The 56,636-nt window shown below is 68.8% G+C and carries 57 protein-coding genes (1 of these 57 running past the window's edge); 28 read left to right on the top strand and 29 right to left on the bottom strand.

The genetic code is table 11. From position 1 onward, the window contains the following. Positions 1-102, top strand: the 3' end of a protein-coding gene (locus DL991_RS06660) for a cold-shock protein (protein WP_016337551.1). 285 nt of this gene lie to the left of the window's left edge; the window shows 102 of its 387 coding nt (coding positions 286-387); the start codon falls outside the window, past its left edge; its stop codon occupies positions 100-102. A gap of 447 nt (positions 103-549) precedes the next feature. Here DL991_RS06660 and DL991_RS06655 read toward each other — a convergent pair whose 3' ends face one another. From DL991_RS06655 to DL991_RS06645, 3 genes are read right to left on the bottom strand one after another with little or no spacing between them, the layout of a single operon-like run. Then, on the bottom strand, positions 550-1,014 hold the full coding sequence (locus tag DL991_RS06655; RefSeq protein ID WP_125782279.1) for a DUF2771 family protein: 465 nt from the start codon (positions 1,012-1,014) through the stop codon (positions 550-552). 28 nt (positions 1,015-1,042) lie between these two features. Beyond that, positions 1,043-2,983 carry an MFS transporter gene (locus DL991_RS06650; RefSeq protein ID WP_125782051.1) on the bottom strand — a complete coding sequence of 647 codons (1,941 nt, stop codon included), beginning with the start codon at positions 2,981-2,983 and terminating at the stop codon, positions 1,043-1,045. A 51-nt stretch (positions 2,984-3,034) separates the two neighbouring features. After that, positions 3,035-3,799 (bottom strand): glutaminyl-peptide cyclotransferase, encoded by a 765-nt coding sequence (locus DL991_RS06645; protein ID WP_125782049.1) that lies wholly within the window; start codon positions 3,797-3,799, stop codon positions 3,035-3,037. Positions 3,800-3,848: 49 nt separating this feature from the next. On the opposite strand from DL991_RS06645, the gene DL991_RS06640 reads away from it, so the two are divergent. Both DL991_RS06640 and DL991_RS06635 read left to right on the top strand, forming a co-directional pair. After that, positions 3,849-4,790 carry a DUF3027 domain-containing protein gene (locus DL991_RS06640; RefSeq protein WP_125782047.1) on the top strand — a complete coding sequence of 314 codons (942 nt, stop codon included), beginning with the start codon at positions 3,849-3,851 and terminating at the stop codon, positions 4,788-4,790. Then, a complete protein-coding gene (locus tag DL991_RS06635) occupies positions 4,780-7,587 on the top strand; it encodes a sacsin N-terminal ATP-binding-like domain-containing protein (RefSeq protein ID WP_125782045.1) in 2,808 nt (935 codons plus the stop codon). The genes DL991_RS06640 and DL991_RS06635 overlap by 11 nt, the downstream gene beginning before the upstream one ends. 105 nt (positions 7,588-7,692) lie before the next feature. On the opposite strand, the gene DL991_RS06630 is transcribed toward DL991_RS06635, so the two are convergent. Next, the gene (locus DL991_RS06630) at positions 7,693-7,920 is read right to left on the bottom strand and encodes a DUF2530 domain-containing protein (RefSeq protein ID WP_125782277.1); all 228 of its coding nucleotides are present in this window, start codon (positions 7,918-7,920) and stop codon (positions 7,693-7,695) included. Between the two features lie 81 nt (positions 7,921-8,001). Here DL991_RS06630 and DL991_RS06625 point away from each other — a divergent pair, with 81 nt between their 5' ends. The 5 genes from DL991_RS06625 to DL991_RS43215 all read left to right on the top strand — a co-directional run bounded on the left by DL991_RS06625 (position 8,002) and on the right by DL991_RS43215 (position 11,760). Next, positions 8,002-9,459 carry an NCS2 family permease gene (locus DL991_RS06625; protein ID WP_125782043.1) on the top strand — a complete coding sequence of 486 codons (1,458 nt, stop codon included), beginning with the start codon at positions 8,002-8,004 and terminating at the stop codon, positions 9,457-9,459. 67 nt (positions 9,460-9,526) lie between these two features. Further along, positions 9,527-9,958: a MarR family winged helix-turn-helix transcriptional regulator gene (locus DL991_RS06620; RefSeq protein ID WP_016337543.1), complete on the top strand. Its 432-nt coding sequence runs from the start codon at positions 9,527-9,529 to the stop codon at positions 9,956-9,958. Between the two features lie 107 nt (positions 9,959-10,065). Next, a complete protein-coding gene (locus DL991_RS06615; RefSeq protein ID WP_125782041.1) occupies positions 10,066-11,325 on the top strand; it encodes an MFS transporter in 1,260 nt (419 codons plus the stop codon). Then, positions 11,322-11,615, top strand: coding sequence for a hypothetical protein (locus DL991_RS06610; protein ID WP_233598692.1), 294 nt, complete (start codon positions 11,322-11,324; stop codon positions 11,613-11,615). The genes DL991_RS06615 and DL991_RS06610 overlap by 4 nt, the downstream gene beginning before the upstream one ends. Continuing rightward, positions 11,593-11,760, top strand: a complete 168-nt coding sequence (locus tag DL991_RS43215; RefSeq protein WP_233598691.1) for a hypothetical protein — start codon at positions 11,593-11,595, stop codon at positions 11,758-11,760. The genes DL991_RS06610 and DL991_RS43215 overlap by 23 nt, the downstream gene beginning before the upstream one ends. On the opposite strand, the gene DL991_RS06605 is transcribed toward DL991_RS43215, so the two are convergent. From DL991_RS06605 to DL991_RS06565, 9 genes are all read right to left on the bottom strand, one after another. Continuing rightward, a complete protein-coding gene (locus tag DL991_RS06605; protein ID WP_125782039.1) occupies positions 11,757-12,770 on the bottom strand; it encodes a hypothetical protein in 1,014 nt (337 codons plus the stop codon). The genes DL991_RS43215 and DL991_RS06605 overlap by 4 nt on opposite strands. A 191-nt stretch (positions 12,771-12,961) precedes the next feature. Next, positions 12,962-13,951: a hypothetical protein gene (locus tag DL991_RS06600; RefSeq protein ID WP_125782037.1), complete on the bottom strand. Its 990-nt coding sequence runs from the start codon at positions 13,949-13,951 to the stop codon at positions 12,962-12,964. Between the two features lie 45 nt (positions 13,952-13,996). Next, complete coding sequence (locus tag DL991_RS06595; protein ID WP_125782035.1) at positions 13,997-14,836, bottom strand: SDR family NAD(P)-dependent oxidoreductase; 840 nt, start codon at positions 14,834-14,836, stop codon at positions 13,997-13,999. Positions 14,837-15,053: 217 nt separating this feature from the next. Then, positions 15,054-15,812: an arylamine N-acetyltransferase gene (locus DL991_RS06590; RefSeq protein ID WP_125782033.1), complete on the bottom strand. Its 759-nt coding sequence runs from the start codon at positions 15,810-15,812 to the stop codon at positions 15,054-15,056. Between the two features lie 90 nt (positions 15,813-15,902). Continuing rightward, positions 15,903-16,526: a superoxide dismutase gene (locus tag DL991_RS06585; RefSeq protein WP_037317970.1), complete on the bottom strand. Its 624-nt coding sequence runs from the start codon at positions 16,524-16,526 to the stop codon at positions 15,903-15,905. 198 nt (positions 16,527-16,724) lie between these two features. Next, a complete protein-coding gene (locus tag DL991_RS06580; RefSeq protein ID WP_125782031.1) occupies positions 16,725-18,593 on the bottom strand; it encodes a serine hydrolase in 1,869 nt (622 codons plus the stop codon). Between the two features lie 185 nt (positions 18,594-18,778). Further along, positions 18,779-19,447 carry a heme oxygenase (biliverdin-producing) gene (locus DL991_RS06575; RefSeq protein WP_125782029.1) on the bottom strand — a complete coding sequence of 223 codons (669 nt, stop codon included), beginning with the start codon at positions 19,445-19,447 and terminating at the stop codon, positions 18,779-18,781. 73 nt (positions 19,448-19,520) lie between these two features. After that, positions 19,521-20,114, bottom strand: a complete 594-nt coding sequence (locus DL991_RS06570) for a TetR/AcrR family transcriptional regulator (protein ID WP_125782027.1) — start codon at positions 20,112-20,114, stop codon at positions 19,521-19,523. A gap of 24 nt (positions 20,115-20,138) precedes the next feature. Continuing rightward, on the bottom strand, positions 20,139-21,638 hold the full coding sequence (locus tag DL991_RS06565) for a glutamate-cysteine ligase family protein (protein ID WP_125782025.1): 1,500 nt from the start codon (positions 21,636-21,638) through the stop codon (positions 20,139-20,141). Positions 21,639-21,854: 216 nt separating this feature from the next. Here DL991_RS06565 and DL991_RS06560 point away from each other — a divergent pair, with 216 nt between their 5' ends. Beyond that, on the top strand, positions 21,855-22,670 hold the full coding sequence (locus tag DL991_RS06560; RefSeq protein ID WP_125782023.1) for an RNA methyltransferase: 816 nt from the start codon (positions 21,855-21,857) through the stop codon (positions 22,668-22,670). A gap of 25 nt (positions 22,671-22,695) precedes the next feature. After that, positions 22,696-23,298, top strand: coding sequence for a DUF2537 domain-containing protein (locus DL991_RS06555; RefSeq protein ID WP_125782021.1), 603 nt, complete (start codon positions 22,696-22,698; stop codon positions 23,296-23,298). Between the two features lie 78 nt (positions 23,299-23,376). Here the strand turns inward: DL991_RS06555 and DL991_RS06550 are convergent, their stop codons facing one another. Then, positions 23,377-24,195 carry a hypothetical protein gene (locus DL991_RS06550; protein ID WP_125782019.1) on the bottom strand — a complete coding sequence of 273 codons (819 nt, stop codon included), beginning with the start codon at positions 24,193-24,195 and terminating at the stop codon, positions 23,377-23,379. Positions 24,196-24,227: 32 nt separating this feature from the next. On the opposite strand from DL991_RS06550, the gene DL991_RS06545 reads away from it, so the two are divergent. Next, positions 24,228-24,593, top strand: coding sequence for an MmcQ/YjbR family DNA-binding protein (locus DL991_RS06545; protein WP_125782017.1), 366 nt, complete (start codon positions 24,228-24,230; stop codon positions 24,591-24,593). Positions 24,594-24,629: 36 nt separating this feature from the next. On the opposite strand, the gene sepH is transcribed toward DL991_RS06545, so the two are convergent. The 4 genes from sepH to DL991_RS06525 form a co-directional block, all read right to left on the bottom strand. After that, positions 24,630-25,475 (bottom strand): septation protein SepH, encoded by an 846-nt coding sequence (gene sepH, locus DL991_RS06540; protein ID WP_125782015.1) that lies wholly within the window; start codon positions 25,473-25,475, stop codon positions 24,630-24,632. Positions 25,476-25,665: 190 nt separating this feature from the next. Next, complete coding sequence (locus DL991_RS06535) at positions 25,666-26,823, bottom strand: ATP-binding protein (RefSeq protein WP_125782013.1); 1,158 nt, start codon at positions 26,821-26,823, stop codon at positions 25,666-25,668. Further along, positions 26,820-27,479: a response regulator transcription factor gene (locus tag DL991_RS06530; RefSeq protein ID WP_125782011.1), complete on the bottom strand. Its 660-nt coding sequence runs from the start codon at positions 27,477-27,479 to the stop codon at positions 26,820-26,822. The genes DL991_RS06535 and DL991_RS06530 overlap by 4 nt, the downstream gene beginning before the upstream one ends. Positions 27,480-27,822: 343 nt before the next feature. Beyond that, positions 27,823-29,637, bottom strand: a complete 1,815-nt coding sequence (locus tag DL991_RS06525; protein WP_125782009.1) for an alpha-L-fucosidase — start codon at positions 29,635-29,637, stop codon at positions 27,823-27,825. 228 nt (positions 29,638-29,865) lie between these two features. Between DL991_RS06525 and DL991_RS06520 the strand changes: the two genes are divergently transcribed. The 5 genes from DL991_RS06520 to DL991_RS06500 all read left to right on the top strand — a co-directional run bounded on the left by DL991_RS06520 (position 29,866) and on the right by DL991_RS06500 (position 34,707). Then, positions 29,866-30,414 carry a hypothetical protein gene (locus tag DL991_RS06520; protein ID WP_125782007.1) on the top strand — a complete coding sequence of 183 codons (549 nt, stop codon included), beginning with the start codon at positions 29,866-29,868 and terminating at the stop codon, positions 30,412-30,414. Then, positions 30,411-31,511, top strand: a complete 1,101-nt coding sequence (locus tag DL991_RS06515) for a peptidoglycan-binding protein (RefSeq protein ID WP_125782005.1) — start codon at positions 30,411-30,413, stop codon at positions 31,509-31,511. Before DL991_RS06520 ends, DL991_RS06515 begins: the two co-directional genes overlap by 4 nt. Then, positions 31,508-32,194, top strand: a complete 687-nt coding sequence (locus DL991_RS06510) for an ABC transporter ATP-binding protein (protein ID WP_125782003.1) — start codon at positions 31,508-31,510, stop codon at positions 32,192-32,194. Before DL991_RS06515 ends, DL991_RS06510 begins: the two co-directional genes overlap by 4 nt. Next, a complete protein-coding gene (locus DL991_RS06505) occupies positions 32,191-33,411 on the top strand; it encodes an ABC transporter permease (protein WP_125782001.1) in 1,221 nt (406 codons plus the stop codon). The genes DL991_RS06510 and DL991_RS06505 overlap by 4 nt, the downstream gene beginning before the upstream one ends. Before the next feature lie 93 nt (positions 33,412-33,504). Beyond that, positions 33,505-34,707, top strand: a complete 1,203-nt coding sequence (locus tag DL991_RS06500; RefSeq protein ID WP_125781999.1) for a glycosyltransferase 87 family protein — start codon at positions 33,505-33,507, stop codon at positions 34,705-34,707. Between the two features lies 1 nt (position 34,708). Here the strand turns inward: DL991_RS06500 and serC are convergent, their stop codons facing one another. Continuing rightward, the gene (gene serC / locus DL991_RS06495) at positions 34,709-35,836 is read right to left on the bottom strand and encodes a phosphoserine transaminase (RefSeq protein ID WP_125781997.1); all 1,128 of its coding nucleotides are present in this window, start codon (positions 35,834-35,836) and stop codon (positions 34,709-34,711) included. 115 nt (positions 35,837-35,951) lie between these two features. Here serC and DL991_RS06490 point away from each other — a divergent pair, with 115 nt between their 5' ends. Then, positions 35,952-36,269 carry a hypothetical protein gene (locus tag DL991_RS06490; RefSeq protein ID WP_125781995.1) on the top strand — a complete coding sequence of 106 codons (318 nt, stop codon included), beginning with the start codon at positions 35,952-35,954 and terminating at the stop codon, positions 36,267-36,269. A 62-nt stretch (positions 36,270-36,331) separates the two neighbouring features. Here the strand turns inward: DL991_RS06490 and DL991_RS06485 are convergent, their stop codons facing one another. The 8 genes from DL991_RS06485 to DL991_RS06450 form a co-directional block, all read right to left on the bottom strand. After that, entirely contained in the window at positions 36,332-37,678 is a 1,347-nt protein-coding gene (locus DL991_RS06485; protein WP_125781993.1) for a serine hydrolase, read from the bottom strand. Positions 37,679-37,692: 14 nt separating this feature from the next. Further along, a complete protein-coding gene (locus DL991_RS06480; protein ID WP_125781991.1) occupies positions 37,693-38,313 on the bottom strand; it encodes a response regulator transcription factor in 621 nt (206 codons plus the stop codon). Beyond that, positions 38,310-39,464: a sensor histidine kinase gene (locus DL991_RS06475; RefSeq protein ID WP_125781989.1), complete on the bottom strand. Its 1,155-nt coding sequence runs from the start codon at positions 39,462-39,464 to the stop codon at positions 38,310-38,312. The genes DL991_RS06480 and DL991_RS06475 overlap by 4 nt, the downstream gene beginning before the upstream one ends. Then, positions 39,461-40,273 (bottom strand): ABC transporter permease, encoded by an 813-nt coding sequence (locus DL991_RS06470; protein ID WP_125781987.1) that lies wholly within the window; start codon positions 40,271-40,273, stop codon positions 39,461-39,463. Before DL991_RS06470 ends, DL991_RS06475 begins: the two co-directional genes overlap by 4 nt. Beyond that, a complete protein-coding gene (locus DL991_RS06465; protein ID WP_125781985.1) occupies positions 40,270-41,109 on the bottom strand; it encodes an ABC transporter ATP-binding protein in 840 nt (279 codons plus the stop codon). The genes DL991_RS06470 and DL991_RS06465 overlap by 4 nt, the downstream gene beginning before the upstream one ends. An 84-nt stretch (positions 41,110-41,193) precedes the next feature. Continuing rightward, a complete protein-coding gene (locus tag DL991_RS06460; RefSeq protein WP_233598690.1) occupies positions 41,194-42,306 on the bottom strand; it encodes a nucleotidyl transferase AbiEii/AbiGii toxin family protein in 1,113 nt (370 codons plus the stop codon). Further along, entirely contained in the window at positions 42,197-42,889 is a 693-nt protein-coding gene (locus DL991_RS06455) for a type IV toxin-antitoxin system AbiEi family antitoxin domain-containing protein (protein WP_125781983.1), read from the bottom strand. The genes DL991_RS06460 and DL991_RS06455 overlap by 110 nt, the downstream gene beginning before the upstream one ends. Positions 42,890-42,947: 58 nt before the next feature. Further along, the gene (locus DL991_RS06450) at positions 42,948-43,535 is read right to left on the bottom strand and encodes a TetR/AcrR family transcriptional regulator (protein WP_125781981.1); all 588 of its coding nucleotides are present in this window, start codon (positions 43,533-43,535) and stop codon (positions 42,948-42,950) included. Positions 43,536-43,678: 143 nt separating this feature from the next. On the opposite strand from DL991_RS06450, the gene DL991_RS06445 reads away from it, so the two are divergent. Genes DL991_RS06445 through DL991_RS06435 form a run of 3 tightly spaced genes read left to right on the top strand, consistent with a single transcriptional unit; the run spans position 43,679 to position 47,520 of the window. After that, positions 43,679-45,178, top strand: a complete 1,500-nt coding sequence (locus DL991_RS06445; protein ID WP_125781979.1) for an MFS transporter — start codon at positions 43,679-43,681, stop codon at positions 45,176-45,178. 36 nt (positions 45,179-45,214) lie between these two features. Further along, positions 45,215-46,906 carry an SDR family oxidoreductase gene (locus DL991_RS06440; protein WP_125782273.1) on the top strand — a complete coding sequence of 564 codons (1,692 nt, stop codon included), beginning with the start codon at positions 45,215-45,217 and terminating at the stop codon, positions 46,904-46,906. Positions 46,907-46,929: 23 nt separating this feature from the next. Further along, positions 46,930-47,520 (top strand): TetR/AcrR family transcriptional regulator, encoded by a 591-nt coding sequence (locus DL991_RS06435; RefSeq protein WP_125781977.1) that lies wholly within the window; start codon positions 46,930-46,932, stop codon positions 47,518-47,520. A 52-nt stretch (positions 47,521-47,572) separates the two neighbouring features. Here DL991_RS06435 and DL991_RS06430 read toward each other — a convergent pair whose 3' ends face one another. Beyond that, positions 47,573-48,724: a citrate synthase 2 gene (locus DL991_RS06430; RefSeq protein WP_125781975.1), complete on the bottom strand. Its 1,152-nt coding sequence runs from the start codon at positions 48,722-48,724 to the stop codon at positions 47,573-47,575. A gap of 291 nt (positions 48,725-49,015) precedes the next feature. Between DL991_RS06430 and DL991_RS06425 the strand changes: the two genes are divergently transcribed. The 7 genes from DL991_RS06425 to DL991_RS06395 are packed head-to-tail and all read left to right on the top strand — an operon-like array spanning position 49,016 to position 54,619. Beyond that, the gene (locus DL991_RS06425; RefSeq protein ID WP_125781973.1) at positions 49,016-49,318 is read left to right on the top strand and encodes an urease subunit gamma; all 303 of its coding nucleotides are present in this window, start codon (positions 49,016-49,018) and stop codon (positions 49,316-49,318) included. Positions 49,319-49,330: 12 nt separating this feature from the next. Next, on the top strand, positions 49,331-49,624 hold the full coding sequence (locus tag DL991_RS06420) for an urease subunit beta (RefSeq protein ID WP_125781971.1): 294 nt from the start codon (positions 49,331-49,333) through the stop codon (positions 49,622-49,624). Beyond that, complete coding sequence (locus DL991_RS06415; protein ID WP_125781969.1) at positions 49,624-51,345, top strand: urease subunit alpha; 1,722 nt, start codon at positions 49,624-49,626, stop codon at positions 51,343-51,345. Before DL991_RS06420 ends, DL991_RS06415 begins: the two co-directional genes overlap by 1 nt. Continuing rightward, positions 51,345-52,019 carry an urease accessory protein UreF gene (locus DL991_RS06410; RefSeq protein WP_125781967.1) on the top strand — a complete coding sequence of 225 codons (675 nt, stop codon included), beginning with the start codon at positions 51,345-51,347 and terminating at the stop codon, positions 52,017-52,019. The genes DL991_RS06415 and DL991_RS06410 overlap by 1 nt, the downstream gene beginning before the upstream one ends. Then, a complete protein-coding gene (ureG, locus tag DL991_RS06405; RefSeq protein WP_125781965.1) occupies positions 52,009-52,716 on the top strand; it encodes an urease accessory protein UreG in 708 nt (235 codons plus the stop codon). Before DL991_RS06410 ends, ureG begins: the two co-directional genes overlap by 11 nt. Beyond that, positions 52,713-53,420, top strand: a complete 708-nt coding sequence (locus DL991_RS06400) for an urease accessory protein UreD (RefSeq protein WP_125781963.1) — start codon at positions 52,713-52,715, stop codon at positions 53,418-53,420. Before ureG ends, DL991_RS06400 begins: the two co-directional genes overlap by 4 nt. After that, positions 53,408-54,619 (top strand): hypothetical protein, encoded by a 1,212-nt coding sequence (locus DL991_RS06395; protein WP_125781961.1) that lies wholly within the window; start codon positions 53,408-53,410, stop codon positions 54,617-54,619. Before DL991_RS06400 ends, DL991_RS06395 begins: the two co-directional genes overlap by 13 nt. Positions 54,620-54,676: 57 nt before the next feature. Here the strand turns inward: DL991_RS06395 and DL991_RS06390 are convergent, their stop codons facing one another. Further along, on the bottom strand, positions 54,677-55,768 hold the full coding sequence (locus tag DL991_RS06390) for a lipase family protein (RefSeq protein WP_125781959.1): 1,092 nt from the start codon (positions 55,766-55,768) through the stop codon (positions 54,677-54,679). A gap of 91 nt (positions 55,769-55,859) precedes the next feature. Here DL991_RS06390 and DL991_RS06385 point away from each other — a divergent pair, with 91 nt between their 5' ends. Next, entirely contained in the window at positions 55,860-56,480 is a 621-nt protein-coding gene (locus tag DL991_RS06385) for a TetR/AcrR family transcriptional regulator (RefSeq protein WP_125781957.1), read from the top strand. Positions 56,481-56,636 lie beyond the last annotated feature (156 nt).

The raw sequence follows: 56,636 nt of genomic DNA, 5'->3' as shown, positions 1-56,636 counted from the left end.
AAGGTGCAGCCGGACCTGCGGCGCAACCGGTACCCGGACCGCAAGAACACCAAGCAGATCGCCGAGATCATGCGCGCCGTCGCCAGGGACCTCGATCCCTGATCCGGCGCCGTCTCCAAGCGCTATGAAAGGCCCCTTCATTGCAAAATTTGCAATGAAGGGGCCTTTCATGTCGTTTTACGCCCGCACGGTGTCTTAGGTATCTGCCGGATTCTGACTGCGGTTGGCCGCTGGGTGCCCGGGTCTGTGAAGGCCTCCTTGCCTACCTGGAAGGTGCGGTCCGGCGGGTAGTGGACTCGAGCGGGCAAGTACGTGAAGGCCCCCTTCATTGCGCTAGGCGCCATGAAGGGGGCCTTCACGTACTTGCGGACACGGTCAAACTAGATGCAAACGGACATTTCTCCTCGATTTCCGTCCTCTGTGGACGATTGGCGAGTCTGAAGAGCCGCGGCCCTAAGTTCCTGGCATTGACCCTGAAGGTAGTGAAGGAGGCCTTCACCCGATCAGCTCAGGAGCAAGCCCGCGCGGTAGCAAAGGTCCCTTGCTCCCTCAGACGGCCGGCGGCTCGACCTGCAGCGACCAGATCGCCGTCGTGACCGCCTCGGCGTCCTCAGGACGTCCGGTCTGGCTGATCACCGAAGCCTGCGCGACCTCGACGACGAGGATCTGGTCGTCGGGCCGGGGTGTCGTCACGGTGTAGGCGAACCGGTCCAGCGACGTGATGATGTCCTGCTTGAGCTCCTGCGGCTCGCCCTTGCCGTTCACGTACTGCACCGTGACCTTCCACGGCGTTTCCGCGATCGCGCTCGGCACGGAGATCTGCACCGGCTTCCCCGGCCGGATGCGCAGCTTGCCCGCGGCGTCGGGCTTGGTCGTGCACTGGGCGCTCTTGATGTCGCAGGAGGCCAGCGGGGTGACGTTCACCGTCTTGCCGTCGGCGAAGAAGGTCACCTCTTCGGGGCCCGGGGCCGAACAACCGGCCACCACGAAACCACCCGCCGCGAGCAGAGCCAAAATACGAAGTCGCCGCATGCGGTGAAGATTACGAGCCTGGCCGCCACCGGGAGTCACCGGGCTGCGAGGGGATCGGCGATTCGCTGGTCGGCTCCGGGCGCAGCGGCCGGTCGCCGCCGAGTCCCGGGATCAGCGAAGTGCCGCGCCGGACCATGAACGTCTGCGTGAACCCGACGGCCAGCAGGATCGAAAGCACCAGGAAGCCGATCCAGTACGTCGGCGGCAGCAGCAGGCCGACGGCACCGCCGAAGCACCAGGACATCTGCAGCACGGTCTCCGACCGGCCGAACGCCGACGCGCGCGACTCTTCCGGCAGGTCTTCCTGGATGACGGCGTCGAGGCTGATCTTCGCCAGCGCGCTCGCGGTCGCGCCGACGAGCGCGACGATCGCCGCCGTCGCCAGGCCTGCCGCCACGGTGGCGATGACCGCGATGCCGAGACAGGCTCCGACGCAGGCCAGGATCACTTGGTCCGGTTTGCCGAAGTGCAGCCGGGAGCCGAGCGCGTTCCCCAGGAAACCGCCGGCGCCCGCCGCGGCCCCGATGATGCCGAGCAGCAGCAACTGGTCGAACGGGCTCTGTCCGCTGCCCTCGGCCTGCGCCTTCACCGCGAACGCGGAGAACATCATCAGGAACCCGGTCAGCACGCGGACGGTGCCGTTGCCCCACAACGAGACGACGATCTGCCGCCCCATCGGCTGCCGCTGCTTCTTGACCCGCCGTTCGGGATGCGCGGACAGCGAAGCGGGCACCTCGCCTTCGGTCTTCTCGACCCAGGACGGGATGCGCATCGACTGCACCGCGGCCGCGACGCAGATCACCATGGTGAACCACAGCGCGCCCTGCGAGCCCCAGATCGCGTTGACCCCGCTCGCCAGCGCGCCGAACGCGCCGGCGGCGATCAGGCCGAACACGGTGAGCCGCGCGTTCGTCTTCGAAAGGGTGATCTCGGGCGGCAGCACCCGTGGGGTCATCGCGGCCTTGAGCACGGTGAACGACTTCGAGAGCACCATCATGCCCAGCGCCGCCGGGTACAGGAGCCAGTCGTCGAAGTGCAGCGCCATCACGATGGCCATCAGCGCCTGGCCTGCCGAAGACACGCACATGGCGAGACGGCGGCCGCGCTGGATCCTGTCCAGTGCCGGGCCGATCACCGGCGCGACCAGCGCGAACGGGGCGATCGTGATGAGCAGGTAGAGCGCGACCTTGCCCTTGCTCTCCCCGCTGGTGGCGGCGAAGAACAAGGTGTTGGCCAGCGCGATCGCCATCGCGGCGTCGCTGGCGTAGTTCAGCATCACCGCGTACGTCAGCGAAGTCAGGCCCGATTTGTCGGCGCCGTCCGCCTTCGTCGCGCGCTGGAAGGCGCCGACGGCCTGCCCGGTGAGCTGACGGCTGCGCATCGCCGCGACCCGGGTGACCGTGATCTTCTTCGGCATCTTCGGCAGGGAACCGGCCCGCGGCGGGACCGCGGTCGTCGGGTTCTCCTGCGGCAGCTCTTCGGCGTAGCGCGGCTCGCCCGCGTAACCGCCGGTGTCATAGTGCTCGTACTCGCCGCTGCCCGGTGGGTGGTCGTCGTAGAACCCGCCCGGACGACGCCGGACTGGTTCGGTCTGCCGCTGCGAAGGATCCGGATACGGGCGCGCGCCGCGGGGAGGTGTCCGAGGCGGAGGCGGCGGTGGTGGCTGGTGGTGCCCCATCGGGATCGCGCTGGTGCGCGCCTCGTCGGCGGTCGGCCCGGCGGGATGCGGCTGGTACTGGGGGTGGTGCTGTGGCTGGGGGCGGGCCGCGCGCGGCGGGGCGGGCGGCACCGGCTGCTGGTCGACGCGGGTCGGCGGCGGCGCGGACCAGTTGCGCGCCTGGGCGGCTCCCGGCTCCGGCGTCCACTTCCGCTTGCTCTTGCGGCCACGCTCCTTGCCCGACCGGCCGGAAGGCGTGCCGTCGGGTCCAGAGTTCGAGCCGAAGATTCCCACCCTGCAATCCTGCCTTACGCGGGACCCGCTTCGCGCGTTCACCACTGCTTTCTAGGCGGCAGGGACGAATTTCACGCGGAACATCCTTGGCCAGAGCTTGCCGGTGAGCACGAACTCGTCGGTCCCGGGCACCGCCGCGATGCCGTTGAGGACGTCGGCGGAGCTCCGTTCCTCGGGAGTGAGCAGCCCGGACGCGTCGATTTCGCCGGTGACCCGCCCGGTCGCGGCGTCGATCCGCAGGATCCGGTCCGTCTGCCAGACGTTCGCGTACACGGAGTCCCCGACGCATTCCAGTTCGTTCAGCTGGTCACGCCCGACGTCGACGCCGCCCGTCGGAGCGAAGGACACGGGGTCGCGGAAGGTCAGCTTCGACGAGCCGTCGCTCATCACCAGCTGTCCCGTGCTCTCGCGGTGACACAGGCCCCATCCCTCACCGGTGTAGTCCACCCGCCTGAGCTCGGCCAGCGTCTTGGCGTCGCGTTCGATCGCGACGCCGTCCTGCCAGGTGATCTGCCAGGTCGTCGGCCCGAGCACGGTGATGCCCTCGCCGAACAGGCCGGGCAGGTCCTGCCGGACCGTCGGCGCCGCGCCCGCGGGCCCGGCCCGCATCGACGACTTCCCGACCAGGCCGGTCCCCTCGTACAGCGTCTCGCCGGAGAACTCGAGGCCCTGGGTGAAGGCGGCCGGGTCGTGAGGCAGCTTCGACAGCACCTGCACCTTGAACTTCTCCGGCGGGGCCGCCTCGCTCACCGGCGCGGCGGCGCAGCCGCCGAGGACGGCGGCCAGCAGGAGCGACATGGTCATCGGCGTGCGCACGCGGACAGCCTGACACGGACCGCGATATCGCGTGCGGCAGAATGGGGGCATGACCCTGCTGTTGACCCTGGACGACGGCTCCATCCAGCGCAAACTCGCCGAGGCGGTCGATCTCGCCCGTACCGCGGTGCTGGCGGACGCCGGTGCCGAACAGGTCGGCGCGCACGTCGGCGTGGACTCCGAGGACGCGGTTTCCGCGAGCCACCTGTTCGAGGCGACCGTGTCGGGTTATCGAGGTTGGCGCTGGTCGGTCACGGTCGCGCTCGCCGGCGAGGAAGAGCCGATCACGGTCAGCGAGGTCGTGCTGATCCCCGGTCCGGAAGCGCGCGTCGCCCCGGCTTGGGTGCCGTGGGATCGCCGCGTCCAGGCCGGCGATCTCGGTGTCGGCGACATCTTCCCGGTGGAGAAGGACGACCCGCGGCTCGCCCCGGCGTACCTGCAGTCCGACGACCCCGCGGTCGAGGAGGTCGCCAAGGAGGCCGGTCTCGGCCGGGTCCACGTGCTGTCGCGGCACGGCAGGCTCGACGCCGCCGCCCGCTGGCACAGCGGTGAGTTCGGCCCGCGGTCGGACATGGCGCGCAGCGCGCCGGACGTCTGCGGGAGCTGCGGCTTCTTCGTGCCGCTCGCCGGGTCGCTGAGCGCGGCCTTCGGCGCGTGCACCAACGACATCTCCCCGGCGGACGGCCACGTCGTCGACGTCGAGTACGGCTGTGGCGCGCACTCCGAGATCGAGGTCGAGGTGACCTCGTCGGTGCCGGTGGCGGAACTGGTCTACGACGACTCGCTGATCGACTTCGAGCCCACGCCGGAAGCGGCCACCGAGGTCACTGAGCCCGAGCCCGCCGAGGCCACGGTCGTCGACGAGTCCGAAGCCCCGGTCGCCGAGGCGCCTGAGACCGCCGAAGTCCAGCCGGAGGTCGAGCCCGAGGCCGTCGCCGTGGACACCGCCGACGAAGCGCAGGTCGAAGCCGAAAGCGCCAGTGAGCACTGACCCGTTCGGCACCGAGCGGCTGCGTGCCGCCGTCCTGCGAGCGTGGGCCGACTCGCCGACGCGCTTCACCGAGGACACGAACACCGAGAACGACCTGCGGGTCGGCGGCTACCGTGACCGGCTGTTCGTCGAGCTGGCGCAGAACGCCGCCGACGCGGCCTTGGCGGCCGGCGAACGCGGCACGCTCCGGGTGTCCCTTGTGGATGGTGAGCTGAGGTTCGCCAACACGGGTGCGCCGCTGGACGCGCGCGGCGTCGAATCCCTTGCCTCCCTTCGTGCTTCGGGCAAGGGGGAGGAGACCGTCGGTCGTTTCGGCGTCGGGTTCGCCGCCGTGCTCACCGTTTCCGCCGAGCCGCGGATCGTTTCGGCGACCGGCGGGGTCGCGTTCTCCGCGGAACGCACACGGGCCGAAGCCGGCCGCACCGGCGACGTTCCCGTGCTCCGGCTTCCGTGGCCGGTCGCGGACGACGAACCTCTGGTGCCCGAAGGTTTCACGACCGAGGTCCGGCTTCCACTGCGCGAGGGCGTCGACGGTCAAGCCCTGCTGGCGGAGCTGAAGAACGACATCGGCGACCTCCTGCTCACCCTGTCCTGGCTGGAGAGCATCGAGGTCGAGGGCGGTGTCTGGCGCCGGTCCGATCTAGGTGACGGTGTCGTCGAACTCGCGTCACCGGACGGTTCCGAGCACTGGCAGGTCCACCGTGGCGAGGTCGTCTGGGCCGTCCCGCTGGACGGCGCCGGTTCGCCGCGGCCGCTCGGCGAAGACGTCCTGCACGCGCCGACCCCCACCGACGACGAGCTTTCCCTGCCCGCGAGGCTGATCGCGACGCTGCCGATCGAGCCGTCACGCCGTCGCGCGCTGCCGGGGCCGGAGCTGACCGCGGCGCTGAAGAACGCCGCGCGGGAGTACGTCGCCCTCGTTTGTTCCTTGCCCGCCAAGGAACGCCTGCTGCTCGTGCCAGGCGGGGGCTTCCCGCGTTCCACTGTGGACGGAACGCTGCGGGAGGCCATCCTCGAAAATCTCGCCGACTCGCCCTGGCTTCCCTCGCAAGCAGGTGACGACTTGCCGGGGCGTCGGGCGCGTGTCCTGTCGGTGGACGTACCGGGGCTGGCGCCACTGCTGGCCGATCTCGTGCCCGGGCTGATTTCCCTGTCCGGTGTGGACCTTCGCGCCGTCGGTGCGCAATCGCTTTCGCCTGCCGAGGCCATCGAGCAGCTGACCGGAGTCCAGCGCGAGCCGTCGTGGTGGCGCTCGCTCTACGACGTGCTGCTCCCGGCCCTCGAAGCGCACGACCTCACCAAGGACGACCTCGGCGCCTTGCCGGTGCCGATGTCGGACGGCCGCACCTTGCCCGGCGTGCGCGACGCGTTGCTCGTCGGCGGCTCGGCGGAACTGCTCGAACTGCTGTCCGATGTGGACATTCTCGGGCTGCGGCTCGTGCATCCGGCCGCCGCGCATCCGTTGCTGGAACGCTTGGGCGCCAAGCATGCCGAGGCGAGCGACCTGCTGGAGGCCGACGCGCTGAGTGCCGCCGTCGAGCGCAGCGCCGAAGACGTCCGGTCCGGTTTGGACGGTATGGCGCTCGCCGGCGCGGTGCTCCGCCTGATCGCCGAAGTCGGCGACGAGGCCCCCGAATGGGCGGGCGCGCTGGCGTTGCCGAGCGAGGACGGCTGGCGGCGCGCGGACGAACTCGTCCTGCCCACCTCGCCGCTGGGCGACATCTTCGATCCCGAGGTGTTCGAGGAAGACGGCGCCTTGTCCGTACTGGACGAGGAATTCGCCGAGGACTGGCCGACGGCCACGCTTGTCGCGGTCGGGGTACTCGATTCCTTCGCGATCATCACCGACGACGAACCGCTGGAACCCGAGCACGGCCTGCCCGACGAGCACGAATGGTGGGATTCGCGGGAGCGGCCGCCGTCACGGGTGCTCGCCGTACGCGATCTCGACCTCGTCGGCGACGACGCGTGGCCGGAGGCGCTGCGGTTGCTCGCGTCCCGTCCGGAAACCTGGCGTGCCCTCACCGAACCCGGCGGGCACACCGGCTGGTGGCTCGCGCGCTACGCGCTGCTCGACGGGCACGCGCCGCTCGATTGGCGGATGCCGTCGGCCACCGCGCTGGCCGGGCTCTACGACGTCGTCCCGGATTCGGGGCTGAGCAAGGAGATCCTGCTCGCCGCCGGGGTGCGGACAGAGCTGGGAACGGACGCCGAAGACGTCGAAGATCTCCTGGAGCGGCTGGGTGATCCCGGGCGCAAGGTGAGCCCCGGTCTCGCTTCCCGGGCGCACGCGGCACTCGCCGAGTACACAGTGGACGTCGCGCCGCCGGATCGTGTCCGGGCGGCGGACGGTTCGGCCGTCGACGCTCGCGACGCCGTCGTGCTCGACGTGCCGTGGTTCGCCGCCGTGCTGGCGCCGGACCGGATGGTCGTCTCGGCGAGCGGTGCCGCCGCGCTGGCGGAACTGCTGGACCTGCCGGTGGCGAGCGGTCTCGACGCCAAGGTCACCGAGGGCGGCGAGTACGTGCCGTGGACGGAGCTTTCCGCGCTCCGGCTGGCCGCCGATCAGCTGGGCGTCGAACTGCCCGACGGCGGCGTGCTGCTGCACGAGTCGCTGACAGTGACCTTCGAGGACGCGGAGCACGAAGTCGCCTGGTGGTCCGACGGCACGCTGCACGCCGCCGACACCCCCGAAGGCCTCGGCCGCGCCTTCGCCTGGGCCACCGACCGGTGGGCCGACCGCCACGTGCTCACGGCCCTGCTCGACGACCCCTCGCCGTCGGCCCTGCTCAACTGACGCAATTCGTCACCTACTTGCGACCCGACCCGCCGCGATTCGTCACCTACTTGCGACGAGTGCGGAGCGCACCCATCGCAAGTAGGTGACGAATCGCGGGGAAAGCTAGAAGCGTTGGGCGCTCTTCGAGCCCCGGCGGGCGGCGGAGCGCTGCCAGGCGATGATCGCGAGCCCGATGAAGCCGAGCACGAGGCCGGAGAACGCCGTCTGCACCCAGATGCCGTCGGTCACAAAGAACAGGACCACGGTCGCGACCGCCCAGAGCGAGGTACCTACGATCACGACCGGCGTCAGGTCGGTCAGCCGCTTCGGCAGCTCCGGCGTTGGCCGCAATGAACCGTTTACTTCCCCGGAATTGATCGAATCGCCCACGTGGGGAAGGGTACCCGGCAAACGGGCGAAGGGTGGTACGCGATGGCGGAGCAGCGCACCCGGTCCACACTGGACCGGTTCTTCAAGATCAGCGAGCGCGGCTCGACACCGGGGCGTGAGGTCCGCGGCGGGATCGTCACCTTCTTCACGATGGCCTACATCGTCGTCCTCAACCCGCTGATCCTCGGCAGCTTCTCCGCGGACGACGCGGGCGCGCACAAGGACGTCCTCGGCAACATCCTCCCCGTGCCGCAGGTCGCCGCGGTGACCGCGCTGGTCGCCGGGGTGCTGACCATCATCATGGGCCTGGTCGCGAACTACCCGTTCGCCATCGCCACCGGCCTCGGCATCAACAGCCTGATCGCGGTCACCTTCGCCTCACAGATGACCTGGCCCGAGGCGATGGGCCTGGTGGTGATGGAGGGGCTGGTCATCGTCCTGCTGGTCTTCGCCGGCATCCGGACGGCGGTGTTCAACGCCGTGCCGCCGCCGCTGAAATCGGCGATCGCGGTCGGCATCGGCCTGTTCATCTGCCTGATCGGCCTGGTCGACGCCGGATTCGTCCGCCGCGTCCCGGACGACGCGGAGACCACCGTGCCGGTGGGGCTGGGCATCAACGGTTCGATCGCGTCGTGGCCGACGCTGGTGTTCGTCGTCGGCCTGCTGGTCACCGGCATCCTGGTGGCGAAGCGGGTCAAGGGCGCGATCCTGATCGGTGTGCTCGCCTCGACCGTGCTGGCGATCGTCGTCGAGGCGATCACCAAGGTCGGCCCGTCGAAGGGCGTCAACCCGCTGGGCTGGAACCTCGGCTACCCGGCGCTGCCGGATCAGGTCCTCGGCATGCCGGACCTCTCGCTGGTCGGCGACATCTCCTTCGGCGCCTGGACGCGGCTGCCGATCATCACCGTCGTGCTGCTGGTGTTCACCCTGGTGCTGGCGGACTTCTTCGACACCATGGGCTCGATGACCGGGCTGGCGAAGGAAGGCGGCCTGCTCCCGCCGGACGGCAAACTCCCGAACGTCGGCAAGGCCCTGTTCGTCGACGGCACCGCCGCGGTGGCGGGTGGCTTCGCGTCGTCGAGTTCGAACACCGTCTTCGTCGAATCCGCGTCCGGTATCGCGGAGGGCGCCCGGACCGGGCTCGCGAACGTCGTCACGGGCGTGCTCTTCATCGCGGCCATGTTCCTGACCCCGCTCTACCAGGTCGTGCCGGTCGAGGCCGCCGCTCCGGCGCTGGTCGTCGTCGGCGCGCTGATGATGAGCCAGGTCAAGGAGATCGACTTCTCCGACTTCACCATCGCGCTCCCCGCGTTCCTGACCATCGTGATCATGCCGTTCACCTACTCGATCGCGAACGGCATCGGCGCCGGCTTCGTCAGCTACGTCGTCATCCGCGCCGTCACCGGGAAGGCGAAGGGCGTGCACCCGCTGATGTGGGGCATCGCGGTGATGTTCGTGGCCTACTTCGCGGTCGGCCCCATCCAAGCCGCGTTCAACTGACCAGCGGTTTTGCCAGCCGTGGGCGATCTCACGGGCCGACGACCCGATCGTGAGGTAAGCTAACTATATGTCCGGAGACACGCACGAGCGCTCATTGGCGAGCCGCCTGCGTCTCGCGGTGGTGCGGCTCAATCGACGGCTGCGGGCCCAGCGGGCCGGTGACGGCATCTCGCTGACCCAGGTTTCCGCGTTGTCGACGCTGCACAAGTGCGGTGCGCTGACCCCTGGCCAGCTCGCCGCGAAGGAAGGCGTCCAGCCGCCCTCGATGACGAGGGTGATCGCCGCGCTCGAGGAGATGGGTTACGTCGAGCGCAGGCCGCATCCGACGGACGGCCGCCAGGCCATCGTCGAGTTGTCCGACCGCGGCCGGGCCTACGTGATCGAGCAGATCACCGCGCGGGAGATCTGGCTGGACAAGCAATTGGCGGAGTTGAGCGCCGAAGAACGTGAAGTGCTCTCTCGCGCCTCCGAGATCATCGACAGGATGGCGGGGAACTAACAGCGGTGACGACCACGGGTAACGAAACACAGTGTCCTTCGAAGACCACCGTTACCCGGGAACCCGCTCCACCACCGCCACCCACGCCCGAGAAGCCGCGCGGGAGCATGTTCTCCTCGCTGAAGGTCCGTAACTACCGGCTCTTCTTCACCGGCCAGGTCATCTCGAACATCGGCACCTGGATGCAGCGCATCGCGCAGGACTGGCTGGTGTTCACCCTCAGCGGCAACGACCCGATCGCGCTCGGCATCGCGGTCGCCCTGCAGTTCCTGCCGACGTTGTTCCTCTCGTTGTGGGCCGGGGTGCTCGCCGACCGCGTCGATAAGCGGCGGCTGCTGATCGGCATCCAGATCGCCGTGCTGGCGCAGGCGGTCGTCCTCGGCGCACTCGACCTGAGCGGGATCGCCGCGCTCTGGCACGTCTACCTCCTCTGCTTCACCCTCGGCGTGACGGCGTCGCTGGAAGTGCCCGCGCGGCAGTCGTTCGTCGCCGAGATGGTCGGCAGGGACAAGGTCACCAACGCCGTCGCGCTCAACTCCTCGATCTTCAACATGGCCCGCATCGTCGGCCCGGCCATCGCGGGTTTCGCGATCACCTGGGTCGGCACCGGCTGGCTGTTCATGGCGAACGCGGTGAGCACGGGCGCCGTCATCGTCGCGCTGGTCATGATGAACCCGGACAAGCTCTTCCGCGGCCCGGCCATCCCGCGCGAGAAGGGGCAACTCGTCGAGGGGCTGCGGTACGTCCGGCGGCGCAGTGACCTGATGACCGTGATGGTGCTGGTGTTCTTCGTGAGCACGTTCGGCATCACGTACTTCACGTCGCTGCCGATCGTGGCCGCGAACGTCTTCCACACCGACGCCGACGGCTACGGCCTGCTGTCGACACTGGTCGCCGTCGGCACCTTCACCGGCGCGCTGATGTCGGCCCGCCGCAACACTCGCGGCGGTCCCCGGGTGCGGCTGCTGCTGATCTCGGCGTTCCTGCTCGGCGCGTTCGAGGTGATCACCGCGTTCATGCCGACGTACCTGACCTTCGGCCTCGCGCTGATCCCGCTCGGCTTCGCCACGATCACCTTCCTGAACACGGCGAACGCGCTGGTGCAGACCGCGGTCAGCCCGGAGATGCGCGGCCGCGTGATGGGCCTGTACGTGCTGGTGCTGATCGGCGGCAACCCCGTCGGCGGCCCGATGACCGGCTGGATGGCCGACGCCTTCGGCGGCCGCTCGCCGTTCTACATCGGCGGCGCGATCTCGGCGGTCGCCGCGGTGGTCTGCGCCGTCGTGCTGATCCGGCGCGGCGGGGTGAGCCTGCCGGTGCGGCGGTTCGGGAACGGGCTGCGCGTGCTGAAGAGGGAACGGGTGTGAACAGGCTCGGTGTCGAGCCGTCGGTGACGTCCTGGAACGACGGTGAGGCCCGGTTCCTGGACTGGACGATCGACGGCGTGGCGGTGCGCTCGATGGTTCCCGTACAGGAGCAGACACCGTTGTTCCTGCACGACGAACGGTGGCGTGAGTCGGCGGTCGAGACGCTTTCGCGGTTGCTCGGCCACCTGCCCGGCGACTTCGACGACGGCGCGTGTCGCGCTGCTCTTCTGCCCGCTGTGCGGCGACTTGGGCTGCGGCGGGTACAGCGTGGAGGTCGTCTTCGGCGATGACGTGGTCGAGTGGCGGGCTTTCGGCCACCAGTACGACTACGAGCCTTTCGATCCCGACCAGGAGTTCTCGTTCACCGGGGCCCGATTCGACCGGAAGGCGTACGAGACCCTGCTCGGTGACCTCTTGTCGAATTACCGGGTCTAACGGCCGAGCAGCGGCGGCACCATCTTCTCGGCGAGCGCCGGGAGATCGCCGGTGCCCTTGAACTTCAGCGTCTGCCCGTCGGGATCGTCGGTGAGCTGCACGACGACGCCTCGTTCGTCGACCTGAGCGGGCAGCCCGGCGATCGTCGTGGTCGGAACGACGGCCGTGGACAGCGCGCTGTAATCCGCGGTCACGCCGTTCAGCTCGCACGCGGCGAAGAAGTTCGGCTTCGCCTTGTCTGCGGTCACGCCGAGCGCGCGGCCGAGTTCGCCGCACAACAGCCAGGAGATCACCGGAAGCGGCCGGTCCTTGATCGGGCCCGGCTCGATCTGCTCCAGCGGGATCTCACCGTCTTCGCCGATTTTCGGCAACTTCGGCCCCGGCGGTGTCGCACCGGCGATCAGCGCCTCGGCGAGCGCCTTCGCCTTCTCTTCCGATCCAGGGCTTTCGGTGAGCCTGCCGCGAACGGAGACGTGCAGCACCGGCGAGGCGCCGTTGTGCGGCGCGACCTCGACGAGTTCGACGCTCAGGCTGGTGCCGTCCTTGTCCGTGGCGATGACCGCGAGCTTGCCCGCGACGGTGGTCCTCGTGGGCATGCCCCGGCTCGTGTCCTCGGGCAGTGCGGCGATCATCCGCGCGCTGACGTCGAGCTTCGCCGTGACCGCGTGACAGGACATTCCCGCTTCCAGGAGCGTCGGGCCGCCGAGGATCTCCTCCCAGCGCTGCTCCGGGATCGCCTGGCAGAGCACCTGCGCGCCGGTCTCGTCCGTCAGCGCGGCCACCATCTCACCCGTCGGCATCAGGACCGGGCGGAGCGCCTGCCCGGACGTGGACGGCCAGACCGTGGGGAGCGTGGCCTCTGGCTCGTCGTTTTCGTTCAGCAGGGTGATGGCGACGACGATCCCCACACCGAACAACAACAGGACACTGGTCAGCGCGCAACCCGCCCAGATCCACATCGGACGGTCGGTCTTGCGCGCGATGGCGCGGTAGTCGTGCGGGGTGGCCACGGGGAGAAGCTAGCCCGTCGGACGCCCGCTGTCCGGCGAAACGCCAACCCGATGGGTGGATCCGGCGAGTGGGCGTTCGGGAAGGGGTGCGGTAGACCAGCGCCGGTTGTGAGATGCGCCCAATGTGGCATTGGGGTCACTCACCGTCCCCAATGCCACATTGGGCGCAGCCTCGGGAGAGGGAGGGAGAGTCAGCCGCCCAGTAGTGGCGGCAGGATCTTGCCCGCCAGTTCCCGTAGTTCCGCCTCCGAGCGATCCCGCCAGGAGAACCTCAACCCCTGCCCGGAACCGTTGTCCGTCAACAGAACGCTCAACTGCCCACCGCTCTCCGAAGCCGGGCGGCCTGCCACCGGCTCACCTCGAAGCTCCGTCCGGAGGGCGGCGTGCTCGACCCGGATGGGCGAGTCATCCGCCGCGATCGCCGTGCATTTCCCGTCGGCGTACGGCTCCGTGGCCGCGGCGGGAAGGCCGAGCGCGCGCTGGATCTGCGTGCACAGTTTCCACGAGATCTCGGGCAGCGGAGCGTCGAGGATGCCCGCGCCCGGCTCGACGGTTTTCCGTTCGATAACGTCACGTTCGTCCGCGGCGGGCAGCTTTGGGCCGGGGCCGAAAGCGCCGCCGAGTACCGCCTCGGTCAGCCCGAGCAGCAGGCCTTCGCTCTGGTCGTGCTGCGGGGGGACACGCGTCCAGCTGGTCTCGATCCGCAGCACGCGCACATCGGTGTCGGAGAGCTTGGTCTCCACAAACGACGGTGAGCCGCCAAGGACGACCGTCGCCGGGCGTCCGGCGACGGTCACCTTCTTGCCTGTGCCCAGCCCGGGCGAGCCGGCCATGGCGGTCCGGTTCAAGGAGATCCGCACCCAGCTGTCCAGGCCGACGGCGTGGCACGACTCGCCGTGCTCCACCTCGCGCGCGACGTCGCCGTTCATCAGCACTTTCCAGCGGTCCGCCGGGATCGCCTGGCACAGCACCTGGGCCGCGGTCTCCTGCGGCAACGCCGGCAGGAACTCCCCGGACGGCATCGGCACCGGGCGCAGCGGACGGCCGTTCGCCGTCGGCCACTCCTTGGGGAGTTCCTTCGGCCCGAGCCCTTCTTCGTAGGTGTCGACCTTCGTCATGCACCCCGCGCAGAGTCCGGCGATCACGATCGCCAGGAAACCCTTGACACCCCATGTGGTCACGCGCGCACGCTAGCGGATCGGCGCAGGCCAGGGACTCGAAAACGGTCACTTCCACCTGGCCGAGGGAGGCGGCTCCAGCGCCTCCCGCAGATCGCCGCCCACCGCGTCCGCGATGTCTTCGGCGGTCCAGTCGTCGCGTTCGAGGACAGGGTCCTTGATCGCGGTCTGCCGAAGGACGCACAGGATGTCGCCGCGGAACCGGAGGATTTGCCCGGTGACCCCCGCCGAAAGGTCGCTGAGCAGGTACGTCACCAGCGGCGCCACCCGTTCCGGGGAGTGCTGAGGGGTTTGGACGACGGTCGGGTCGTTCCGGGCCATCCGCGTCCAGGCCACCGGCGCGACGGCGTTGACCCGGATGCCGTGTTCGGCCAGGTCGGCCGCCCAGGACGCGGTCATGGAGGCGACGGCGCCTTTCGAGGCCGAGTACGCGGCCGCGCGGCGCTGGCCGATCATGGAGCCGGAGCCCACGTTCACGATCACGCCGCCGCCCTGGTCACGCAGCACTTTCGCGGCGGCGGTCCCGCAGAAGAGCGGGCCGAGCACGTTGACTTCGACCACTTCGCGCATCCGCGCCGGGTCGTCCGCCCACGGGTCGGCCCGGTAGTTGACGCCGGCGTTGTTGACCAGGCCGTCGAGCCTGCCGAATTCGGCGACGCACTGGTCGATCAGCCCGGCGGCCTGCTCGGCATCGGCGACCGAGCCGTCGTTGGCCGCGGCGCGCCCGCCCAGCGCGCGGATCTCCCTCGCGACCTCGTCCGCGAGACCCGCTTCGACGTCGTTCACCACGACCGCCGCGCCCTGGGACGCCGCGTGATGCGCGAACGCCCTGCCCAGGCCCTGTCCGGCGCCGGTGATGACCACGGCCTTGCCGCTCAGAAGACTCATGAGGACAGTCTGCCGTCACTCGGAAGGGTGAGATCGGCGTCTCTCGGCCGTACCCCTTGCCGGGATAGATGAGGTTAGGCTAACCTCATACATGTCCGCTTCGTGGTGGGAGCGGCAGTCAGTTCGGGAACGGACGAAGCCCCGCAACCGGGTCACCCCCGGAGGCGGGGCTTCGTTCATTCCGGAGGGTTCATGGTCGATGACCCCGCCGGTCCGGTCAAGGCCGTCCTGGCACCCGGGCGAGTTCGATCCCGAATTCCTTCCGGTAGGTCTTGAGGATCTCCTGGTCACTCGAAAGCCTGGTCTCCTCGCGGACGCCGTGGGTCGTGACGATCAGCTTGTCGCCCGCCAGCGTGACCCGGCCGTGCTTGCCCGGCAGCGAACAGGTCGGCCCCCGCGTGAAATGCGAGTCCGGTGACGTCGCCTGCCAGAACGAAGTCGGGGCGAACTCGTCCAGCGCCCGCGGCCGCCGCTCGATCCGATACTGGGGCTTGCCGTCCTGGAGGACGTCGATGTCGCCGTGGGGCGCGTCGAGGACCAGGAACTCGCCCTCCGGGTCGGCCTGCGCCTCGGTGGCGGACAGCCGCAACGGGAACCGGCTGAACCGGCCGAAACCGACGTCGGCCAGCCACGGCTCGTCCAGTTCGACGCTGACGACGGCGTGGTCGAACGGCGGCCCGAGGGTGCCGTCCGGCCGGAAGACCTTCGCCGACTTCAGGACGGCATCGAAGCCCAGTTCCCGCAGCAAGGCGGCGAAGAGTCCGTTCAGCTCGTAACAGAAGCCGCCGCGGCGCCGCCGGACGATCTTGTCGAACAGCGCCTCGGTGTCCAGGACGATCGGCTCGCCGAGGTGGATGCTCAGATTCTCGAATGGCACCGTCGCGAGATGGCGCTCCTGCAGCGTCCGCAGCGCGGTGACGTCCGCGGTGGCGGGTCTGTCGACTCCGAGTCGATCGAGGTATGCGGCGACGTCCATGCGTCGACCTTGACACCTCGACCGCACTGGAGGTCAAGACGAAAAACGGGGCCCTCCCGGAAAGGGAGAGCCCCGTGTCGTGGCGAGAAGTCAGCCGAGCAGCAGGCCGTTGCCGCCGGCGACGGCGTTGTCGAACCGCTTGGAGATCTCGGCCCAGTTGAAGATGTTCCACAGGGCCTCGACGTACTTCGGCTTCACGTTCTTGTAGTCCAGGTAGAACGCGTGCTCCCAGACGTCGACCAGCAGGATCGGCGTGGTCGGCAGGACCAGGTTGTTGTGGTGGTCGCGCAGCTGCTGGGTGATCAGCGTCTTGCCGATCGGGTCCCAGGAGAGCGCGGCCCAGCCGTTGCCCTGGATCGTGGTGGCGACCGCGGTGAACTGCGCCTTGAACTTGTCGAAGGAGCCGAACGCCTCGTCGATCGCGGAGGCCAGCTCGCCGGTCGGCTTGTCGCCGCCTTCCGGGGAGAGGATCTTCCACCACACGACGTGGTTGGCGTGCCCGGCGAGGTGGAACGCCAGCGTGGTCTGCAGGCCGACGATGTCACCGAAGTTGCCGGCCTCGCGGGCCTCGGCGATCTTGTCGAGCGTGTCGTTCGCGCCCTTGACGTAGGTCGCGTGGTGCTTGCTGTGGTGCAGCTCGTTGATCTCGCCGGAGATGTGCGGCGCCAGGGCGCTGTAGTCATAGTCGAGATCGGGGAGCACGTAGCGGGCCATCGGCCCTCCTTCTGTCTTCGACACAAGTTTCCAAGGACGAACTTAGTCGTCTTCACCCGTTCGCGGCGACCGGGGGCGCCGCGTTTCTTCCCAGGTGGAACGACCCGTTCGTAGCGGCAGTACCCGTTGTGAGCACCGCCTGAAACCCACCTTGCTAGCTCCAGTTAGCTGGAGGTCAAGGCGATGTGACGGCGGTCATCAAGCCAGGTAGGGCAGCCCGACCAGATGATAGGAGGCGACCACCCCGAGGAAGGCCGTCAAGGCCACGGAAACCACCGTGTAGGTGATCCTGGCGGGGGTGTTCCACCAGCCGCGGAGCCACGCGAGTGCCGTGCAGACGACGGCGGCGCCGGTCAGGAGCAGGACGACGTCGGGCAGGAGCAGGGTGACGCTCAGCAAGGGGGAGTGCCCGGAGGTCAGCGCGACGGCGGCGGCGCTCAGATCACTCATGAGCAGCGCGAAGCCGCCTGCGAACAGCAGGACGGCCAGCGCCGCGGACCAGGCGGCGACGGTCGCGAACCGGGCGCCCGACGGGTTCCGTTCCCGGCCACGCCGGACGAACGCGCGGATCGGCCAGAACACCAGCGCGCCCAGCAGGAGCAGCAGCGCGACCCCGAGGATCAGCAGGTGGGTGGAGGACGATTCGAGCCACGACATGCGTTCGTAGGAGGAGTTCGGGTCGTCACCGGCGAAGAGCAGGACCTGACCGCCGGACTCGCGGAACGCGATCCGCTCGCCTGCCACGTCGGTGAACAGCCCGGGCTCGGTCTGGGTCCATCGCCGGGTCCCCTCGCCGAGGCCGGACGTCGTCAGCGCGCCGTCCCCGTCCGCGGTCACCGTGACGCCGCCCGCGAGCGCGCGGACCTTCGTGAAGCTGTCGTAGTCCAGCCGGGTGTTGTTGTAGCTGCCTTCGAACCGTGAGACGTCACCCGCGAGTGGCACGGGCGCGGGAACGGGAGCGGCGGGCTGTAGCCGGTCGACGAAGGCCTTCAGTACCTCGGCGGTGACCGCGGCGGCGTCGCCGGAGAACGCGCCGCCGTTGAACGCCAGGTACACGCCGGTGTTCTTCTCCGGGATCAGTTCCAGCACGCTGAGGAACCCCGGCGAATCGCCGGTCTTCTCCACCAGGCGCAAGCCGTTCAGATACCGCTCGGAGAAGCCGAACCCCATCGCGGGCAGCCGCGGGTCGTTGCGGAACCGCGCGCCGTGCAACCGGTCGAGCAACGATCGGCTGAACGTGCCGGGGACGAGGTTCGCGGACAGGTAGCGGCCCATGTCGGCCGGAGTGGCGACGTTCCCGTCGCCGGCGGGCGGTTCGGGGCCGAAGTTCGACGGCGGGACGACCTGAGCCGAGCCGTTCCAGCGGTAGCCGGTCGCCAGGGGGACGTCGGGAGTGGGCTGGGCGACGCTGCTGTCCTTCATGCCCGACGGCTCGAAGATGTGCTCCCGCACGTAGTCCGCATAGGACTGTCCCGACGCCAGTTCCACGAGATACCCGGCCAATGCGAAGCCGTAGTTCGAATAAAGGGCGACCTCGCCGGGTGGGCGGACGCGCGTGGGCATCTCGTTCGCGAGGTGTTCCGCGAGCGCCGGCAGTTTCTCGTCCCGTGGCGTGAACATCCGGTACACGCGGTCTTCGAAACCCGCGGTGTGGGTCAGCAGGGAGAACAGGGTGACCGGACGGCCGGGGAAGGTTTCGGGGATCTTGAACGACTTCAGGTACGTGTTGACGTCGGCGTCCAGCGCCAGCTTGCCCTGTTCGACGAGTTGTATCGCGGCGGTGGCGGCGATCGACTTGCCGACGGAGTTGATCAGGAACCCGGTGCGTTCCGGGTCCACCTTGGCCTGAGTGTCCACTGAGGACACACCGTAGCCTGCCGAGAACACCGTCTCGCCGCCTTCGACGACCACCACGGCGGCGCCGGGAATGTGATGCTCGGCAAGGCTTCGCGGGATGATCTCGTCGAAGACGGCCGCCGCGGAGGCCGGCGTGGCCGCTTGGGCGGCGGGGGCCGTCAAGACCGTCGTGATGGTCAGCAGTGCGGCGGTGGCCGCGATTCGGAACATGTGCTGAAAACTAGGGATTTCCCCAGGGGAAAGGGATCCGGTGGGCCGCCGGTCGCGGGGTGGGGCCCGCCCTACCCCGCGCCCCCGCCCGCCAGCGGGGAAAGGAGACCGGGATGAAGCCGTCCGAACGCCATGAACGGACCGTTCATGGCGTTCGGGACCGAGGCCGGTCGTCGCTCACGAGGTCAAGCGGCCCGGTACGCGTCCAACTCGCTCGCCAGCTCGTCGAACACCGCGATGTTGCACTCGAAGGCCACGATCGCCTCCTCGATGAGCCGCGCGCGCTCGTCCTCGCTCCACGGCGCGGAGTTCAGCTGTTCGCGGTAGTTGTCGCGGAACTTGGGCGCGCTGCCGACCTGGTCGAAGTGGTAGAACAGCGAACCCGCGTCGGTGAGCTCGTACTTGCGCTCCAGCAGCCGCCGGATGACCTGGCCGCCGGCGATGTCGCCGAGGTAGCGCGTGTAGTGGTGCGCGACGAACCCGCCGGACCAGTCCGACGCCTCGGCGACACGCCGCGCGTACCGCTCGGTGGAGGGCAGCGGGCGGACGGTCTCGCGCCAGTCCGGGCCGACGAGGTGTCCGAGGTCGCGTTCGAGGTTCGGCAGCCGCCGCAGTTCCTCGAAGACGAACTTGCCGGCCACCGGGTCCGTCGCCAGCTTGTCGGCGGCCTGCTCGATGGCCTGGTAGATGAAGTAGTACTGGATCGCCAGCCGGGTGTATCCCTCGAGCGAGAGTTCACCGCCGAGCAGCGCGTTCATGTACTCGGAGTGGTTGGCCCGCTCGTGGGCGGGCAAGGTGGAGGCGCGCAGGGTCGCGGAGAACGGCCCGGATTCGACGTCGGTGGTCACCGGCATGGACAGAGCCTCCAAGCATCGATCTGACATGCTGTCAGAAAGAGCGTAAGGCACAATCGCGGGTTAGGCTACCCTAATTTTTTGAGTCTTCCGTCATCCCGACCGCTCTGAGCACGAATCGGACCGCTCCCTCGATCGCGTCCTCCAGCCGTTCGGGTGGCACGTCGACGACCTGGCGGCTGCCGAGCGCGGCGGTGATCATCGGGATCAGCACGTCGGGATCCTCCTCCGGGACGCCCTCGGCGAGGATCTCGCGCAGCTGGCCGGTGATGGGGTCGGCGTGCGCGCTGATCCGCCGGTACGCGGCGGGCGCCAGCGCCGACGCGAGCGCCGTCCCCGGCGGCAGGTGGTACTCGGCCAGCACCCGCAGTTGCAGCCGGACGAACGTCGAAAGCTTCTCGACCGGGGTGTCCGCGGTCGCGACGGCCGCCGTCAGCCGTTCGACGTACCGCGTCGCCTCATCCTCGACGAAGGCGACCAGCAGGCTTTCCTTGTCCGGAAAGTGGTTGTACATCGCCGTGCGGCCGAGGCCCGCATCGGCGGCGACACCCGCGAGCGTGATCGCGTCGAACCCGCGCTCGTACAGCTGCCCGCGCAGGACGTCGAACACCCTGCTGCGGACCTCGCGCCGGTGCTCCTCCAGCGACCGGCCGATGATCTTGGGCACGAGCCACCTCCCTGGGAGATGACTCTAAGCCTCAAGCGACCACGTGTGCACCGGCGTCTCCGTGGCAGACAGCTCCAGGTACCGGCCCAGCATCCGGTTCAGCGCGGTTTCCCGCTCGGCGCCGCGCTCCTCCGCGCGCAGGACGTACTCCCGCTGCCACGCCGCGCCCGTCCGCCTGGTGAGGCACCGCTGCTCGATGATGCCCAGATAGCGCTCTCTCGCCTCGTCCGAAACATCCGATCGGCGTAGTCCCTCGTGCGCCAGCGGCAGCAGGACCCGCAGCACCAGCTCGTCCGGCGGGATCCAGCCGATCCCCGGCCAGTACAGCTGCGCGTCGAACCCCCGGCGCGCCCCCGCGTACATGTTCTCCTCGGCCGCCTGGAACGACATCTGTGTCCACACTGGACGGTCGGCTTCGGCGAGGGCCCGTTGCGCGCCATAGAAGAAGGCGGCGTTCGCGACCATGTCGACGACGGTCGGGCCCGCGGGCAGCACGCGGTTCTCCACCCGCAGATGCGGCAGGCCGTCGACGACGTCGTAGACCGGCCGGTTCCAGCGCCAGACGGTGCCGTTGTGCATCCGCAGTTCGGTGAGTTTCGGCGCCTGACCGGAGTCGAGCGCCTCGATCGGATCCTCGCGGTCGGTCTCGGGCAGCAGACCGGGGAAGTACCGGACGTTCTCCTCGAACAGGTCGAAGATCGAGGTGATCCACCGCTCGCCGAACCACACCCTCGGCCGCACGCCCTGGTTCTTCAGCTCCTCCGGCCGGGTGTCCGTGGCCTGCAGGAACAGCGGGATCCGCGTCTCGTGCCAGAGCGCCTTGCCGAGCAGGAACGGCGAATTCGCGCCCACCGCGATCTGGACGCCCGCCAGTGCCTGTGCCGCGTTCCAGTGCGCCGCGAACTCCTCCGGCGCCACCTGAAGATGCAGCTGGACGGAGGTGCAGGCGGCCTCGGGAAGGATCGATTCGGAGTAACTGCGCAGCCGCTCCGGCTGTCTGCCGGGCAGCGGCGCGCCCTCCATCGAGAGCACGGTGCGCTCGCCGCGCGCGGCGAAGATCCGGTCGTTGAGCAGCGAATACCGGGCGTTGTTGGTGAGCCACTTCTGATCGAAATGCTCGTGCCGCAGCGTCGGGAGGATGCCGATCATAGCCAGCGAGGCGCCGGATTCCTCCGCCTTGCGCGAGGCGGCGCCCAGATACGCGTGGAGGTCGTCCTCCAATTGCAGCGCGGACTCGCCGGCCAGCGGCCGCGGCGGCACGTTGAGCTCCAGGTTGTGCTGGCCGAGTTCGGTGGTGAACGACGGGTCGTTCAGCGCCTCGAGCACCGTCGTGTTCGTCATCGACGGGCGCAGCTCCGCGTCGACGAGGTTGAGTTCCACCTCGAGCCCGATATTCTTGCGCGGGAAGGAAAAACTGCCATCGGTGAGCATCCGGGCCAAGGTGTCGAGGCAGCGCTGTACCTTCCGGCGGTAACGTCCGCGATCCTGCGGCTCACAGGGGTCCGCCGAAAGATTCTTACCCATGTTCGTCGAGCTCCTCATTGGCCACGCTCCGCGGGATCCAGGCGGGACTGCCAGGCGGCCCAACGGTTTCACGCATCGCAGCCGCCCGGCTAGCGGCCAAACTGGTGCTCTCTGTCACTAGGGGTTAACTGACAGCAAAATACGTCCATTCGTACTACCTACCCGTCGACGATCGGACGCAAACGGCGCGCAGCGGGCGGATGACACACTCTCCTCGTGGCAGAACTGATCACCATCGACGACCGTGACGACCCGCGGCTCGACGATTTCCGCGACTTGTCCACAGCCGATCGGCGGCCCGATAGGCCGGGTGGGCGTGGCTTCGTGATCGCCGAAGGCACCGTCGTGGTCGAACGGCTGCTCAACTCCCGCTATCCGGTCCGCGCCCTGCTCGGCGTGGAACGGCGGTTCCGGGAATTGGGCGACGACCTGGCCCGCGCCGACGTCCCCGGCTATGTGACGTCGGCCGAGACGATGGCCGAAGTGGTCGGCTTCCACCTGAATCGCGGGATACTGGCCGTCGCGGACCGGCCGGTCCCGTCGCCGACGGTCGAGGACGTCATCGACGGCGCACGCGTGCTCGCCGTCCTCGAAGGCGTCGGCGACCACGAGAATCTCGGTTCGCTGTTCCGCAACGCGGCCGCGCTCGGGGTCGACGGGATCCTGCTCGGCGCCGGTTGCTCGGACCCGCTGTACCGGCGCAGCGTCCGCGTTTCGATGGGGCACGTCCTGCGCGTGCCGTTCACCACCGTCGGATCCTGGCCCGGTGATCTGGAACTGCTGCGGGAACGCGGTTTCCGTATCGCGGCCCTCACCCCTCGTGCGGATTCCGTTTCGCTGCGCCAGTTACGCGACCAGACCCCGGGGAAGGTGGCGCTGATGCTGGGCGCCGAGGGCCGCGGCCTGACCGACGAGGCCATCGCCGCCGCCGACGTCGCGGTGCGGATCCCGATGCCAGAAGGCGTCGATTCGCTGAATGTCGCCACGGCGGGCGCGATCGCGTTCTACGAGACGCGTCCACCGCTATCGTGAGCACCCGAGGCGACGAGGAGAACCCATGGAATTGCGGATCCGTGAGGGACGTGCGGTGCTGGCCGGGCGTGGCGGCGACAGCGCGCACGAGGTGGACCCGCATTCGCTCGCGATCGGTTCGGATCTCGCGCAGGCGTTGCACGAATGGGCCCGCGTCGCGTCCGCCGTCGGCTCCTCCGGCACCGAGGCCGCTTCCGTGGTCTCCCAGCGAGGCCGCCAGCTCGCCCAGCGGGTCGCCGCCACGATGGGCACCTCGGTGCGGTACGTCGACCCCGTCTCCGGCGACGGCGTGATCGTCGACCCGCCTCCCCCCGCGCCCCGCAGCGAACTCGCGCGGCGGCTTTTCGGCACACCGGACCCCGCCGGGGAACCGACGCCGTGGCTGACCGGGCTGACCGTCTCCGCGTTCGTCGCGGCCGTGGTCGTCGTGGCGATGCTGGCGCTGGCGAACACCCTCGCGCGCGAGACCAACGGCTGGCTCGCACTGCTGGCGTCCGTCGTCGTCACCGCCGGGATTACGCCCTCGCTGTGGCTCGCGCGGCGGGTGCCGATCGTGCGGTGGGCGTCCTTCGGCGCGGCCGCGGGAATCGTGATCGCGTGGATCGGCGTACTGATCGTCGTCTTCTAAAGATCGAAAACGGTGTCGATCGGCTCGTCGTGTTCGTCCTCCGCGGGGGCAGCACGCTTCGGCCGGGGCGTAACCGAGTCACACGCGTTTGTAGAACTTGAGACTCAGCCCGCCCATCTGTGTCGGAGACTGCCCGTAAAGCTCATAGCCGTGATATGCGGCGATCTGCACGACCAGGTCGGCGGGAACCTGATAGGAGCGCATCGTCAATTCCACGTGGAGGCTCCCGTCGAATTCCCGGGCCAGCCAGCCGACGCGGGTGGTACGCGGGAACAGACTGGTGGTGAAAGCGGCCGGGATGGCGCCGGCGAAAGCCGCCATGAACAGGAGGCTGACGATGGGGGCTTCGTGGCCCGACGGCATTCCGGCGATCGCCGCCGCCGCGCAGAGGAGGACGAGGACGGAGACGGGGGCGATGTGGTTCAGCCAGGCGTAATGGAACCGGAGCCCCGTGGGTGCGGGCAGCGGAAGCCGCGGCGGTGCCGGATCCCGGCTGAGCAGGAGGACCCGGTCGCTCGGATCGGTGAAGTCGGCCGCGACACGCAGGCCTTCCGTCTTGGCGACTTCCGCGACACGCCGGGCGGAGAGGTTCGCGTGCTTGAGACTGACCCAGACCTGATCCGAGGCGTCGAGGTGGTTCAGCAGCCAGCGTTCCCGATCCTTGTCCGGTCTGTCCGGCCCGTCGAAGACGGGGACCGGCGGGACGTGCTGCGGTGCGAAGTGGAAGCTCAGGCAGCCCTGGAACATCGGCGCGATCTCCAGGTAGCCGCGGCTCAGGGCGATACCGCGGAGATTCCCCGGGTCGATCTGCCACTCCATCGGCGAGACATGGGCGTACGGCGCCCCCGTGAAAACCTGGAAACGCAATCGGACGGCGCGTGCGTACCAATCCTGCATGAATCCCCCCCGGCCCGAGGATACTGAGATCCATGGCCGGTGACCCGCTCGTTTCACTCAGACGGCTGTGTCTCGCGCTTCCGGAGACCTCCGAGCGGCTCAGCCACGGCGAGCCGACCTGGTTCGTGCGCGGCAAGAAGACGTTCGTCATGTACGCCGACCGGCATCACGCCGACAAGGTCGCCTTCTGGTGCCCGGCGCCGCCCGGGGCGCAGGAGGAACTGGTGGGCGCTGAGCCGGAACGGTTCTTCCGGCCGCCGTACGTCGGGCATCGGGGCTGGCTCGGGGTCCGGCTGGACATCGACGTCGACTGGGCCGAAATCGAGCGGATCGTCACCGACGCGTATTGCCTCGTGGCGCCGAAATCCTTGATCGCACAGGTCCCTGGACGCACGTAATGGCCCCTCCACCGGAAGGGGCCATTACGTGCGAATTCAACCTCGTTGTGATCGGACGCCCAGAAGGACGTCTTCCCAGGATGGAACGATGGGGTGGTTCTTCTTCCCCTTCGCCCGTGGAGCGGGCTCGGCCACTTCCTCCGGCTCGTCAGCCGGAAGCGGTGGCTCGACATCTTCTTCGGGTTCCGCGATCGGCGCGTCGATCACCTTCGCGACCGGCTCGTCGGGTACCGAGTCAAGAGTGGGCTGGATGACCGCTTCCCTGCCGGGGTCCAGCGCCCGGACCGTGCGCGGGGCGCGGTAGGCGTTGGGGTTGAGCAGGACTTCGGCGTTCTCGTCGAGGGCCTGCACGGTGCCGCCGTGCGCGCCGGGCGAGAACGACCAGTGCGCGCGGTTGTCCGAACGGCCAGCCTTCCAGCTCAGCACGACGACCCACTTGCCGTCGTCGCCTCGCCACGAGTCCCAGGTCGCCTGGCTGTAGTCGTGCCCGCGCTGCCCGAAGGAGTGCGCCACGACCTCGCCGAGCGTCTGCACGTCGGGGCCGTCCTCGCGGACCGGATGCGCCCGCTGGGCCAGGTCGGCGGTGCGGGATCGCTCGAGCAGGACCGGGTACGCGAACCGCTCGACGCGCTGCACGGTGACGCCGGCGCTGCTCGCGACCTGCTCCACGGACTCACCGGCCCGGATTCGTGCCTGGATCTCGCGTGGCCGCATTTGGCTCTCCAACTCGATCTCGATCTGGCCGAGGCGGGTGATGTCACCCCTCGCCGCCGCTCGCAGCCTCTCATCCGCGGGGAGCAGGAAACGCGTGCGGCTCGCCGGGTCTTCACACACGATGGACTTACCGTCCTCGTGCAGCCCGACCACCCGTAGCGCTCTCATTCTCGCCTCCCCGATTCTTCACCTTTGTGGGTGTCCACGTTAAAACGGCGCGTCGCCTTGACGTGTGAGGCGCGCCGATGTCATGTGTCCTGCTCACTATTTTGTTCATGACGGCAAGGGGAATTCTGCGGGAGCGACGGGCGGCCCGCCGTGTGACGCGCCGGACACGCACAGTCACGATCGGGGGAATCTACGGAAGGCGCACCCGGACGACGAGTCCGCCGCCGCGTCCGCCCGGTTCCGCGCCCGCGGTTCCGCCGTGCGCCTTCGCGATGGACCGGACGATCGACAGGCCGAGCCCGGCGTTGCGAGAGTCGCCGGTCCGGTCGCCCGAGAGCCGCCGGAACGGCTCGAACAGCGCGGGTACGGCGTCCAGCGGCACCTGCGGGCCGGTGTTGCGCACCACCAGCGCCGGGTCGCCGCCGATGTCGACGTGGATCCAGCCGCCCTTGCGGTTGTAGGTGATCGCGTTGTGCACGAGGTTCGTGACCAGGCGCTCCAGCAGCACGGGATCGCCGGACACCGTCCGCGGCCGCAGCCTCGACTCCACGGTGACCCCCGCTTCCTCGGCCATGGCCGCCGCCGACCGGATCACCGTCGCCGCGACCTCGTCCAGCCGGACCGGGCCGCGTGCCGCCAGGCCGCGGTCGCTGCGGGCGAGCACGAGCAGACCCTCGATCATCCGTTCGCTGCGTTCGTTGGTGTAGATCAGGTGCTCGCCGAGTTTCCGGACCTCGGGGCTCACGTCGGGATCGGCCATCGCCACCTCGACCAGCGTGCGCTGCACCGCGAGTGGGGTCCGCAGTTCGTGGGAAGCGTTGGCGACGAAGCGTTTCTGGCTGTCGAACGACACGGCGAGCCGGTCGAGCATGCCGTCGAAGGTGTCGGCGAGTTCCTTGAGTTCGTCGTCGGGGCCGTCGAGATCGATGCGCCGGTCGAGGTTTTCGACCTCGAGTTTCCGTGCGGTCGAAGTGATCGCGTGCAGCGGCCGCAGCACCCGGCTCGCCATCAGCCAGCCGAGCAGCACCGCGAGCGCTCCGGCGATCGCCAGCGCCACCAGCGATTGCCACAGCAGCGTCGAAAGGACGTCCGAGCGGTACTCGGTGATCGAGGTCGCGACCAGCTGGGTGGCCTGGGCTCGCTCCACGGGCATGATGGTCGTCGTGTCCATGGGATACGCGCGCTGCACCGCGATGCCCGCCGCGTCACTCGCGAACGCCGCCGTATCCGGCAGCGTCGAGCTCACCAGCAGGTAGTTGACGATGAGCAGGGCGAGTCCGACGATCAGGAACGCGCCGCCGTAGAGCGCCGTCAGCTTGGTGCGGACGGAGAGCCGGAGCGGTTTCACGACCCGAACCGGTAACCGGCGCCGGGCACGGTGTCGATCAGGGGCGGCTCACCGAGTTTGCGCCGCAACGTCATCATCGCCACCCGGACGGCGTTCGTGAACGGGTCGGCGTGTTCGTCCCACGCCTTCTCCAGCAGTTCCTCCGCGCTGACCACGGTCCCCTCGGCGCGCATGAGCACCTCCAGTACCGCGAATTCCTTGGGGGACAACGGAAGGAACCGGCCGTCGCGGGACGCCTGGTGACGCGGCAGGTCGAGGACGACACCGCCGCGTTGCAGCACCGGCGGCAACGCCGGCCGCGCGCGCCGCGACAGCGCCTGCACCCGCGCGACGAGTTCGGCGAACGCGAACGGTTTCGTCAGGTAGTCGTCGGCGCCGAGACCCAGCCCGGCGACCCGGTCGTCGACGTCGGCCGCGGCGGTCAGCATCAGGACCCGCGCCTCGCCGCCGGTCCTGATCACCGCGGCGCAGACCTCGTCGCCGTGCACGACGGGGAGATCCCGGTCGAGCACGACGACGTCGTAGCCGTGCACCCCCACCCGGTCCAGGGCCTGCGCGCCGTCGTAGCAGACGTCGACGGCCATGGAGAACCGTCGCAGGCCCTCGGCGATCGTGTCCGCCAGGAGCCGCTCGTCTTCCACCACCAGCACTCTCACCTGGCCAGTCTGCCCCGGATGGGGGTAAGCGCGGGATAAGCGCCGGGTCGCGTGGGTCGTGAGTGGTAAGTGTCGTTAGAGCCACGGACTCGGGCATCACCACCTTGGCCCCACAGGCACCAGCAGTCACAACAGTGGCGCGTGAAGGCCTCCTTCCCTCGGCTCAGCCGAGGAACTCGACCTTCACACCTTGCCGAGTACATGAAGGGGTCCTTCATGTACTCGGGAGGGCGAGGTCACTGGTGTCGAGCCGGTCAAGCCCTCGTGAGCGGTAAAGACGGTTGGAACGCGACTTGCCACTCACGACCACCTGTACCGACCTGCGACCACCGGTACCGAACGCTCAACCGGCCGGGTGCAGCTGCCGCGCCGGGACCACCTGCTGGGGGGTGTTCGGACTGGACCACAGCAGCTTCATCGACGCTTCACCGCCTCGTTCGGTCTGTTCGAGCCGGATCGCGTACGACTTCCCGGCGACCAGGTCCAGAGTCGCTTTGTCGACAGCCGGGCCGTGCGGGGTGATGTTGTCGATCAGGAGTTTCCCGTCGACCCACAGCCGCACGGTGTCGTCCGAGACCGTGGTGAACGTGTACTTCCCGGTGTCTCGCGCGGTGACGCGGCCGCTCCATCGCGACGAGAAGGACTCCGCCGGGATCTTCGCGTCGGGTGAGCCGGTGAACTTCCAGTTGTGGTTCACGCCCGGCTCGATCCGGCGCACCGTCGGTGTCCCGGTGAAGTCCGCGTTCGGCCAGTACTCGGCGGTCAGCCCGGCCCCGCGTCCGGCGGGTGCCTGCGGCAGCGGCTCGACACTCAGTTCGATGACGGTCGCGACGTCGTTCGTCCGGCCGCCCGACGGCGTGAGTTTCACGCTTCCGGGCGACTGCTCGACCCGGACGTGTTGACGGCTGCCGAGCACTCGCGCATCGCGAACCCGGAAAGACGCCAACGTGTCGAGCGTCAGCGAACCGCCCGAAACGGGCCAGTCGAACACCGACGCGTAAAGCTTGTCGCCACGGCGGCTGACGACGCCCCAGCCCGGTTCGGCGACGAGCCCCGGCGCGCCCGCTCCGTAGACGGCGGCGGAGTGACCGTTCGTCCGCAGCCACTGACCCATCTGCTTCAGTCTGTCGATGGATTCCTGCGGCACGCGGCCGTTGCGATCGGGTCCGACGTTGAGCAGGAAGTTGCCGCTGCGGCCGGCGATCGAGAGCAGTTTCCTGGTCAGATCCGCCGAGGATTTCCAGTTGTGGTCCCAATCGGTGTATCCCCAGCTGCCGTTGAGGGTCATGCACGACTCCCACAGCTGCCCGTCGACGGGTTTGTCCGGGATCTCCTGTTCGGGGGTTCCCGTGTCGCCGTCGACCACCCGGCGTTTGCCGACGCGGTTGTTGACCACAATGGACGGATCGAGGCTTCGGACGTAGGCCTCCAGCTCCTCACCGTCCTTTTCGGTCCACGGGTTGTTGGGCCGGTCGGTGCTCCATTCGCCGTCGAACCACAGCACCGCCGGGTGGTAGTTGTCGACGAGTTCCTTGAGCTGGGCGTACATCCGCTCCTTGTACTTCGGGAACGTCGCCGGATCGGGGAAGTCCGGATCGTGCCAGTCCCAGATCGAGTAGTAGAAACCGAGTTTGACGTCCCGCGCGGCCGTCGCGCGTTTCAGTTCGGCGAGGATGTCGCGCTTCTTGTCGAAGGCCGAGTGGTCGCGGAGGTTGAACTTGTTGACCTTCGTCGGCCACATCGCGTAGCCCTCGTGGTGCTTCGACGTGATCACCACGTACTTCTGCCCGGCGTCCTTCGCCGACTGCGCGATGGCGTTCGCGTCGAACCCCGCCGGGTTGAACTTCGCGGCGATCTGCTCGTATTCGGCGCGCGGGATCTGGCAGTTCCGCTGGATCCACTCGGCGTCCTGGCAAACGCTTCCATCGGGGCGTTGGTACTTCCCTTGAAGCTGGGAGTACGCGCCGAAGTGGATGAACTGGCCGAAGCGGTCGTCGCGCCACCAGCGCGTCCGGTCGGCGGTGAACGGGTCGTCGTAGGCGTGGTCGGTCCCTGGTCCGGACGGCAGCGTCGCGGCTTCCGCCGCGGGCAGGACGCCCAGGGCGGTGGTCGCGACGACAAGGGCCGCCAGGGCCCGGAGTGGGTTGCGGCGATTCATGCACTCCTCCTCGATGAGGTGTGGACGTCGGGACTCTAAGAAGCCAGAGATCCGATGTGAACCCCCAAAAGGCTCGTGAGTAGCCTGGTTCACCCGTAAAGACGGCAGATAGGTCGGATCTTTGTTCCGCTGATTGGGACGGTAAGCGCGGCATAAGCGACTTCGCTTACCGCGCCGGAATCGCCCTCTCCGTAGAAATCGGTGCGCAAGACGACCGAAGGAGCAGCGATGCGGAAACGACCGATGGCGGCACTGATCGCCGGAGCGGTCCTCGCGCTGGTGGCCGGCTGCGGCGGTGGCGGGGACGGAGGCGACAAGGTCGCCTCGATCTCGTCGCCGCCGGCTCCCGGCGCCGCCGGTGACGGGAAGCAGGCCGACAACGTGTCCGACGAGGACAAGATGCGCAACTTCGCGAAGTGCATGCGCGAGCACGGGATCGACATGCCGGATCCCCAGACCAATGGTGACGGGAAGGGCATGATCTCCATCGAGGCGGGCGAAGGCAGGCCCGACGAGAACAAGATGAAGGCCGCGAGCGACGCTTGCCGGAAGCTGTTGCCGAACGGTGGCGAGATCAAGCCGCCCACGCCGGAAGAGCTCGACAAGATGCGCAGGGAAGCCAAGTGCATGCGCGAGCACGGCATCGACTTCCCGGACCCCGACCCCAGCGGCAAGGGCGCCGCCATGACGATGGACACGGGTGACCCCAAGAAGTTCGAAGAAGCGGCGAAGGCCTGCGGTCTCGGCATGACCATGAGGGCGGCCCCGGCGAAATGAGCGAACACGAAGGACCCGGCGGCGCACGGCGTTCCCGCCGGGCGCGCTGGTTCATCATCGCGGCGGTGCTCGCCGTCGTGGTCGGGACGATGTCGGTGGTCGTGCTGACCAGGGTCACGTCGGAGGCCCAGCAGGTCGGGCAGGCGCCGCCACCGGTGGAGACCGCGAAGGTCGAGAAGACCGACATGCAGGAGGAGGAAGAGGCGAACGGAACTCTCGGCTACGGCGCGGAAAACGCCCTCGCCGGCCGGAAACAGGGCACCATCACCGCCCTGCCGGACACGGGTGCGGTGTACACCCGGGGGAAGACCGTGTACGGCGTCGACGCCAAACCGGTGCCGTTGTTCTACGGCACGTTGCCGTTCTTCCGTGACCTCGCGGACGGGGCCGCGGACGGCCCGGACGTCAAGCAGCTGGAAGAGAACCTGAAGGCGCTCGGTTTCGGCGGTTTCGGTACACCGGACAAGAAGTTCACCTCGGCCACCACCGCCGCGATCAAGAAATGGCAGAAGTCGCTGGGCGTCGAGCAGACCGGCACCTTCGGCCAGGGCGACGCCGTCCTCGCGCCCGGCGAGATCCGGGTTTCGCAGGTCGCCGCGCAGCTCGGCGGCCCGGGAGGCGGCGAACTCCTGAAGTACACCGGCACCGAGCGTCTCGTCGAGGTCAAGCTCGACGCCGCCAAGCAGGCCATCGCGAAGGAAGGGGACAAGGTCGGGGTCGACATCACCGGCGGCAAGAGCACGACCGGGGTGATCGCCGAGGTCGGCAAGGTCGCGGAAACCGGCAAGGACGGCGCCGGGCAGGACGACGGCAAGCCGAAGATCAAGGTGAAGATCAAGCTGGACGATCCGGCCGCGGCGGGATCGCTCGATTCGACGCCCGTCTCGGTGCGGTTCACCAAGGAAGTCCACAGTGGAGTCCTGGCGGTTCCCGTCGGAGCACTGCTCGCGCTCGCCGAAGGTGGGTACGCCGTCGAGGTCGACGAAGGCGGCAACCGGCGCCTCATCGCGGTGAAGACCGGTCTGTTCTCCGGCGGCCGCGTCGAAATCACCGGCACCGGCCTCGCCGCCGGGATGCGGGTGGTGACGACCTCATGACCCCGGTGCTGGACGTGCGCGGCGCCTCCCGCACCTATCCCGGCGGGGTGCGGGCACTGCACGAGGTGTCACTGTCCATTGAGGACAGGGAGATGGTCGCCATCGTCGGCCCGTCCGGCTCCGGCAAGTCGACGCTGCTGCAGCTGATGGGCACGCTCGACCGGCCGACCAGCGGCGTCATCGAACTGCGCGGGAACGACGTGGCGAAACTGCCCGACCGCAAGCTTTCCGCGTTGCGGTCGCGGTGGATCGGGTTCGTGTTCCAGCAGTTCTTCCTCAGCGAGGGGGTGAGCGCGGTCGACAACGTCGCGACGGGGCTGCTGTACGCGGGGGTGCCGCGGCGGAAACGGCACGAACGGGCGCTGGCCGCGCTCGACCGGGTCGGCCTCGCGCATCGGGCCGGCCATTTCCCGAACGAGCTCTCCGGCGGGGAACGGCAGCGGGTGGCGATCGCGCGGGCGGTCGTCAACTCGCCGTCGATCCTGCTGGCCGACGAGCCGACCGGGAACCTCGACACGGGCAACGGCGCGGCGATCCTCAACCTGCTCGCCACGTTGAGCTCGCAGGGGACGACGGTCGTGATCATCACGCACGACCGGGAGATCGCGGCGGGCATCCCGCGGCGGATCGAGCTGCGCGACGGCCGGATCCGGCTCGACACCGGGACGGGGGTGCTGGTGTGAGCGCACCCGTCCTCGACAAGACGCCGACACCGAATCCGGCCAGGCTCGGCCCGCGCGACGTGCTGACCCTCGGCGCGCACGGGATGCGGACGCGGCCGATGCGCGCGGTGCTGTCCGCGCTCGGCATCGGGATCGGGATCGCCGCGATGGTGGCGGTGCTCGCGATTCCGGCGTCGGGTGCGAAGGCGTTGCAAGACCAGCTGGCCGCGCTCGGCACGAACCTGCTTTCGGCCGGGCCGGGCAAGACGATGTTCGGTGGTGAAGCGACGTTGCCGGACAGCGCGGTGCCGATGGCCAAGCGGATCGCCCCGGTGACCGCGGCGTCCGCGACCGGCACCACCGACGGGACCGTGCGGCGCACGGACAAGATCGCCAAGGACGAGACGTCCGGCCTCTCGGTCTACGCGGCGACGCCGGATCTCCTCGACGTCATCGGCGGCGCCGTCCGCACCGGGCGGTTCCTCCGTGACGCGACCCGCGACTACCCGGTCACCGTGCTGGGTTCGGTCGCGGCCGCGCGGCTCGGGATCGATCACATCGATCCGGCCAAGCCGCCGCAGGTGTTCATCGGCGGTCAGTGGTTCACCGTGGGCGGCATTCTCGGGCCGACCCCGCTGGCGCCCGAGATCGAGCGGTCGGCGCTGGTCGGCTGGGACGTCGCCAAGCGGCTCCTCGGCTTCGAGGGGCATCCGACCACCGTGTACGTCCGGGCGAAGGACTCGCAGGTCGAGAACGTGCGTTCGGTGCTCGCGCAGACGATGAACCCGCAGGCGCCGAACGAGGTCGAGGTGCGTCGTCCGTCGGAGGCGCTGGAGGCGCAGAAGCTGACGGAGAACACCTACAGCGCGTTGTTCCTCGGGCTCGGTGGGGTGGCGTTGCTGGTCGGCGGCGTCGGGGTGGCCAACACGATGGTGATCTCGGTGCTGGAGCGGCGCCGCGAGATCGGCCTCCGCCGCGCGCTCGGCGCGACGAAACGGCAGGTGAGAGGCCAGTTCTTGGCCGAGTCGGTGCTGCTGTCCGGGCTCGGCGGGATCGCCGGGGTCCTGGTCGGCGTGCTGGTGACGGCCGGGTACGCGCTGAGCCAAGGCTGGCCGGCTGTGCTCCCCGTCGGCGCCCTGCTCGGCGGGGTCGGGGTCTCGGCACTGGTCGGTGCCGTCGCCGGTGCCTATCCGGCGATGCGCGCCGCCCGGCTCCCGCCGACCCAAGCGCTCGCCTGACCACGCAATTCGGCACCTGGTTGCGACGGTGCGCATCGCGTACTACCGCAACCAGGTGCCGAATTGCGAGGTAGCGGTGGGTAATCTCGCCGGGTGCTGGTGGGATTGTCGGGGCGGAAACTCGCGGGGGCGTTGATCGCGCTCGAAGCCGTCGTGGTCGGCGTGCTGTTCGCGTTCAAGGTGTTCGACGGCCAGGACCTCGAGGTCTACATCGGCGGCGCGCGGCTCCTCGTCGACTCGGGCGACCTGTACGGCACGTGGGTGCAGACGCACGGGGGCTGGCTGCCCTTCACCTACACACCGTTCGCGGCCGCGGTGTTCCTGCCCGGCACGTTGCTGTCCGCCGCGCTGGCCACGAGGCTGGTCGGGCTCGCGTCGATCATCGCGGGCGGGATCGTCGTCTACCTCTTCGTCGCGACGCTCAACGGCTCGCTCACCGACCGTGCGAACGTCCGTGGCCGCGCCATCGCCGTACTGGCGGCGATCGGGGCGCAGGCCGTCGGCGGGATCATGGAACCGGTCCGCTCGACGCTCGGCTTCGGCCAGATCAACACCCTCCTGATGCTGATGGTCGTCCTCGACGCCCTGCTCCCTGGCCGCGCGCGGACCAAGGGCCTGCTGATCGGCGTCGCCGCGGCGATCAAGCTGACCCCGGCCTTCTTCATCCTGTTCTTCTTGTTCCGCAAGGACTTCCGCTCGTCCGCACGGGTCGTGGCCGGGTTCGTCGGCGCGGGCGCGCTGATGTTCCTGGTCGCGCCGGACGCGTCCGCGAAGTTCTGGACGAACATCCTCTTCGACACCGGCCGCATCGGCGATCGCGGCTATGTCGGGAACCAATCGCTGCGCGGGATGCTCGCGCGGTTCGGACTCGGCTCGGCGGAGGACGCCGTGTGGGTGCTGGCCGCGGTGGTGGTGGTCGCGCTGACCGCGTTCGTGATCGTGCGCGTCGCGGAGCCGGTGTTCGCGCTGACGGCGTGCGCGATCGGCGGGCTGTTGGTCTCGCCGGTGTCCTGGACCCACCACTGGATCTGGTGCGTGCCGATCCTCGTGCTGCTGGTCTGGACCCGGTCGATCGTTTCCTACCTGCTCGCGGCCGTGACGGTGGCGCTGTTCGTGATCGCGCCGATGTGGCTCGCGCCGCGGCCCGCCGGGAGTTTCGGCTGGTGGCTGGCGACGGAATCCTTCGTGCTGTACGGCCTCTTGCTGCTGCTCTATTTCGCCCTCGTAGCGCGTGAAGGCCCCCTTCCCTCGGCTCAGCCGAGGGAAGGGGGCCTTCACGCGCGAAAAGAGAGCTAGCTCAGCCCAGGCGCTCGACGACGTACTCGATGCTCTGGGTCAGCTTCGTGATGTCGTCCGGGTCGATGGCCGGGAACAGGCCGACGCGCAGCTGGTTGCGGCCCAGCTTCCTGTACGGCTCGGTGTCGACGATCCCGTTGGCGCGCAACACCTTCGCGACCGCCGAGGCGTCCACCTCGTCGGCGAAGTCGATGGTGCCGACGACCTGCGAGCGCAGCGACGGGTCGCTGACGAACGGCGTCGTGTAGCTGGTCTTCTCGGCCCATTCGTACAGCCGGGTCGACGAGTCGCGCGTGCGCGCGGTCGTCCACTCGAGACCGCCGTTCGAGTTCATCCACTCGATCTGGTCGGCCAGCAGGAACAGCGTCGACACCGCGGGGGTGTTGTACGTCTGGTCCTTGCGGGAGTTGTCAAGCGCGGTGGTCAGCGACAGGAACTCGGGGATCCAACGGTCGCTCGCGCCGATCTCGCCGATGCGCTCGACCGCGGCGGGCGAGGCCAGCGCGATCCAGAGGCCACCATCGGAGGCGAAGGACTTCTGGGGCGCGAAGTAGTAGACGTCGAAGTCCTCGGCCTTGACCGGCAGGCCGCCCGCACCGGAGGTGGCGTCGATGGCGACGAGGGCACCTTCACTGCCTTCGGGGCGGCGGACCGGCACCGCGACACCGGTCGAGGTCTCGTTGTGCGCCCAGCCGACCAGGTCGGCACCGGGCTCGTAGGCGATCTCGGGCGCGCTGCCCGGGTCGGCCTTGACGACGATCGGGTCGGCGAGGAACGGGGCGCCCTTGGTCACCGTGGCGAACTTCGAGGAGAACTCGCCGTAGGTGAAGTGCTGCGCACGTTCCCGCACGAGCCCGAACGCGGCGGCGTCCCAGAATGCGGTCGTCCCGCCGTTGCCGAGGACCACTTCGTAGCCTTCGGGCAGGGAGAACAATTCGGACAGACCCGCACGCACGCGGCCGACGAGGGACTTCACCGGCTTCTGGCGGTGCGAGGTGCCGAGGTAGGTGGCACCGGATTTCGCCAGGTTGGCGAGCTGCTCGTCACGGACCTTGGACGGTCCGCAGCCGAAGCGGCCATCGGCAGGCTTCAGGTCCGCGGGGAGGGTCAACTCAGGTGCGTCGGTCATGAGGCCAGTCTCTCAGGTCGGGACGGCCCTGCTGACAGTCGGTGCCGCGTGTCCGGGATGTGGGATCGGCGGACCGGCTCCCCTTGGCGCCGGCCGCCGGGTAGCTTCTCGCCTCATGGCGACAGTGCACGAACGATTCCCGGTGTCCCCCGAGGCGTTGTGGCAGGCCCTTCCCCACGGAGTCGACGCGGTCAAGGGGCAGGCCCCGTATTACGACGCGGCGGCGGGCTACGTCACCTTCTCGACCAAGCTCGGCTGGCTCAGCTACGGCCAGACGGTCACGGTGAAGGTCGAGCGGACGACGGAGGGTTCGGGCCTGGCGATCCAGACGAGCCTCAAGTTCGGCTTCGTCGACTGGGGTGAGGGCAAGCGCATCGCCCGCAACTTCATCGCTGCCGTCGGCGTCGCGGTCGGGCACACCCCGGCCGCTTGACGTGGTCGTGAGTGGCGATTCGTGTTCTAACCCGAATCGCCACTCACGACCCGCTGGACCGGTCAGCGCCAGCCGTCGGGGTCGACGCCGCCGGGGATGGGCGCGGCCGGGTCGAACGGCGTCCGCGAGAAGATGAACGTCGCGAGGTCGAGATGGTTCGGCTTCCCCGCCGAGTCCCGCCCGACCCGCAGCGTTTCGCCCGCGTAGTAGGCGTCGAGGCCGACCCAGGTGTCTTCGCCGACGGGCGCGAACCGCGACGCGCGGCCGGCACCATCGGTCGGTGCGAGGGAGAACAGGCCGCCAGGGAGCAGGCGCAGGTGGTACGGCGTCGGGCCCCAGTGCCACAGCCCGGTCAGCTCCAGCAGCTTCGGGTCCACAGTGGACGGTTGCCATTCCGTGGGCATGGACGGCTCGTGCTGTTCGGTCAGGTTCATCAGGTCGAGGCACAGCTGCGTGATGCCGACGCCCGCCGTCGAGTTCGTCAGCACCAGCGCGCCGATACCCGCGTTCGCGTCGACCAGCGAGCAGGCGAGGAAGCCCGGCATCGACCCGGTGTGCCCGGCCAGCCGCCTGCCCTCGGTGCGGACCAGCATGACACCGAGGCCGAATCCGGTGGTCCAAGCGTCGCCGTCGTCCACGGTGACCATTTCGCGCATCTCCGCGACGGTCTGCTCGCTCAGCACGCCACCGGTGTGGCCGCCGAGGAACGCCGTCCAGCGGGCGAGGTCGGTGATCGTCGACCACAGCTGCCCGGCGGGCGCCATCGCGCCGGCATCCGGCGACGGTTCCGGCATGAGGAGGTCGGCGAAAGGGTGCACGGCGAACCCGTTCGCGTGTGCGCCTTCGGGATGCGGCGAGGTCCGGGTCATGCCGAGCGGGCCGAGGATCTCGGCGCGGATGACGTCGAGCCAGGACTGCCCGCGGTGCCGGGCGACCAGCTCGCCGAGCACGCCGTAACCGACGTTGCTGTAGTGGAACTTGCTGCCCGGCCGCAGCCGCGTCGCGCCGTCCTTGAGGCTCTCGACGAGCGCGTCCCAGTCGGCGCCGACCGTGCGCTCCCACCAGGAACCGGGCGATTCCGCGGTCAGGCCCGAGGTGTGGGAGAGCAGTTGCGCGATGGTGGCCGAGCCGAACGCGGTGCCGGGAAGGTGCTGTTCGAGCGGGTCGTTGAGGTCCAGCTTGCCTTCGTCGCGCAGCCGCATGACGGCCGTCGCGACGAGTGTCTTGGTGATCGAGCCGAGGCGGTACTGCGTGTTGTCGCCGGGTGTCTCGCCGTCGACGCGTCCGCGTCCTCCGGACCAGGCGATTTCGCCGTCGCGGACGACGGCGGCGACGATGGACGGGGCGCGGCACGAGGATTGCTCGTGCGCGAGGCGGCGTAGCAGCGCCAATTCGGTCGAGGCAAGCATGAGACGCATTCTGCCTACCCGAGCAGGCCCAGTCGCATAGCGGTGGTCACAGCGGCCGTGCGGTCCGAAACGTCCAGTTTGCCGAACGTCCGGAGCAGGTGGGTCTTGACCGTCGCTTCGCTGATGTGGAGCGTCCGGCCGATGTCGGCGTTCGTGTTCCCCCGCGCCACCAGCCGGAGCACCTCGATCTCGCGTGCCGACAACGGCGACGCCGTCGGATTGCGCACCCGGTTCACCAGCTTCCCGGCGACCGAAGGCGCCAAGACCGTCTCGCCGCGTGACGCGGCACGGATCGCGCCGGCCAGCTCCGCGCGCGAAGCGTCCTTCAGTAGGTACCCGGAGGCTCCCGCTTCGACCGCGCGCAGGATGTCCGCGTCCGTCTCGTAGGTGGTGAGCACGACGACCCGCTGACCCGGCCGGTCCGCGAGGATCTTCCGCGTCGCGCCGACGCCGTCGAGACCGGGCATCCGCAGATCCATCAGGATCACGTCCGGCTGCTTGATCCGGCTCAGCGCGACGGCCTCGTCGCCGGAGCCCGCTTCCCCGATGACGCTCAGGTCCGGCTCGGCCTCCAGCATGCCGCGCAGGCCTTCCCGCACCACGGGGTGATCGTCGACCAGCATGATCGTGATCACGCGGGCACCTCCAGTTCCAGCGTCGTCCCCGCACCGGGTTCGCTCGCACACGTCACGATGCCACCGACCTGCCCCGCCCGGGCCCGCATCCCCGCCAGGCCGAAGCCGCCGGTGGGCTCGGCGGGGTCGAATCCGGCGCCGTCGTCGGTCACGCGGAGCCGGGCTCGTCCGTCCACAACGGACAGAAGGAGCGAAACCGCGGCGGCGCGTGAATGCTTGCGGATGTTGCTCAGCGCCTCCTGTGCCCCTCGCAGCAGGACGACCTCGGTGGCCATCGGGAGCGCGGGCAGCGGGCCGCCGACCTCGATCGACGCCTCGATCCCGGTCTCCTCCGTCAGCCGTTCGACCAGCCTGCGCAAGGATTCCTCCAGTGAAGCGGCGGCGAGCGCCGACGGCATCCGCGTCGCGACCATCGCCCGCGCCTCGGCCAGGTTCTCCCGCGCCGTCCGCGCCGCGAGATCCAGGTGACGGCGGGCCGCCTTCGGATCGGTGTCCATTTCGGACTCGATGGCCTGGGTGAGCGTGACGATACTGGTGAAGCCCTGCGCGAGCGTGTCATGGATCTCGCGGGCCATGCGCTCGCGTTCGGCTGCCATGCCCGCCTCGCGGGAGAGGCGCGAAACCTCCGCCTGACTGGCTTCCAGCTGTTCGATCAACGCGGCCCGGCCTTTGCTCTGCGCGATGATCTGGGTGGTGTAGCGGCCGGCCAGCAGGCTGAAGACGATCAGGATCGCCGTCATCGGCAGCAGGACCGGCTGTTCGTCGAGCCCACCCTGGACGAGCAGGGCAGCCGGGCTCGAAAGCACCGCCGCCGTGGTGAGGATCGACGCGGCCTTCGTCGGCATCGTCATGTAGAGCACGGGGCAGGATAGGAAGAGGATGAAGCTCGAGTTGCCCGCGGCGAAGATGGCACCCACCGTGAAGAGCAGCAGTACCCCGGCGAACAACCATGGCGTGTGGTCGTAGTCCGGGCCTTTGATGAGGCGGCGTCCTCGTGCCAGGTAGGTCACGCCGAGCCCTGCCAAACACAGGAGCGCGATCGTTTTGTCCGTGGCCGTCCCGCCTTCGAGGAGCACCAAGGCCGTCGTCGCGACGAAGGTGACCCCGAAGAGGACCTCCCAGAGCCAGTAGAACCGCTCCCAGGCGTTCACCTGTCCTCGTTCGACCAGCGGAACGTCAGCTTCGCCAGCAGCAGCCCCGCGGCGCACCACGCCGTCAGCACCAGTGCCACCATCGGAAGTTCCCATGTCCCCGCCATCTCCTGTGCCGCGGCTTCGGCCGGCAGGAACACCGAGCGGAAGCCCTGGCAGATCCACTTCACCGGGAAGAACGAAGCGATGTCGACCATAACCTTCGGCAGGTTGGTGATCGGCGTGACGAACACCCCGGAGATGAACTGCAGCGAGATGTAGATCAGGTTGGTCACCGCGACCGCGCCGCTGACCGTCTTGGTCACCGAACTGAGCGCGATGCCAAGAAGCGTGCAGCTGGTGATGCCGAGCACGAAGACCCACAGCGCGGTCAGCAGCTTCGCCGGGTCGGTCGGCAGCTCCAGATCGAACAGGAGGCTGCCGACGATCGACATCAGCACCACCTGGGCGATACTCGTGAAGCCGACCAGGATGATCTTGCCGATGAAGTAGGAAGCGGCGGGCATCGGCGTGCCCCGCAGCCGTTTCAGCGCGCCGAGCTCACGGTCGGACGCGAGGTTGATGCCGATGCTGTTGAACGACGTCGAGACGATGCCGGAGCCGATCATGCCCGCGGCCAGCACCTGCCCGGTGGTGATCGCCATGCCGGGCATCGACGAGTCCAGCATCGAGCCGAGCAGGATCATCAGCAGGGACGGGAAGGCGAAGGTGAAGATCACCTGTTCCCGGATGCGGAAGAACTGCCTGAGCTCCGCGGCACCCCGGACGAGGCCGAGCGAGAAGGTGCCCGGGAGGGTCAGCGTGCTCATCGGGCTTCTCCGATCAGGTCGAGGTAGGTCTCTTCGAGGGTGGGCCGGTGGACGGTCAGCTCCGACGGCTCGCGGCCGTCGGCGGAGAGCTCGCGGATCAGCTTGGCCGGGAAATGGGTGCGCTCCAGATGGCCGCCCCTCTCGTCCGTCCAGCGGACCGTGGCCTCCGCGGTGGAGCGGCCGCCGAGCGTCTGCGGTGTCCCCTCGGCGACGATCTGCCCACGTGTGATGACCGCGACGCGATCGGCCAGCGCCTCGGCCTCGTCGAGATAGTGCGTGGTGAGCAGGATCGTGGTGCCTTCGCGGGCGAGATTCCTGATCAGTTCCCAGAACTGGCGCCGGGCCGCCGGATCGAACCCGGTCGTCGGCTCGTCGAGGAACACCAGCTCGGGCCGCCCGATGATCCCGAGCGCGACGTCCACACGCCGCCGTTGCCCGCCCGAAAGGCTCTTGACGCGGGCACCCGCCTTCTCGGTCAGGCCGACCTTCTCGATCACTTCTTCGGTGTCACGAGGATCCGGGTAATAGCGGGCGAAGTGCCGGACGGTCTCGGCGACGGTGAGCTCTGCGGCGTCGTTGGCCGTCTGCAACACGATCCCCAGCCTCGCCCGCCAAGCCCGGCCCGCCGTGCCGGGATCCTCACCGAGCACGTCGACGTCGCCCGACGTCCGCCCGCGGTGGCCCTCCAGAATCTCGACCGTCGTCGTCTTGCCCGCGCCGTTGGGGCCGAGCAGAGCGAACACCTCACCCTGCTCGATGTCGAGGTCGATCCCCCCGACGGCGGTGTGGCCCGGGTACTCCTTGCGCAGGCCACGCACTCTCACTGCCGTTTTCATACGTCGATCGTGCTGTGCGGGGCGGGGTCTGCGGGACGTCCGCAGGACTGAACCCGGTTGTCAACCGAACGATGGACACCGGTGTCACCGCCAGGTTCGTTCCTCGGGGCGCCACCGTCCTGCCGGATGCGTCGCCAGCAGAAGCGGAGTGACGAAGGCGTCCGCGAGGTCGTGCACACCTTCGAGCGTCCGGAATTCGGAAGGCAGCCCGCGGACACCTTGGGCGGCCTTGTGATAGCCACCCTTCCAGGAATGCGGATCGGGGACCTCGAACCCAGCGGGCGGATTCACCACCATCCCACGGCTTCGGCGGCGAGCGATTTCGTCGTACAGGATTTCGTGCGTCTCCTTGCCCGGTATGGAGGACTTCAACGCGAACAGGGCGAGGTCGACGAGATCCTTGTAACGGCTGGACGGGTGGCCGCCGACCTGATGACGCTCGTACATAGCGCAGATCTTTTCCGCGACATGGTCTTCGATCGGGAACATCCGCGCTTCCGGCCAGGGGACGCAATCACTGGCGAACGGAGGTTCCAGCGGCTCGGTGGTAATGGGGCCGCGCGGCAGATGCCCGGAGGTGACGACGTCCACGCGGACCCGGTGATTGAGAGGCGCGTTCTCGAACATCGCCATGAACGACACCTTGCGGGTAGGGCGCTCGACATGGGTTTGAGCCGAGGTTCCGAGGTGGGAGAACCAGATGCCATCGGCGAGGCGTAGCCCGGCCGCCGTCTTGAGCGCGTCGACCGCGGCGTCGGTCGTGTCCTCCATGGAGAGCAGATCGATGTCGGTGGAGTAGCGCGCGGAAGGCCAACGGACAAGGAGGGCTTGCCCGCCCTTCAGCACCCAGTTCGAGGCGTCGTCGCCGTGGAAGACCCGGGCGATCAAACGACGATGAAAATGCAGTTGCAGTAGCTCGCCGGTGGAGATACCCGTCGTTTTGGTGCCGTTCCTCGCTCTGTCCTTCTGAGAGTCGAGATAACCACGCGGAGTTTTCGGGCGTTGAGAGGGCATCCCGCCATGGTCTTGCGCTGGGACGAACTCAATGGAGAAGGTGCTTCGACCTTGATTCGCCCTTTCGCAAGCCCTAATGCCGCGGCGGAGTCGGACGGTGGGCGAGTTGCGTGACCGAGGTGCCGATCCCGGCAAGTAGCTGTTCGAGCAATGCTTCGCCGTCTCCAGGACGGCGGACGCCATAACGCAAGGCATAGGGTCCGATGTGCTCCGCCAGTACGTCCAAGCGAAGGAGGTTCGTCTCCACCGCCTCCTGGATGATCGTGGCGATATGGCTGCTGTCGATACGCTGCTCCAACAGATCGCGGACGGTGCGGAGCGCGGTGGTGACCGGAAGCCCGTCGATCGTCGTCACGTCGTCTTCGAGCAGTCCGGCGACCCTGAAGCGCACATCGGGATCTCGGCTGGTGCGGCGGCGTGGCGTGGTCAGGACTATCCGGTCGTCGACGAGTTCGCCGAGCCTGTGCAGCCGCGCGGCCGACTCGTGGGAAATCACCCCTCCGTCCGGATCGAGAGGGGACCGCTTCCACGCGGGTTCGGCCGCGTTGAGCATCAGCCAGGCCGCCTGCTCCTCCCGCACCTCGGTCGCTACGGCGATCGTGGCCGCATAGACGCCGTGACGGACACGGTCGAGGTGGCCGGCTTTCTCCAAGCGATGCAGTGTGACGCCATCGACGCCGGCACCCTTGGCTTGCCGGGACGTGACCATGCCCCACTGGGCGCTGGTGAACGCACTGAGCAGCCGTAGTGCGTCACTCGTGTTCATACAGCGAAGTTTACGTCACCAAGCAGCGTTAGTTACGTCTCAATGTAACTAACGCTGCTTAAGGTGGACTTAGCAGTGTGCGGACGGAGGTTTCGAGGGAGGGCAGGAGGGTGGCCGGATCGACGGCGGTGAGCATCCGGTTCGCGAAGCCGTCCGAGAGGGCGAGCACGGCGTCGGCCAGGTCGCTCGCCGCGAGGTCGTCGCGGACATGGCCTGCGGTCTGCGCCTCCGAGACGTAGCGCGTCGTGAGTTCCTGCAGTTCGTCGTAGCCGGTGCGGATGAATTCGGCCCATGACGGCCGGACGGCGGCGCGGGCGGTGAAGGCGTTGATGACGATCACCTCCGCGCGGCGCTGTTCGTCGAGCGGCATCGCCTCGACGAGCAGGCGCAGCAGCAGGTCCAGCAGGTTCCCGGACTGATCGAGGGTCTGCCAGCGCTGCTCCAGGAACTCGCTGGTCATGTCGAGGGCGAAGCGGAACAGATCTTCCTTGGTGGAGAAGTACTTCTGCACCGCGCCCGCGGACACCCCGGCTTCGACGGCGACAGAGCGGACGCTCACGGCCTCGACGCCTTCGCGCGCGACAATGCGCAGGAGGGCGCCGGCGATCTCGCGGCGGCGTTCGGCGCGGTCGACGATCTTCGGCACGGACGCATCCTCCTCCTGCGGCGGGGTGGGTCGTGAGTGGCGATTCGTGTTCTAACCCGAATCGCCACTCACGACCCACCCGACCGGCTTGCCCACTCGACCATCTTTAGAATACATTCGTATCCTGAAAAGGGGGTACTGGGGTGGACGAAGTCGCACACAAGCGGCGGGCGGAGGAGAACCAGCTCGCCGCCGCGCTGACCAAAGGACCGGCGGAGGTCCTCGATTTCCTTCTGCCGTTGTGGGTGGGGAGCCAGCTCGGCGCGTCGGCCGCCGAGGTCGGGGCGCTGACCGCGTTGGAGACGCTGGTGTCGTTCGTGATCCGGCCGATCGCGGGGTCGCTCGCGGACCGGTTCGACCGTGGCCGGGTCGCGGCCGTCGGTGCGGTCCTCTATGGACTGTCCTTTGTGGTCTATGCGGTGACGCCGGGCATCGGAGTCGCTTATCTGGCCGCGGTTCTCGGTGGCGCGGGTGGGGCGCTGTTCTGGGTCGCGTTGCGGGCTCGGGTGGGAGAGGGGCTCGCGAGGGACGACGGCGCGTTCAGCAAGCTGTTCGCGGCCGAGGGCGGCGGCACGTGGATCGCGTTCGTGGTCGCGCTGACCGCGATCGCCTGGATCGACTACCGGGGTGTGTTCTGGCTCGGTGCGGCGGCCTGCGCGGTGGCCGCGGTGGTCTTGCTGAACGCGCCGTCCGCGCCGGTGCGCGAAGCGGGCGCGCCACGGCTTTTCCAGCTGGGTAAGAGGATGCACCCGATGCTGGCGCTCGTCGCGCTGACCGCGATGGCCGAGGCCGGGGTCGCCCTGTTGCTCCTGATGCATCTGCAACGCGGGCATCAGCTGCGGCTCGGCGAGATCGCGGCCGTGTTCATCCCCGGCTTTATCGTCTACAGCCTGCTGCCGGACTACCTGCACGGCTTCGTCCGCAAGGTCGGCCGGACGCGGGTGCTCGCCTTGGCGATGGTGGCGAGCGCGGTCTTCGCCGCCGGCTTGTCCTTCGCGCCGAGTCCGGCGGTGCTCGCGGTCATGTGGGTCCTCTCGGCGGCGGCGTTCGCGGCGGCCATCCCGGTGGAGCAGGCGGTGGTCGCCGAGGCGGCCGGGCTCAGCCTCGGCCGGGCAATGGGGATCTACGAGAGCGCGACGCTACTGGGAGCGACGATCGGGACCTTCGTGGCGGGTCAGCTGTACGGCTCGGACGTCGGATGGCGCGTCGCTTGCTTCGGCGCGGCGGTTCTCCTGCTCTTCGGATCGTTCGTGGTTCGTGGCGCCGTACGGCGTGTCGGAGTTGCGGAGTTTCCCGTGGAACCACGAAAAACGGTGTCACAAAAGGGAAAGCCGGTCACCCGCACGGTCGTGGAGAGTCCGCAAGCGGCCGAATCGGTGACGGAGGAGGCGAACAAGCGCTCGAACCCGTTCCGAAACTGGACGGTCCATGTCGCGGTGTACGTCGTCGCGCAGGCGGCGCTGGCGTTCGCCGGATACAGCTGGCCTGTCGAAGCGTTGTTCGGCGGCCCTCACGCGGCCGACTGGTTCTGGAACTCCAGTGGTCACTGGCTGCTGAACATCGGCCGGATCTGGACCTTCGTCCTGGTGATCGACACCGTGTGGACGATCGGCCGCGCGTTACTGAAGAAGCGGCCTTATTGACATGTTGTCTAACATGACACTATGTCTCATACGTGGGTGACGGCCAGCGACGGTGTCCGCCTCTCGGTCCGGGTGACCGGTGTCGACGACGCGCCCACGGTGGTGCTCGTCCACGGTTACCCGGACAACGGCTCCATGTGGGACGGCGTCGCCGCCCTGCTCGAGCGCCGCTACCGGGTCGTCGTCTACGACGTCCGTGGCGCCGGCCGCTCGGACAAGCCTTCGGGACGAGCGTCCTACAAGTTGGACCAGCTGTCCGATGACCTCGCTTCGGTCATCGACGAGGTCCGGCCCGAGGGCAAGGTCCATCTGCTCGCGCACGACTGGGGCTCCATCCAGACCTGGCATTCGGTCACCGGCGAAAAGCTGCGCGGACGGCTCGCGTCGTTCACGTCGATCTCCGGGCCGAGCCTCGATCACGCGGGAGCGTGGTTCCGCGCGCAGCTGCGCCCGAGCCCGAAACGGCTCAGGAACGCGCTCGCGCAAGGAGTGCATTCGACGTACATCCTCGGTTTCCAGCTCCCGCTGATCCCGCAGCTGCTGTGGCGCACCGGCGCGATGGGCGCGCTCATCGGCCGGATGGATCCGGCGGCCGCGGCGCCGTCCACTTCGGACGGCCTGTACGGACTCAACCTCTACCGCGCCAACATGTTCACGCGACTCTCCCGGCCGCGGCCGCGTAACGCCGAGATCCCGGTGCAGGTGCTCGCGCCCACCGGCGACAAATTCGTCACCACGCCGTTGCAGACCGAGATCGAGCGCTGGGCGCCGGACCTGCGGGTGCGCCGGATCGTCGGCACGCACTGGGTGGTCCGCGAGAAGCCGCGGGTGATCGCCGACGCCACCGCGGAGCTGATCGATCACGCCGAAGGCGGCGAGGAGAGCCGCGCGCTCAAACAGGCAAGGACGAAAGGCTTCGCGCACAAGCTCGTCGTGGTCACCGGCGCCGGCAGCGGGATCGGCCGCGCGACGGCGCTCGCGTTCGCGGACAAGGGCGCCGACCTGGTCATCACCGACATCAACGGCTCGGCCGCGGCGGACACCGCGAAACTCCTGCGGGACAAGGGTGCCACCGTCGGCGAGTACACAGTGGACTCTTCCGACGCGGAGGCGGTCGAGAAGTTCGCCCAGCAGGTCAAGGAGGAGTTCGGGGTCCCGGACATCGTCGTGAACAACGCGGGGATCGGGCTGTCCGGACCCTTCCTCGACACGACGGTCAAGGACTGGGAACGCCTCATCGACGTGAACCTGTGGGGTGTCATCCACGGCTGCCGCGTCTTCGCCGAGCAGATGCGCGAGCGGGCCGAAGGCGGCCAGATCGTCAACGTCGCCTCGGCCGCCGCCTACCTGCCGTCGAAGATCCTTTCCGCCTACGCCACCACGAAATCCGCCGTGCTGACGTTGAGCGTGTGCCTGCGGGCGGAACTCGCCGCCGAGAACATCGGTGTCACCGCGATCTGCCCCGGCATCGTGAACACCAACATCACCAGCACCACCCGGTTCGTCGGCGTCGACGACGTCGAGCAGAAGCGGCGCCAGAAGTCGAGCAGCAAGCTGTACGCGAAACGTGGTTTCGGCCCGGAGAAGGTCGCGCGCGACATCCTGCGTGCCGTCGAGAAGGACAAGGCGATCCAGCCGTCGACGCCGGAGGCCAAGGCCGCGCTCGTCCTTTCCCGGCTCACCCCCGGACTGCTGCGGGCCGCGGCGAAACTGGACGTCACCCCGTGACCTCTGCCAGACGTCCTCGCCGGATGTCGGCGGAAGCCCGCCGCGAGGACCTGATCCGCGCCGCACTGGACCTGTTCGGTTCGCGCGCGCCCGAACTCGTCACGGTCGACGACATCATCGCCCGCGCCGAGGTTTCGCGGCCGCTGTTCTACCGGTACTTCTCGAGCTTGCGGGAACTGCAGGTCGAGGCGCTGAAAACGGTCACCGAAGGGCTCATCGACGGCCTTGCCGGACTCGAGGAAGGCCCGCCCGAAACGCGGCTGCGGGCCGCCGTCCGCGGGCTGATCGACGTCGCCGACCACTACCGCGCGGGCTACGTCGCCTTGTTGCGCAGCGGTTCGGTGATCGCGACCTCGGAGACGGACGCGGCGATCGACGAGGTCCGCAACCGTGCCGTCGAGCTCATCCTCGACGCGCTGGGAGTGTCGGAGCCCTCGCCTATGCTCCTGCTGACCTTGCGCTGCTGGACCGCGGTGGTGGAGGGCTCGCTGCTGAGCTGGCTGCAGGAGCGGGCCGTGCCGCGCGAGGTGCTCGACGGCTGGCTGGTCGATCAGCTGACGGCCATGCTGTCGGCGACCGCGGCCCACGACTCTTCGGTCCCTCAGACGCTATGAAAGGTCCTTTCCTTGCAAAATTTGCAAGGAAAGGACCTTTCATAGCGCGCTACTAGGACTGCTTCGCGACCAGGTCCCAGCCTTCGACGTCTTCCGGCTTACGCGGCTCGGGGCCGACGTACTTCGCCGACGGGCGCACGAGGCGGCCGGTCTTCTTCTGCTCCAGGATGTGCGCGGCCCAGCCGGCGGTGCGCGCGGAGCTGAACATCGCGGGCATCATATGCGGCGGGACCTGGGCGAAGTCCAGGATCACGGCCGCCCAGAACTCGACGTTGGTCTCGATCGGGTGATCCGGACGCCGCTCGCGCAGCTCCTTCAGCGCCACCTGCTCCAGTTCCGCGGCCGCCTCGTAGCGCGACGCGCCGAGCTCTTTGCAGGTGCGGCGCAGCACGCGTGCCCGCGGGTCTTCCGCGCGGTACACGCGGTGCCCGAAGCCCATCATCCGTTCCTTGCGGTCCAGGATGCCCTTCACCAGGCCGACCGCGTCGCCGGTCTTCTCGACCTCTTCGATCATCGGCAGCACCCGTGCCGGCGCGCCGCCGTGCAGGGGGCCGGACATGGCGCCGATCGCGCCGGACAGCGCCGCGGCGACGTCGGCGCCGGTCGAGGCGATGACCCTGGCGGTGAAGGTCGAGGCGTTGAGGCCGTGCTCGGCGGCCGAGACCCAGTACGCGTCGATGGCCTTGACGTGGGCCGGGTCGGGCTCGCCGCGCCAGCGGACCATGAAGCGCTCGGTGATCGACTTCGCCTCGTCGACCCTGGTCTGCGGGACGGCGGGCTGCCCGATGCCGCGCGCGGACTGGGCGACGTACGAAAGCGCCATCACCGAGGCGCGGGCCAGCTGGTCGCGCGCCTCGTCGTCGGTGATGTCGAGCAGCGGCCGGTACCCCCAGATCGGGGCGAGCATGGCCAGCGCGGCCTGGACGTCGACCCGGACGTCGCCGGTGTGCACCGGCAGCGGGAACGGCTCGGCGGGCGGTAGCCCGTGGCCGAAACGGCTGTCGACGAGAAGTCCCCAGACGTCACCGAAGGTCACCTTGCCGGCGAGATCCTCGATGTCGACACCTCGATAGCGCAGCGCGCCACCGTCACGGTCGGGCTCGGCGATTTCGGTCTTGAAGGCGACCACGCCCTCGAGACCCGGTCGGAAACCGTCGTCGACCTTCTCCGACGGCTGATTGGTGCTGATCGTGGAGGCACTCACTGTGGTGAAACCTTTCGATGCGCATTCCCCGGCTTTGTGTTCACGCGTGGACGGGATACACGCAGCGTAGGCGCGCCTCATCGCACGGATGGACAAACTTTGCTCCACGTGGGGGCCTGGGGCAATCGAAAGATGTGGTGCTTTCGGTCACGATTACGAGAACGATTCAGTGAAAACGCGCTTCGTACGCGAAGAGTTACGGCGCCGTTCACTTTGCGTGTACCGGCCGCCGAGGTAAATCCTGTGTTTCGAGAACCGGCGAGGACCGGTTTCCGGTGATAGACCTTTCCCATGCACCTGAGCCCCCAGGAGCGGGACAAACTGCTCATCCACGTCGCGGCGGACGTAGCGCGCAAACGCCTGGAACGCGGGGTCTCGCTGAACTACCCCGAAGCGGTCGCGCTGATCACCGAGCATGTGCTCGAAGGCGCTCGCGACGGCCGGACGGTGAGTGAGCTCGTCGCGAGCGGGCGTTCGGTGCTCTCACGGGCGCAGGTACTGGACGGAGTGCCGGAAATGGTCGATTCCGTCCAGGTCGAAGCCACTTTCCCGGACGGAACGAAGCTCGTCACCGTGCACGACCCGATCGTCTAGGGAGGGCCGCGAGTGCGACCAGGGGAGATCATCACCGGCGATGCGCCGGTCGAGTTGAACCCGGGCAGGCCACGGGTCCGGCTGCTCGTGCGGAACCTCGGCGACCGGCCCGTCCAGGTCGGTTCGCACTACCATTTCGCGGCGGTCAATCCGAGGCTCGAATTCGATCGCGAAGCCGCGCGAGGACACCGGCTCGACGTGCCCGCGGGAACGTCCGTGCGGTTCGAACCGGGCGTCGAACGCGAAGTCGACCTCGTCCCGCTGGCCGGGAACCGCGTGGTGCCCGGATTGCGCGAGGAGTCCTGATGCCGTCGATCGATCGCGAGCGGTACGCCGAACTGTTCGGCCCGACGACCGGGGACAGGATCCGCCTCGCGGACACCGACCTGCTGATCGAAGTCACCGAAGACCGCAGCATGGGGCCGTCCGGCAGCGGCGACGAGGTGTTGTTCGGCGGCGGCAAGGTGATCCGCGAATCCATGGGCCAGGGAATGGCGACCCGGGCCGAAGGCGCGCCCGACCTGGTCATCACCGGTGCGGTGATCCTGGACCACTGGGGGATCGTCAAGGCCGACGTCGGCATCCGCGACGGTCGGATCGTCGGGATCGGCAAGGCGGGCAACCCGGACACGATGGACGGCGTCGATCCGGCGCTGGTCGTCGGCCCGTCGACGGAGGTGCTGTCCGGCAACGGGAAGATCCTCACCGCGGGCGGGATCGACTGCCACGTCCATTTCATCTGCCCACAGCTGACCGAGACCGCGCTGGCGTCCGGGCTCACCACCCTGGTCGGCGGCGGCACCGGCCCGGTCGAAGGCAGCAAGGCCACCACCGTCACGCCCGGCGCGTGGAACCTCGGCCGGATGCTGCAGGCGATGGACGGTCAGCCGGTCAACGTCCTGCTGCTGGGCAAGGGGAACACCGTCCGGCACGAGGCGCTGCGCGAACAGCTCTCCGCCGGCGCGGGCGGGTTCAAACTCCACGAGGACTGGGGCAGCACCCCGGCCGCGATCGACGCCTGCCTCACCGTCGCCGACGAATCCGGGGTCCAGGTGGCGATCCACACCGACACCCTGAACGAAGCAGGCTTCCTGGAGTCCACAGTGGACGCCATTCGGGGCCGGTCGATCAACGCGTACCACACGGAAGGCGCGGGCGGCGGGCACGCGCCGGACATCATCCAGGTCGCCGGGCTGCCCAACATCCTGCCGTCGTCGACGAATCCGACGCGCCCGCACACCGCGAACACCCTCGACGAGCACCTCGACATGCTCGTCGTATGCCACCACCTGAACCCGTCCGTGCCCGAAGATCTGGCCTTCGCCGAAAGCCGGATCCGGCCGACGACCATCGCGGCCGAGGACGTCCTGCACGACCTCGGCGCGATCTCCATGATGAGCTCGGATTCGCAGGCGATGGGCCGGATCGGCGAGGTGATCATCCGCACCTGGCAGACCGCGCACGTGATGAAACGGCGGCGCGGCACGCTGCCCGGCGACGGCGCGGCCGACAACCTGCGGGCTCGCCGCTATGTCGCCAAGTACACGATCAACCCCGCGATCGCGCACGGGATGGAGCGCGAGATCGGCTCGGTGGAGATCGGGAAACTCGCGGATCTCGTGCTGTGGGAGCCGAAGTTCTTCGGTGTCCGGCCGCATGTGGTGCTCAAGGGCGGTTTACCGGCGTGGGCGGCGATGGGCGACGCGAACGCGTCCATCCCGACGCCGCAGCCGGTGCTCGCGCGGCCGATGTTCGGCGCGGCGCCGGTGGTCGCCGCCGCGAGCAGCTTCCATTTCGTGGCCCCGGAAGCACTGGAAAGTGGCGTGGCGGAGCGCTTCGGCATCACACGGAAGCTCGTGCCGATCTCGAACACCCGCTCCCGCGGCAAGGCCGACATGGTGCTGAACGACGCGACGCCGGACATCAGGGTGGATCCGGACAGCTTCGCCGTGCACGTCGACGGCGAGCTGATCGAGCCTCGGCCGGTGACCGAACTGCCCATGGCACAAAGGTACTTCTTGTTCTGATGAACCTCGCCGCGCTCATCCTCGCCGACTCCCGGTTCCCCGGGGGCGGCCACGTCCATTCCGGCGGGCTCGAGGAGGCCGTCACCCGGAAGCTGATCACGCACGAACGCGACCTGCCGGGATTCCTCGCCGGGCGCTTGCGCACGGCCGGTTCGCTGGCCGCGGTGTTCGCCGCCGCGTCGGCGCACGCCGCCGCGCGGAATGTCCAGAGTGGACATTGGCGGCGGCTCGATGTCGAACTCGACGCCAGGACGCCGTCGCTCGCGCAGCGGGAGGCGTCCCGCGCGCAAGGTCGCGGGACGGCCAGGGCGGGCAAGGCGGCGTGGCCGTCGCCGGTGCTTTCCCAGCTGCTGAAGGAAACCCCGCGACCGCATCATCCGGTGGTGGCCGGAGCGCTGATCGGGGTGCCCTTCGACGCGGCGATGGCGGTGGCGTATCTCGCCATCAGCGGCCCGGCGAGCGCGGCCGTGCGGCTGCTCGGGCTGGACCCGTTCGCTGTCAACGCGGTCGTGGCCCGGCTCGCGCAAGAGGTCCGGGACGTTTCCCTGCGTGCCGCCGAGGTCGCGGGCGACGATCCGGCCGATCTCCCGGCGCCGGGTTCTCCGGCGCTCGATCTGTTCGCCGAGGCACACGCCCGGCATCACCAGGAAGAGGTGCGTCTCTTTGCCAGCTGAACATGGTCACGGTCATGGACACGTCCACCCGGTCAACTTCGACCCGACCGCCGCGGAACCCGACCACTACGAGCAGGCGCCGACCGTGGGCCGCGCGTACCGGATCGGGATCGGCGGGCCGGTGGGCAGCGGGAAGACCGCGCTCACCGCGGCGCTGTGCCGGGCGCTCGGCGGCGAGGTGAACCTCGCCGTCGTCACCAACGACATCTACACCACCGAAGACGCCGACTTCCTGCGCAAGGCCGGGGTACTCGACCCGGAGCGGATCGAGGCCGTGCAGACCGGCGCGTGCCCGCACACCGCGATCCGCGACGACATCACGGCGAACCTCGACGCCGTCGAACGGCTGGAGGAGCGATTCCCCGGGCTGGACCTGGTGATCATCGAAAGCGGCGGCGACAACCTCACCGCGGTGTTCAGCCGGGGGCTCGCCGACAGCCAGGTCTTCGTGGTCGACGTCGCCGGTGGCGACAAGGTGCCGCGCAAGGGCGGGCCGGGCGTGACGACCGCGGATCTGCTGGTGATCAACAAGATCGACATCGCGCATCTGGTCGGCGCGGACATGGACGTGATGACCTCGGACGCGCACCGGATGCGGGGTGAGCTGCCGGTGATCACGCAGTCGCTTGTGGACACTCCGAACGCGCCGGCGGTGGCGGACTGGGTCCGTTCGCTGCTCCCGGTCCGCACGGGGTGAAGGCGCACGCGCGGCTGACCGCCCGCTTCGAGGGCGGCCGGACCGTACTGCGTGAGCTGCGCTCGATGGCGCCGCTCACGCTCCTTCCCAAGCGGGGCACCGGTGTGACGGCGATCGTGCACTTGGTCAACTCGGCGACGTCGCCGCTGGGCGGCGACGAGCTGAAGCTGACCATCCGTGTCGGCTCCGGGGCTTCGCTGCGGCTTTCGGGAGTCGCGGCGACCATCGCGCTTCCGGGGTTGCACGGGGAAGGAAGTTCGTCCCTTGTGGACGTTGTCGTGGAGGACGGCGGTTCACTGGAGTACCTGCCGGAGCCGACCGTCGTGACCGCGCGGGCCCGGCACTCGGCGGTGTTCAAGGCATCCCTGGCGGCCGATGCTTATCTGCATACGCGAGAGGTGCTCGTTCTCGGCAGGGCAGGTGAGCGGCCCGGGTCTTTGGTGACCACGCAGCACGTGACGCGCGGTGAAGTCCCGGTGCTGCGGCAGACGCTGGAGATCGGGGATTCGACCTTGGACTCCAGTCTCGCGCATCTGGCCGGACGCAGGGTGCTGGCGACCGATCTGGTCGTCGGCGGGCCGGACCTGCCCGAGGCGTCCGGCGAGTGGTGGTCCCGGGCGTCGCTGGCGGCCGGTGGGATACTCACGACGTCGCTGGCTCACGATGCCGTGACCGCGCTCAAGGGGGAGCCATGGAGCCACTGAGTCTCTCGTTGCCCGGCCAGCCTTGGAGTGTGGTCGCACCTTCGGCGGCGGGTCCGTTGTACGTGCTGTGCACCAAGGTGAAAGAGCTGCCGAATCGGCGGACGTTGCTGGCGATCGACCTGGCGGGGAACGTGCTCTGGCAGCGCGAACTCGAGGGCGATCCGAATGGGCACTGGTCCCAGAAGAGCTATACGAAGCATTTGCGTGTCTCCGAGTCGGGCACCGTCTTCCTGATCGACGGCGACGTTCTCCTCGGGTTCGACGCCTCCGGCGAAACCCAGGTGGCGATCCGGCTGGACCATGACCAGGACGAGGCTCCAGGTCCGTTCGCCCTGGTACGAGAAGGGTTCTGTACCACTTGGACGACCTTGCCGGGCCGTCACCGTGATGTCCGCGTTGACGTGCGGGACGGTTCCGGCACCTGCATGTGGTCGACCCGGATCCCGACCGAACCACTGGGCTACCGGGGCCCGCCGGGCCTGGAAGATGACTTCGCGCCCTTCAAACCTACGATGCCCCACGAGTTCTCGCCGTCGTACTGGGATCCGTTGCTCGTTTCCGGCGACCGGATTCTTGCCGGATTCGACGACGTGAGTACGGGGTTGTCGTTGTCCTACCTGCTCGATCGGGACTCCGGCGGCCTCGTGGCGACCACGCCGGTTTCGGGCGGCAAGCATAAGGCGATCGCCGGGCTGGGCGAGTTCCTGGCGGGGGACCGGGGTTTCGGCCTGCTCGGGACGGCGCGCTACGACGCGTCACGGGCCGAGGTCGTTCGCTGGGACAGCGACGGTCCGCTGCTCGTCGGTCCGGACGGCGCCATCCGGAGCGTCGAGAGCGGGAATCCGGAAGGGGCTCGAAGGTTCAGGAAGCTCAACGCGGACGGGTCGACGGATGACGGCCCGGCGCTTTCGAGGAGTCATTTCGGGAGTCCGGCGCTCGACAGCGCGGGGACGGTGGTCTTCACCCAGGACGGGGCGTTGCGAGCGATCGACGCGGAGCTGCATGAGCGTGTGCTGTGCGAGATCCCCGACGAACGCGATCTGTACGGCCGGATCGTCCTGTTGGAGGACGGGCTGGTCGCGTTCACCGTCGGGCACGGACTCTTCCTGGCCGAAACCGATCTCGGTCCCTTGCCGTCCAGCGGCTGGGTCTGTAGTGACGGCAACCTGCGCGCCAATCCCGTCCTCGAGAGTCCGTGAGGGCCTCCTTCCCTACCCTGAAGGTAGTGAAGGAGGCCCTCACGGACCGGCTCCCCGTCAGAACTTGGTGCCCAGCCAGGTCATCGCGACCGGACCGCCGGTCGCGACGCCGCCGATGTGCTCCAGCAGCGGGAACTCCTGCCAGGTGACGTCGGCGCCGAGGGCGCGGTAACGGTCGCGCAGGCCCTTGCCGACCGAAAGCGGGATCAGTTCGTCCAGCGACGCGTGGTACAGGTACACCGGCGCGCCCGGTTTGGTCTTGCCCGCGAGGTTCTCGCCGAGCCGGGCCTGCCAGCGCGGGTCCGAGGAAACGTTCGGGACGGTCGTGAAGTCGTTGAGCCGGGCGAAAGGCGCCGCCGCGCCGAGTTCGACGGTGCACGCTTCCTTGACCTTCGCGACCATCCTCTCGCCCTTCGCGTTGAGCACGTCGTTGAAGGGCAGTTCGGGGTACGCCGTCGAGTAGCCGACAGCGGCGCCGAGCACCAGGCCGAACGCCGGGCCGCCGTCGTTGAACTTCAGGACCGCGTTCAGATCCGCCGGGACACCGCCTTCCGCGACGCCGACCAGGTTGACGTCGGGCGCGTAGGACGGCTGGAGTTCGCCGGCGAAGGCCGCGGCCTGACCTCCTTGTGAGTAGCCGAAAACGCCGACCGGCCCGGTCTTGGACAGGCCTGCTTCGGGGACGTTCGAGGCGGCGCGGGCGGCGTCGAGGACGGCCCGGCCTTCGGACTGGCCGACGGCGTAGGTGTGCGTGCCCGGGGTGCCGAGGCCTTCGTAGTCGGTCACGACGACCGCCCAGCCGCGCGAAAGCGCTTGGCTCATCAGGAGGACTTCGTTCTCGGACCCGTTCGTCAGCCGGGTCGACGGCGCGCAGCGGTCGCCGAGGCCGTGGGTGCCGACGGCGTAGCTGACCAGCGGCCGCGCGCCCTTCGTCCACGGCGTGCGCGGGACCAGCAGGATGCCCGACACCGTGTTCGGCTGCCCCGTCGCCGAGGTGGAGCGGTAGTGGAGTTTCCAGGCCTTCGCCGGGGCGGTGGCGATGACCGGTTTGTAGTCGACCAGATCCCCGGGGGCGCTCGGCGCGGCTTGCGCGGCGGGCGCGCCTATCAGGGCGGCTGCGAGGGCTGAGACCAGAACTGTCCGAAGCACCGTTGCCTCCAGTTTGGTAATCGAGATTTTCGCAATGTAGGCGGTGTTGCTAGCATCTGGCAATCCCTGTTACCGAATCGGGGGAGGTCGAGTGGCCCGCACCTACGGCGGGGTCGCGCCCGAGCAACGGCGCGCCGAACGGCGTGAACGCCTGCTCGTGGCGGCCCTGGACCTGTTCACGTCGACGGGCTACCAGCAGACGAAGATCACCGAGTTGTGCACCCGCGCCGGCGTTTCGACGCGGAACTTCTACGAGGAGTTCGAGAGCAAGGAGAAGGTGCTGCTGACCCTGCACGAGCGCATCAACGCGCTCGCGCTGGAGCACGTCACCGGCATCCTGGAACGGCTGGAGGACGCGGACGCGGTCACCCGGATCGGGACACTGCTGGACGTCTTCGTCAGCACGGTGACCTCGGATCCCCGGATGCCGCGGCTGAACTATGTCGAGGCCGTCGGCGTCAGCGCCGCCTTGGAGGCGCAGCACCAGGAATGGGTCGACCGGTGGGCCGCGTTCATCGAAGCCGAGGCCCGGCACGCGGCCGAGCACGGGGTGGCGCCGGACCGCGATTACCACCTGACGGCGATCGCGCTCGTCGGCGCGGCGACCGGACTGCTGCGCGAGTGGCAGGCCCACACCCCTCCGCTGCCGGTCGCCGACGTCGCCGCCGAACTCCGGGCCCTGATGCTCGCCGCGATCACCCGGCCCGCCTAGGCCGTGTCCGGTAAGTCATGTTCGCGGTCTTCGCGCCCAGGTGGTCCCCGACGGCACGGGCGGACGCGGCCGAGTATGACCCGGTACGAGGCCGATCCGCCCGCACCGCCAGGAACCACCTGGATCACGAAGCCCATCGAACAGACTCACCGGACA

The sequence above is a fragment of the Amycolatopsis sp. WAC 01375 genome, assembly GCF_003947325.1.
In the GTDB taxonomy this organism is placed as follows: Bacteria; Actinomycetota; Actinomycetes; order Mycobacteriales; family Pseudonocardiaceae; genus Amycolatopsis.
Note: the sequence above shows the minus strand (reverse complement) of the source record. Positions and strands in the feature narration are given on the sequence as shown.

Excerpts from the sequence above, each read along its gene's own strand:
- DL991_RS06640 (WP_125782047.1), top strand. The coding sequence starts at position 3,849 with ATGACCCTGCTGTTGACCCTGGACGACGGCTCCATCCAGCGCAAACTC.
- DL991_RS06625 (WP_125782043.1), top strand. The coding sequence starts at position 8,002 with ATGGCGGAGCAGCGCACCCGGTCCACACTGGACCGGTTCTTCAAGATC.
- DL991_RS06620 (WP_016337543.1), top strand. The coding sequence starts at position 9,527 with ATGTCCGGAGACACGCACGAGCGCTCATTGGCGAGCCGCCTGCGTCTC.
- DL991_RS06615 (WP_125782041.1), top strand. The coding sequence starts at position 10,066 with ATGTTCTCCTCGCTGAAGGTCCGTAACTACCGGCTCTTCTTCACCGGC.
- DL991_RS06595 (WP_125782035.1), bottom strand. The coding sequence starts at position 14,836 with ATGAGTCTTCTGAGCGGCAAGGCCGTGGTCATCACCGGCGCCGGACAG.
- DL991_RS06590 (WP_125782033.1), bottom strand. The coding sequence starts at position 15,812 with ATGGACGTCGCCGCATACCTCGATCGACTCGGAGTCGACAGACCCGCC.
- DL991_RS06585 (WP_037317970.1), bottom strand. The coding sequence starts at position 16,526 with ATGGCCCGCTACGTGCTCCCCGATCTCGACTATGACTACAGCGCCCTG.
- DL991_RS06580 (WP_125782031.1), bottom strand. The coding sequence starts at position 18,593 with ATGTTCCGAATCGCGGCCACCGCCGCACTGCTGACCATCACGACGGTC.
- DL991_RS06575 (WP_125782029.1), bottom strand. The coding sequence starts at position 19,447 with ATGCCGGTGACCACCGACGTCGAATCCGGGCCGTTCTCCGCGACCCTG.
- DL991_RS06565 (WP_125782025.1), bottom strand. The coding sequence starts at position 21,638 with ATGGGTAAGAATCTTTCGGCGGACCCCTGTGAGCCGCAGGATCGCGGA.
- DL991_RS06555 (WP_125782021.1), top strand. The coding sequence starts at position 22,696 with ATGGAATTGCGGATCCGTGAGGGACGTGCGGTGCTGGCCGGGCGTGGC.
- DL991_RS06550 (WP_125782019.1), bottom strand. The coding sequence starts at position 24,195 with ATGCAGGATTGGTACGCACGCGCCGTCCGATTGCGTTTCCAGGTTTTC.
- DL991_RS06545 (WP_125782017.1), top strand. The coding sequence starts at position 24,228 with ATGGCCGGTGACCCGCTCGTTTCACTCAGACGGCTGTGTCTCGCGCTT.
- sepH (WP_125782015.1), bottom strand. The coding sequence starts at position 25,475 with ATGAGAGCGCTACGGGTGGTCGGGCTGCACGAGGACGGTAAGTCCATC.
- DL991_RS06525 (WP_125782009.1), bottom strand. The coding sequence starts at position 29,637 with ATGAATCGCCGCAACCCACTCCGGGCCCTGGCGGCCCTTGTCGTCGCG.
- DL991_RS06520 (WP_125782007.1), top strand. The coding sequence starts at position 29,866 with ATGCGGAAACGACCGATGGCGGCACTGATCGCCGGAGCGGTCCTCGCG.
- DL991_RS06515 (WP_125782005.1), top strand. The coding sequence starts at position 30,411 with ATGAGCGAACACGAAGGACCCGGCGGCGCACGGCGTTCCCGCCGGGCG.
- DL991_RS06510 (WP_125782003.1), top strand. The coding sequence starts at position 31,508 with ATGACCCCGGTGCTGGACGTGCGCGGCGCCTCCCGCACCTATCCCGGC.
- serC (WP_125781997.1), bottom strand. The coding sequence starts at position 35,836 with ATGACCGACGCACCTGAGTTGACCCTCCCCGCGGACCTGAAGCCTGCC.
- DL991_RS06490 (WP_125781995.1), top strand. The coding sequence starts at position 35,952 with ATGGCGACAGTGCACGAACGATTCCCGGTGTCCCCCGAGGCGTTGTGG.
- DL991_RS06485 (WP_125781993.1), bottom strand. The coding sequence starts at position 37,678 with ATGCTTGCCTCGACCGAATTGGCGCTGCTACGCCGCCTCGCGCACGAG.
- DL991_RS06470 (WP_125781987.1), bottom strand. The coding sequence starts at position 40,273 with ATGAGCACGCTGACCCTCCCGGGCACCTTCTCGCTCGGCCTCGTCCGG.
- DL991_RS06465 (WP_125781985.1), bottom strand. The coding sequence starts at position 41,109 with ATGAAAACGGCAGTGAGAGTGCGTGGCCTGCGCAAGGAGTACCCGGGC.
- DL991_RS06460 (WP_233598690.1), bottom strand. The coding sequence starts at position 42,306 with ATGGCGTCCGCCGTCCTGGAGACGGCGAAGCATTGCTCGAACAGCTAC.
- DL991_RS06455 (WP_125781983.1), bottom strand. The coding sequence starts at position 42,889 with ATGAACACGAGTGACGCACTACGGCTGCTCAGTGCGTTCACCAGCGCC.
- DL991_RS06435 (WP_125781977.1), top strand. The coding sequence starts at position 46,930 with ATGTCGGCGGAAGCCCGCCGCGAGGACCTGATCCGCGCCGCACTGGAC.
- DL991_RS06425 (WP_125781973.1), top strand. The coding sequence starts at position 49,016 with ATGCACCTGAGCCCCCAGGAGCGGGACAAACTGCTCATCCACGTCGCG.
- DL991_RS06415 (WP_125781969.1), top strand. The coding sequence starts at position 49,624 with ATGCCGTCGATCGATCGCGAGCGGTACGCCGAACTGTTCGGCCCGACG.
- DL991_RS06410 (WP_125781967.1), top strand. The coding sequence starts at position 51,345 with ATGAACCTCGCCGCGCTCATCCTCGCCGACTCCCGGTTCCCCGGGGGC.
- DL991_RS06395 (WP_125781961.1), top strand. The coding sequence starts at position 53,408 with ATGGAGCCACTGAGTCTCTCGTTGCCCGGCCAGCCTTGGAGTGTGGTC.